This window comes from Streptomyces sp. NPDC005648, from assembly GCF_040605395.1.
Classification (GTDB): domain Bacteria; phylum Actinomycetota; class Actinomycetes; order Streptomycetales; family Streptomycetaceae; genus Streptomyces.
Genome location: NZ_JBEXCS010000008.1, coordinates 113158 through 170155, shown reverse-complemented (window position 1 = coordinate 170155; position 56998 = coordinate 113158). Strand labels below are relative to the sequence as shown.

50 protein-coding genes and 2 pseudogenes (2 of these 52 running past the window's edge) are annotated in these 56998 nt (G+C 71.6%); 24 read left to right on the top strand and 28 right to left on the bottom strand.

Translation table 11 applies throughout. From position 1 onward, the window contains the following. From ABZT17_RS07240 to ABZT17_RS07220, 5 genes are all read right to left on the bottom strand, one after another. Positions 1-756 carry part of the coding region annotated (locus ABZT17_RS07240; RefSeq protein ID WP_356344808.1) for an aldehyde dehydrogenase family protein on the bottom strand (this coding region is incomplete at its 3' end). The annotated region extends 705 nt beyond the left edge of the window, so 756 of the 1461 annotated nt are shown. 77 nt (positions 757-833) lie between these two features. Beyond that, positions 834-2165, bottom strand: a complete 1332-nt coding sequence (locus ABZT17_RS07235; RefSeq protein ID WP_356344804.1) for a GAF domain-containing protein — start codon at positions 2163-2165, stop codon at positions 834-836. Positions 2166-2273: 108 nt separating this feature from the next. Continuing rightward, positions 2274-2873: an N-acetylmuramoyl-L-alanine amidase gene (locus ABZT17_RS07230; protein ID WP_356344802.1), complete on the bottom strand. Its 600-nt coding sequence runs from the start codon at positions 2871-2873 to the stop codon at positions 2274-2276. Between the two features lie 40 nt (positions 2874-2913). Continuing rightward, the gene (locus ABZT17_RS07225; protein WP_356344799.1) at positions 2914-3927 is read right to left on the bottom strand and encodes an acetamidase/formamidase family protein; all 1014 of its coding nucleotides are present in this window, start codon (positions 3925-3927) and stop codon (positions 2914-2916) included. After that, positions 3924-5423, bottom strand: coding sequence for an APC family permease (locus ABZT17_RS07220; protein ID WP_356344796.1), 1500 nt, complete (start codon positions 5421-5423; stop codon positions 3924-3926). Before ABZT17_RS07220 ends, ABZT17_RS07225 begins: the two co-directional genes overlap by 4 nt. A gap of 342 nt (positions 5424-5765) precedes the next feature. Here ABZT17_RS07220 and ABZT17_RS07215 point away from each other — a divergent pair, with 342 nt between their 5' ends. Then, positions 5766-6602 carry a prephenate dehydratase gene (locus tag ABZT17_RS07215; protein WP_356344794.1) on the top strand — a complete coding sequence of 279 codons (837 nt, stop codon included), beginning with the start codon at positions 5766-5768 and terminating at the stop codon, positions 6600-6602. A gap of 65 nt (positions 6603-6667) precedes the next feature. Here the strand turns inward: ABZT17_RS07215 and ABZT17_RS07210 are convergent, their stop codons facing one another. After that, positions 6668-7231 carry a CGNR zinc finger domain-containing protein gene (locus ABZT17_RS07210; RefSeq protein ID WP_356344791.1) on the bottom strand — a complete coding sequence of 188 codons (564 nt, stop codon included), beginning with the start codon at positions 7229-7231 and terminating at the stop codon, positions 6668-6670. Between the two features lie 168 nt (positions 7232-7399). Here ABZT17_RS07210 and ABZT17_RS07205 point away from each other — a divergent pair, with 168 nt between their 5' ends. Further along, complete coding sequence (locus ABZT17_RS07205; RefSeq protein ID WP_356344789.1) at positions 7400-7594, top strand: hypothetical protein; 195 nt, start codon at positions 7400-7402, stop codon at positions 7592-7594. Positions 7595-7636: 42 nt separating this feature from the next. On the opposite strand, the gene ABZT17_RS07200 is transcribed toward ABZT17_RS07205, so the two are convergent. Together ABZT17_RS07200 and xylB are read right to left on the bottom strand one after the other, a co-directional pair. After that, positions 7637-8854 (bottom strand): ROK family transcriptional regulator, encoded by a 1218-nt coding sequence (locus ABZT17_RS07200; protein ID WP_356344787.1) that lies wholly within the window; start codon positions 8852-8854, stop codon positions 7637-7639. A gap of 10 nt (positions 8855-8864) precedes the next feature. Beyond that, entirely contained in the window at positions 8865-10310 is a 1446-nt protein-coding gene (xylB, locus tag ABZT17_RS07195) for a xylulokinase (RefSeq protein ID WP_356344784.1), read from the bottom strand. A gap of 149 nt (positions 10311-10459) precedes the next feature. Here xylB and xylA point away from each other — a divergent pair, with 149 nt between their 5' ends. Together xylA and ABZT17_RS07185 are read left to right on the top strand one after the other, a co-directional pair. Then, a complete protein-coding gene (xylA, locus tag ABZT17_RS07190; protein WP_356344782.1) occupies positions 10460-11626 on the top strand; it encodes a xylose isomerase in 1167 nt (388 codons plus the stop codon). 155 nt (positions 11627-11781) lie between these two features. After that, complete coding sequence (locus tag ABZT17_RS07185; protein WP_356344779.1) at positions 11782-12246, top strand: hypothetical protein; 465 nt, start codon at positions 11782-11784, stop codon at positions 12244-12246. A gap of 10 nt (positions 12247-12256) precedes the next feature. On the opposite strand, the pseudogene ABZT17_RS07180 reads toward ABZT17_RS07185, so the two are convergent. Next, positions 12257-12660: pseudogene (locus ABZT17_RS07180) on the bottom strand (esterase-like activity of phytase family protein); the annotation flags it as partial. Positions 12661-12980: 320 nt separating this feature from the next. After that, positions 12981-13505: pseudogene (locus ABZT17_RS07175) on the bottom strand (ATP-dependent helicase); the annotation flags it as partial. Between the two features lie 247 nt (positions 13506-13752). Here ABZT17_RS07175 and ABZT17_RS07170 point away from each other — a divergent pair. After that, positions 13753-14805, top strand: a complete 1053-nt coding sequence (locus ABZT17_RS07170; protein WP_356344777.1) for an acyl-CoA desaturase — start codon at positions 13753-13755, stop codon at positions 14803-14805. Between the two features lie 132 nt (positions 14806-14937). Further along, positions 14938-15120: a hypothetical protein gene (locus ABZT17_RS07165; RefSeq protein WP_356344775.1), complete on the top strand. Its 183-nt coding sequence runs from the start codon at positions 14938-14940 to the stop codon at positions 15118-15120. An 82-nt stretch (positions 15121-15202) separates the two neighbouring features. On the opposite strand, the gene ABZT17_RS07160 is transcribed toward ABZT17_RS07165, so the two are convergent. The 3 genes from ABZT17_RS07160 to ABZT17_RS07150 all read right to left on the bottom strand — a co-directional run bounded on the left by ABZT17_RS07160 (position 15203) and on the right by ABZT17_RS07150 (position 17273). Beyond that, positions 15203-16108 carry a hypothetical protein gene (locus ABZT17_RS07160; RefSeq protein ID WP_356344773.1) on the bottom strand — a complete coding sequence of 302 codons (906 nt, stop codon included), beginning with the start codon at positions 16106-16108 and terminating at the stop codon, positions 15203-15205. A gap of 159 nt (positions 16109-16267) precedes the next feature. Next, a complete protein-coding gene (locus tag ABZT17_RS07155; protein ID WP_356344771.1) occupies positions 16268-16564 on the bottom strand; it encodes a hypothetical protein in 297 nt (98 codons plus the stop codon). A 109-nt stretch (positions 16565-16673) separates the two neighbouring features. Beyond that, positions 16674-17273 (bottom strand): class I SAM-dependent methyltransferase, encoded by a 600-nt coding sequence (locus ABZT17_RS07150; protein WP_356344768.1) that lies wholly within the window; start codon positions 17271-17273, stop codon positions 16674-16676. A 152-nt stretch (positions 17274-17425) separates the two neighbouring features. On the opposite strand from ABZT17_RS07150, the gene ABZT17_RS07145 reads away from it, so the two are divergent. The 5 genes from ABZT17_RS07145 (at position 17426) to ABZT17_RS07125 (ending at position 22468) form a co-directional block, all read left to right on the top strand. Beyond that, positions 17426-18199 carry an MHYT domain-containing protein gene (locus ABZT17_RS07145; protein WP_356344766.1) on the top strand — a complete coding sequence of 258 codons (774 nt, stop codon included), beginning with the start codon at positions 17426-17428 and terminating at the stop codon, positions 18197-18199. A 55-nt stretch (positions 18200-18254) separates the two neighbouring features. Next, positions 18255-20783 carry a nitrate- and nitrite sensing domain-containing protein gene (locus ABZT17_RS07140; RefSeq protein WP_356344764.1) on the top strand — a complete coding sequence of 843 codons (2529 nt, stop codon included), beginning with the start codon at positions 18255-18257 and terminating at the stop codon, positions 20781-20783. Then, positions 20780-21217 (top strand): roadblock/LC7 domain-containing protein, encoded by a 438-nt coding sequence (locus ABZT17_RS07135; RefSeq protein ID WP_356344761.1) that lies wholly within the window; start codon positions 20780-20782, stop codon positions 21215-21217. Before ABZT17_RS07140 ends, ABZT17_RS07135 begins: the two co-directional genes overlap by 4 nt. Positions 21218-21269: 52 nt before the next feature. Continuing rightward, on the top strand, positions 21270-21683 hold the full coding sequence (locus ABZT17_RS07130; RefSeq protein WP_356344819.1) for a DUF742 domain-containing protein: 414 nt from the start codon (positions 21270-21272) through the stop codon (positions 21681-21683). 179 nt (positions 21684-21862) lie between these two features. Next, positions 21863-22468 (top strand): ATP/GTP-binding protein, encoded by a 606-nt coding sequence (locus ABZT17_RS07125; RefSeq protein WP_356344759.1) that lies wholly within the window; start codon positions 21863-21865, stop codon positions 22466-22468. 6 nt (positions 22469-22474) lie between these two features. Here the strand turns inward: ABZT17_RS07125 and ABZT17_RS07120 are convergent, their stop codons facing one another. Next, positions 22475-22903, bottom strand: coding sequence for a PPOX class F420-dependent oxidoreductase (locus ABZT17_RS07120; RefSeq protein ID WP_356344756.1), 429 nt, complete (start codon positions 22901-22903; stop codon positions 22475-22477). A 92-nt stretch (positions 22904-22995) separates the two neighbouring features. Here ABZT17_RS07120 and ABZT17_RS07115 point away from each other — a divergent pair, with 92 nt between their 5' ends. Both ABZT17_RS07115 and ABZT17_RS07110 read left to right on the top strand, forming a co-directional pair. Continuing rightward, positions 22996-23409: a roadblock/LC7 domain-containing protein gene (locus ABZT17_RS07115; RefSeq protein WP_356344754.1), complete on the top strand. Its 414-nt coding sequence runs from the start codon at positions 22996-22998 to the stop codon at positions 23407-23409. Between the two features lie 126 nt (positions 23410-23535). Beyond that, on the top strand, positions 23536-24393 hold the full coding sequence (locus ABZT17_RS07110) for a DUF6397 family protein (RefSeq protein ID WP_356344751.1): 858 nt from the start codon (positions 23536-23538) through the stop codon (positions 24391-24393). A 1-nt stretch (position 24394) separates the two neighbouring features. Here the strand turns inward: ABZT17_RS07110 and ABZT17_RS07105 are convergent, their stop codons facing one another. Further along, complete coding sequence (locus ABZT17_RS07105; RefSeq protein ID WP_356344750.1) at positions 24395-25261, bottom strand: acyl-CoA thioesterase II; 867 nt, start codon at positions 25259-25261, stop codon at positions 24395-24397. Positions 25262-25280: 19 nt separating this feature from the next. Then, on the bottom strand, positions 25281-27794 hold the full coding sequence (locus ABZT17_RS07100; RefSeq protein WP_356344747.1) for a DUF3516 domain-containing protein: 2514 nt from the start codon (positions 27792-27794) through the stop codon (positions 25281-25283). A 145-nt stretch (positions 27795-27939) separates the two neighbouring features. Here ABZT17_RS07100 and ABZT17_RS07095 point away from each other — a divergent pair, with 145 nt between their 5' ends. Further along, positions 27940-28734: a metal-dependent hydrolase gene (locus tag ABZT17_RS07095; RefSeq protein ID WP_356344745.1), complete on the top strand. Its 795-nt coding sequence runs from the start codon at positions 27940-27942 to the stop codon at positions 28732-28734. A gap of 122 nt (positions 28735-28856) precedes the next feature. Here ABZT17_RS07095 and ABZT17_RS07090 read toward each other — a convergent pair whose 3' ends face one another. The 4 genes from ABZT17_RS07090 to ABZT17_RS07075 all read right to left on the bottom strand — a co-directional run bounded on the left by ABZT17_RS07090 (position 28857) and on the right by ABZT17_RS07075 (position 33736). Beyond that, entirely contained in the window at positions 28857-29120 is a 264-nt protein-coding gene (locus ABZT17_RS07090) for a type B 50S ribosomal protein L31 (RefSeq protein WP_356344743.1), read from the bottom strand. A 57-nt stretch (positions 29121-29177) separates the two neighbouring features. Continuing rightward, complete coding sequence (locus tag ABZT17_RS07085) at positions 29178-29648, bottom strand: DUF5709 domain-containing protein (protein ID WP_356344740.1); 471 nt, start codon at positions 29646-29648, stop codon at positions 29178-29180. A 492-nt stretch (positions 29649-30140) separates the two neighbouring features. Continuing rightward, positions 30141-31922, bottom strand: a complete 1782-nt coding sequence (locus ABZT17_RS07080) for an ABC transporter ATP-binding protein (protein WP_356344737.1) — start codon at positions 31920-31922, stop codon at positions 30141-30143. Further along, entirely contained in the window at positions 31919-33736 is a 1818-nt protein-coding gene (locus ABZT17_RS07075; RefSeq protein WP_356344735.1) for an ABC transporter ATP-binding protein, read from the bottom strand. The genes ABZT17_RS07080 and ABZT17_RS07075 overlap by 4 nt, the downstream gene beginning before the upstream one ends. 297 nt (positions 33737-34033) lie before the next feature. Between ABZT17_RS07075 and ABZT17_RS07070 the strand changes: the two genes are divergently transcribed. After that, on the top strand, positions 34034-35419 hold the full coding sequence (locus ABZT17_RS07070) for a cation:dicarboxylase symporter family transporter (RefSeq protein ID WP_356344732.1): 1386 nt from the start codon (positions 34034-34036) through the stop codon (positions 35417-35419). 165 nt (positions 35420-35584) lie between these two features. On the opposite strand, the gene ABZT17_RS07065 is transcribed toward ABZT17_RS07070, so the two are convergent. Continuing rightward, complete coding sequence (locus ABZT17_RS07065) at positions 35585-36040, bottom strand: MarR family transcriptional regulator (protein WP_356344729.1); 456 nt, start codon at positions 36038-36040, stop codon at positions 35585-35587. Positions 36041-36134: 94 nt separating this feature from the next. Between ABZT17_RS07065 and ABZT17_RS07060 the strand changes: the two genes are divergently transcribed. Together ABZT17_RS07060 and mltG are read left to right on the top strand one after the other, a co-directional pair. Next, positions 36135-37937 (top strand): ABC transporter ATP-binding protein, encoded by a 1803-nt coding sequence (locus ABZT17_RS07060; protein ID WP_356344727.1) that lies wholly within the window; start codon positions 36135-36137, stop codon positions 37935-37937. Positions 37938-37980: 43 nt separating this feature from the next. Further along, positions 37981-38829: an endolytic transglycosylase MltG gene (gene mltG / locus ABZT17_RS07055; RefSeq protein WP_356344724.1), complete on the top strand. Its 849-nt coding sequence runs from the start codon at positions 37981-37983 to the stop codon at positions 38827-38829. A gap of 13 nt (positions 38830-38842) precedes the next feature. Here the strand turns inward: mltG and ABZT17_RS07050 are convergent, their stop codons facing one another. From ABZT17_RS07050 to ABZT17_RS07030, 5 genes are all read right to left on the bottom strand, one after another. Continuing rightward, positions 38843-39919 (bottom strand): NAD(P)-binding domain-containing protein, encoded by a 1077-nt coding sequence (locus ABZT17_RS07050; RefSeq protein ID WP_356344722.1) that lies wholly within the window; start codon positions 39917-39919, stop codon positions 38843-38845. A gap of 43 nt (positions 39920-39962) precedes the next feature. Next, complete coding sequence (locus ABZT17_RS07045) at positions 39963-40982, bottom strand: ABC transporter substrate-binding protein (protein ID WP_356344720.1); 1020 nt, start codon at positions 40980-40982, stop codon at positions 39963-39965. 48 nt (positions 40983-41030) lie between these two features. Further along, positions 41031-41813 (bottom strand): ABC transporter ATP-binding protein, encoded by a 783-nt coding sequence (locus tag ABZT17_RS07040; RefSeq protein ID WP_356344717.1) that lies wholly within the window; start codon positions 41811-41813, stop codon positions 41031-41033. After that, positions 41786-42688: an ABC transporter permease gene (locus tag ABZT17_RS07035; RefSeq protein ID WP_356344715.1), complete on the bottom strand. Its 903-nt coding sequence runs from the start codon at positions 42686-42688 to the stop codon at positions 41786-41788. The genes ABZT17_RS07040 and ABZT17_RS07035 overlap by 28 nt, the downstream gene beginning before the upstream one ends. A gap of 125 nt (positions 42689-42813) precedes the next feature. Next, on the bottom strand, positions 42814-42897 hold the full coding sequence (locus ABZT17_RS07030) for a putative leader peptide (protein ID WP_349817350.1): 84 nt from the start codon (positions 42895-42897) through the stop codon (positions 42814-42816). 122 nt (positions 42898-43019) lie between these two features. Here ABZT17_RS07030 and ABZT17_RS07025 point away from each other — a divergent pair, with 122 nt between their 5' ends. The 5 genes from ABZT17_RS07025 to ABZT17_RS07005 all read left to right on the top strand — a co-directional run bounded on the left by ABZT17_RS07025 (position 43020) and on the right by ABZT17_RS07005 (position 50424). Continuing rightward, a complete protein-coding gene (locus ABZT17_RS07025) occupies positions 43020-43445 on the top strand; it encodes a YjbQ family protein (RefSeq protein ID WP_356344712.1) in 426 nt (141 codons plus the stop codon). Between the two features lie 101 nt (positions 43446-43546). After that, positions 43547-46420 carry a SpoIIE family protein phosphatase gene (locus tag ABZT17_RS07020; RefSeq protein ID WP_356344709.1) on the top strand — a complete coding sequence of 958 codons (2874 nt, stop codon included), beginning with the start codon at positions 43547-43549 and terminating at the stop codon, positions 46418-46420. Positions 46421-46556: 136 nt separating this feature from the next. After that, complete coding sequence (locus ABZT17_RS07015) at positions 46557-48104, top strand: sugar ABC transporter ATP-binding protein (RefSeq protein ID WP_356344707.1); 1548 nt, start codon at positions 46557-46559, stop codon at positions 48102-48104. Beyond that, complete coding sequence (locus ABZT17_RS07010; RefSeq protein ID WP_356344704.1) at positions 48101-49207, top strand: ABC transporter permease; 1107 nt, start codon at positions 48101-48103, stop codon at positions 49205-49207. The genes ABZT17_RS07015 and ABZT17_RS07010 overlap by 4 nt, the downstream gene beginning before the upstream one ends. 56 nt (positions 49208-49263) lie before the next feature. Continuing rightward, complete coding sequence (locus ABZT17_RS07005; protein ID WP_356344702.1) at positions 49264-50424, top strand: substrate-binding domain-containing protein; 1161 nt, start codon at positions 49264-49266, stop codon at positions 50422-50424. 19 nt (positions 50425-50443) lie between these two features. On the opposite strand, the gene ABZT17_RS07000 is transcribed toward ABZT17_RS07005, so the two are convergent. Continuing rightward, positions 50444-52972 (bottom strand): SpoIIE family protein phosphatase, encoded by a 2529-nt coding sequence (locus ABZT17_RS07000; RefSeq protein ID WP_356344699.1) that lies wholly within the window; start codon positions 52970-52972, stop codon positions 50444-50446. A 69-nt stretch (positions 52973-53041) separates the two neighbouring features. Next, positions 53042-54553: a glycoside hydrolase family 3 N-terminal domain-containing protein gene (locus tag ABZT17_RS06995; RefSeq protein WP_356344697.1), complete on the bottom strand. Its 1512-nt coding sequence runs from the start codon at positions 54551-54553 to the stop codon at positions 53042-53044. A gap of 283 nt (positions 54554-54836) precedes the next feature. Here ABZT17_RS06995 and ABZT17_RS06990 point away from each other — a divergent pair, with 283 nt between their 5' ends. Beyond that, positions 54837-55910, top strand: a complete 1074-nt coding sequence (locus tag ABZT17_RS06990; RefSeq protein WP_356344694.1) for a phytanoyl-CoA dioxygenase family protein — start codon at positions 54837-54839, stop codon at positions 55908-55910. Continuing rightward, a protein-coding gene (locus tag ABZT17_RS06985) for a DUF6271 family protein (RefSeq protein WP_356344692.1) crosses the window boundary here: on the top strand, positions 55892-56998 show its 5' portion. It continues 213 nt past the right edge of the window; the window shows 1107 of its 1320 coding nt (coding positions 1-1107); its start codon is at positions 55892-55894; the stop codon falls past the right edge of the window. Before ABZT17_RS06990 ends, ABZT17_RS06985 begins: the two co-directional genes overlap by 19 nt.

Genomic DNA, 56998 nt, shown 5'->3' with positions numbered 1-56998 from the left:
GTACTGCATGATCAGCCGCCCCGTCGTGGTCTCGCCGGTGAACGCCACCTTCGCCACCCGAGGGCTGGACGCGAGCGGCTTGCCCGCCTCCACGCCGAAGCCGTTGACGATGTTCACCACACCCGGCGGCAGCAGGTCCGCGATCAGGCTCATCCAGTAGTGGATCGAGGCGGGGGTCTGCTCGGCCGGCTTGATGACGACCGCGTTGCCCGCGGCGAGCGCGGGGGCCAGCTTCCACACCGCCATCAGGATCGGGAAGTTCCACGGGATGATCTGCGCGACCACACCGAGCGGCTCATGGAAGTGGTACGCCACCGTGTCGTCGTCGAGCTCGCCGAGCGAGCCCTCCTGCGCGCGGATCGCCCCGGCGAAGTAGCGGAAGTGGTCGATGGCGAGAGGGATGTCGGCGGCGAGGGTCTCGCGCACCGGTTTGCCGTTCTCCCAGGTCTCGGCGACCGCCAGCTGCTCCAGGTTCGCCTCCATCCGGTCGGCGATCTTCAGGAGGATGTCGGAGCGCTCGGTGACGGAGGTACGGCCCCATCCGGGAGCGGCCGCGTGCGCCGCGTCGAGCGCCCGCTCCACGTCCTCCGCCGTGCCCCGCGCGATCTCCGTGAACGGCTGCCCGTTCACCGGCGACGGGTTCTCGAAGTACTGCCCCCGGGCCGGCGGCACGTACTCGCCGCCGATGAAGTGGTCGTAGCGCGCCTGGTAGGAGACGATCGCGCCCTCGGTACCGGGCGCCGCGTAACGGGTCATGCTCCTGTGCCTCCTTCAGCAGCGCTGCCCGCCGTTGGGCAGCTTCCGTGGGGAGGCTAGGGAGGCGGAGGTTGCAACTACGTTGCCGTCGGCGCCCCGGACCCGGACCGGCGCCAGGACGGTGTGGCCGCCGGGCGGCCATGGGGGCCGGTCCAGTCGGGCGGTGCCGCCAACTCCGACTCCAGCGCGGCCAGTCGGGCCCGAACGGCCGCCGTCGGCCGCAGCGTCGCCAGCGCCCGCCATATGTCGACGTCGTCCTCGCCCCACGGCGCGTGCGCCCAGTCGGCGAGCAGGTCCGGGTCGCGGCGGGTGAGCAGCGCCGTGCGGAGGCCGTCGGTGAGGCGGTGCCTGAGCCGCACCACCGCCGGGGCCTGTGATCCGGGCAGCACCGGGCCCGTGTACGCCGCCGCGGCTCCCGTGATCGCGCCGGTCTCCAACCGCCGCTCCACGACCGCGACATCGCACTCGACCGGGACGGTGAGCCGATAGGGCCGCGAGGGCAGCAGCCCCGGTCCCAGCACGCGCCGCAGCCTGGCCATCTCGGCCCGCAGCGTCACCGGGGTCACCGACTCGTCCTCGTACAGCGCGCACAGCAACTCGTCACCGCTCAGCCCCTCCGGATGCCGGGCCAGCAGCACCAGGATCTCGCTGTGCCGGCGGCTGAGCCTGATCCGCCGCCCCTCGACGACGAGTTGGGCCTCGTCACGGCCCAACGCCGACAGCTCCAGAGCGTCCTGGCCCGGCCGCTCCGGCACGAGCAGCGCCAACTGCGATTCGGCGGCCCGCGCGACCGCCTGTACGAACCCCAGGCTGTGCGGATGCGCCAGCCCGTCCCCGCCGGTGATGTCCACGGCCCCGAGCACCCGCCCGGTCCGTGGGTCGTGCACCGGTGCCGCCGCACAGGTCCACGGCTGCACCCGCCGGATGAAGTGCTCGGCCGCGAACACCTGCACGGGCCGGTCCACCGCGACCGCCGTCCCGGGCGCGTTGGTCCCCATCGCGGTCTCCGCCCACCGGGCACCCGGCACGAAGTTCATCAGGCCCGCCTTCCGCCGGGTCGTCGGATGCCCTTCGACCCACAGCAGCCTGCCGTTCGCGTCGCACACCGCGAGCAGATGCTCCCCGTCGGCGGCGAAGGTGCCCATCAGCTCCCGGAACAGCGGCATCACCCGAGCCAGCGGATGCTCGGCCCGGTAGGCGCCGAGGTCGCCGTCCATCAGATCCACGTCCGCCGTGCCGTCGGGCCCCACGCCGGCCCGTGCGGAACGCCGCCAGGACTCGGCCACCACCGAGCGCACCGGACGCGTCACCGTGCCCGCCTCGGTGAACGTCTCATGCGCGCTACGCAGCATCCGCGCGCGCTCGGCAGGGTCGGCCCCCGGTTCCAGGGCCACCCACGGATCGGTCAACGGGGCCTCCCCGAGAGGTGATGCGGCTGGGGACATCGTCACTCCGGGTACGCGTTCCGACAACCGTTTCGACCACGATCACCCGGACGAGGCCCCCGCCGACACCCGTCAGGCGAGGTCGACCAGCCTTATGTAGCGCGTCCAGTCCCAGTTGGGCCCGGGATCGGTGTGGTCCGTCCCCGGCACCTCGTAGTGCCCGATGATGTGCGCCCGGTCCTTCGTGATGCCGTACTTGGCGCAGATCGCCGCGGTGAGCTTGGCGGACTGCTCGTAAAGGGCGTCGGTGAAGTACTCGGGTCTGTCCACCCACCCCTCGTGCTCGATGCCGATGCTGCGCGTGTTGTAGTCCCAGTTCCCCGCGTGCCAGGCGACATCGGCCTCCCGGACGCACTGGGTCACGTGCCCGTCGGCCGAGCGCACCACATAGTGCGCGGACACCTGCTTCTTGGGGTTCTGGAAGATGGCGAGCGTGTCGGCGTACGTCTCCTGGGTGACGTGGATGACCACATAGTCGAGCGGATAGCTGTCGGGGCGGTCCGACGCCGTGTAGTTGGAGGTCGTCGCCGGCTGCCACTCGGCCGGCGGGTAGTCGGCGGACCGGGGCTGCGCGTCGGCCCGTGTGTCCGGCAGTAAGGCGTAGGGAAGGGCGGCCAGGGCGGCGCCCTTCAAGAACCGCCGCCTGGAGGTACCGGGTCCTGCTCGCTCCATCGAGCCGTGCCTTTCGGTAGGTGTACGGGGACGGGGCTGCTCATGGCCGCAGCGCCGCTGCGATCTCCCGCAGCCGCGCGTGCACCCCGCGGTGAGTCTCGCGCGCCGGCAGCCACTCCTTGCGGATCTTGGCCACACAGGTGTAGTTGGTGTCGCACACATTGGCCAGCGGCGACTCCACCGCCTGGGTCGCGAACTGGTACGCGTCCAGTTCGCTGAACCCGTAGTCACGTGCCAGCCACTGCACCAGGTCCAGCTGGGATATCCGGAACGCGTCCTCCAGCGGACGGGCCGAACCGGTCGAGATGATGTGTGTGTCCGACTCGATGCGCGGCCACGGAGTGGCGAGTCCCTTCAGCAGCTCGACGATCACCACGGTGTTCATCGCGCACTCGACCGCCACCCCGCATGTCTCGCCCTCGCCCTGCCGGGCATGTCCGTCGCCGAGGCTGAGCAGAGCGCCCTCCACGTTCACCCCGAGGTAGCAGGTGACGCCCGCCCGCATCTCGGGGGTGTCCATGTTGCCGCCGTGCGCGTCGGGCACCAGGGCGGAGCGGACCTCCAGGTTGGCGGGGGCCACGCCCACCGTGCCGTGCATCGGGTCGAGGGGCAGTTCGGCCTCGATGTCGCTGTCGTGTGCCCGGAACAGCGCCGTGCGCCGGGTCCGGTCGAGCTGCCAGATCCACACGGTCTCCGGCAGCGGCGGCTGCAGGGTCGCGGTGGTGTGGGTGGAGGTGAGCGCGCCGAACAGGGGGACCGTGGTCGACGCGGCCCAGTCGCGCGCCGGTTCGACGGACACGAAGTGCACCGCGACCGTGTCACCCGGCTCGGCCCCTTCGATGTGGAAGGGCCCGGTCTGCGGGTTGAGGAACGGGAACTCGCACACCTCGGACACCAGGTCCTTCTCCGACCGCACCCGGCCGGCGAAGCAGTCCTCGGTGTACAGGTCGAGGACGGTGCCGGGCGCGATGCGCGCCACGGGCGGGGCGCCGCCGAACGTCCAGGCGTACTCGCCCGGTTCGGGCCGGACGGTCAGGATGCGGGGGTCGCTCATGGGTGTGCTGCTCCGTTCTGCGAGGGACCGGTGAGGGCGGGCTCGTCCAGGTGGACCCGGGCGGTGTCGGCTATGCGCTCGGGGTGCCGGCGCACCAGCACGACCAGCACCACGAGCCCCGCGCCCATCCATATCCCGACGATGGGTCCCGCGTATGACACCGGTGCGGTCAGTTCGGTGACGAAGTCGAAGACGGGCAGGCCGGCCGCGGTCAGCAGCGCCGGAACGAACGCCACGGTGCCCAGGATCGGCAGCAGCAGATGCCGTACCGGCTTGAGCGACTCCCGTCCACGTCGCAGGAAGTAGCCCATGCAGGCGAGGTTCACGACGATGTAGACGCCGATCACGACCGTCACGATCACCGTGGCGAGCAGCAGGAACGCCGTCACCGGGTCGTAGCCCAGCCCGAGGCCCAGCACCGCGCCGACCGCGACCACGCTCTGCACGGCGATGCCCGGAACGGGGGAGCGGTACTTCGGGTGGAGGGTCGCGAAGAGGCCGGGCAGGACGCGGATACGGGCGAGGGCGAAGGCGGTCCGCGTCGAGACGTTGGCGCACGCGTTGGCGTTGGCGATGGTCGAGTTGACCACGGCCAGGAACACCAGCACCCAGAACAGACCGAACGACGCCCGGGCCACCCCCTCCCAGGACGCGTCGCCGGAGGCCCCGAACCTCGCGAACCGGTCCGGGCCGAAGTACACCGTCATGGCGTAGGTGGTGACGACGTAGAAGAGACCGATCGCGAGTGCCGCGCCGAGGACCGCGCGATGCATCGTCCGGCGTGGGTCCCTGGTCTCCTCCGCGAGCGGTGCCGCGGCCTCGAATCCGGCGAAGGCAAGCACCGTGTAGACCGATCCGGCGAACACCCCGCTGATCCCCTCGTAGCCGCCGGCCGTGTGCGAAGTCCCGAAGACCGAAAGGGTGTTGTGGCTTCCCGCCTTGGCGATCAGCCAGAGGGCGAACACCAGGAAGACGAGGATCTCGAAGACGCCGAGGACCGTGCCGAAGCGCGCCGAGGCCCGTACACCGAAGTATCCGGCGGCCGCGATGACCGCCGCGCCGGCGAGGGCCCACGGCCACCACAGGTCCGCCGGATACGAGGACCACTCCTGATGCAGCGTGCCGGCCGTCGTGAAGCCGAGTTGCAGGAGCAGCAGCGGTGGGACCAGCGCCTCCACGAAGACATAGGCCCAGCCGACGAGGAACCCCACGGCCGGATGCAGCCCCTGTGCCGCGTACGTGGCCACGGAACCGGCGGCCGGGAGCTCCCGGGCCAGTTCGGCCACGCTGGACGCGGTGAACAGACAGGCCACCAGCGCGATCAGCACCGCCAGCGGCAGGCTGCCGCCCGCGAAGGCGGCGCCCGACGGAATGGACGCGGCGACCGCCGCGGCCGGAGCCATGGCCGTGATGCTCTGGAACAACACCTCGCGCAACCCGATCGCGTCGCGCCTGAGACCCGTGCCCGCGGGACCGGCCTCCGCTTCCCCCGACATGTGAATCCCCCCAATCCACGCCGACTTGCGGGGCGCCCTCCGCCTCGACGGCCGCGCCTCGCGTGAATCACGGTACGGCGCTTGCGGGTTGGGCAGAAGAGCGTGGTGTGCTTCGGTGGACGACGGCGCGATTGTGGACAACTCGGCCACCCGGACGAGTGAGGACGACGGCGGGATCGACCTCTGTGCGCCGACCGGCACGGGGTGGCCCGCTCACGGGTCCGGCACCCTGGTGAAACATTTCGGGGCCCGTTCACCGATACTTGAGGAGGTGCGGTACGGGACGGAGCTTCTGCTGCCTCACGACAGGACACAGGACCTCCCCGAGGAAGGCTGCACACGGTGACGACCGCCGCATACCAGGGTGAACCCGGATCCAACTCGGCGACCGCCGCGCGCGCCCTGTACCCCGAGGCCGACGAACTGCCCTGCACGAGCTTCGAGCAGGCCCTGGACGCCGTGACTCTCGGCGCCGCCGACGTCGCCGTGATCCCGGTGGACAACTCGGCCGCCGGGCGCGTCGCGGACGTACACCATCTGCTGCCGGAGTCGGGGCTGTTCATCGTCGCCGAGTACTTCCTCGCCATCCGCTTCGACCTGATGGGGGTGCCCGGCGCGACGCTGGACCAGGTGGAGTGCGTACGCAGCCATGTCCACGCGCTGGGACAGTGCCGCAAGGTGCTGCGGGAGGGCGGCTGGCGCACGCTCGTCAGCGACGACACGGCCGGAGCGGCGCGCGAGGTGGCCGAACTGGGCGACCCGCGGCACGCCGCGCTCGCCCCGCCCGCCGCGGCCCGCCTCTACGGCCTCGACGTGCTGCGCACCGAGGTCGAGGACGACCCGGACAACACCACGCGCTTCGTCGTCCTCGCCAGGGACGCCGCCCTGGCCCCGTACACGGGGGAGCCGGTGATGACGAGCCTGTTCTTCTGTGTGCGCAACATCCCCAGCGCGCTGTACAAGGCGCTCGGCGGCTTCGCCAGCAGCGGTGTGAACCTCACCAAGATCGAGAGCTACCAGATGGGCGCCGGGCTCAACCCCAGCCGCTTCTACGTCGAGATCGAGGGCCATCCCGACGACGAGCGGGTCTCCCTCGCCCTCCACGAGCTGCGGTTCTTCTCCTCCGAGGTGCGCATCCTGGGGGTGTACCCCGCGCATCCGCACCGCCTGGGGAGCTGACCGGCCGCTCCCCTCTGTGCCTGACCACCTGTGCCTGACCGCGCTCGGTCCTGGCAGCTGTGGTGTCAGTGTGCCGTGGCCGCGGGCGCGGACTTCTTCCGTGCGCGGTAGGCGGCGGCCTTGATCCTGTTGCCGCAGGACTCCATGCCGCACCACTGGCGCCGCGTGCCCCGGGAGCGGTCGATGTAGACCCGTGTGCACTCCGGGTTGCCGCACTCCTTCATCAAGGGCACGTCCGGGCCGCTGAGCAGTTCCACGGCCTGTCGGGCGACGGTCGCGAGCGCCTGCTCCGGCGTCGCGTCGGTGTGCCGTCCGGCCGGGGTGAGCTGCGGCGTCACGGGGGGCTTGCGCGCGGCGGCGTTGACCACGGCCAGTGCCTCGCCGTCGAACTCCTCGTCGAGCCGGCGGTCCGTGACGAGGCGGTAAACGGCCTCGCGCACCGCCGTCGCCTCCCGGACGTCGTCCTCGGTGGCCGGTGCGATCGTGTCGACCAGCCCCGCCTCCACGTACCAGGCGTTCAGCCGCTCCGGTGTCACGAACATCTCGAACCGGGTCGAGCGCCGGGCCCTGAGCGTGGCCGCGAAGTCGAGGGCGGGGTGGCCGCAGACGAAGACATGGTCAAGGTTCACGTCACCATTCTGACAGGTGACTCCCGTCTGTCGCAACGAATTCGTCACCCGCCAAGCCGGTTACTTGCAGGGGCGTCACCTGCTTGACAGGTGACGGACTCGGGGGGAGGCTGAGCGTGGTCCCGACGACCGACGGGCCCGTCCGCACCGAGGAAGTGGAGGCTGGTCATGAAGCAGGAAGTCACCCCGGACGCCGCCGCGGCCGCACGGCACGCGCGCTTCGGCAGGCTGCCCGAGCGCATCCCGTTCGAGAACATGACCGAAGTGGTCGAGGCGGCGCCGAAGGACGCGGCGAGCGCCTCCGGCCAGGACACGGGCGCCTGGCGCACCTTTTCCTGCCTGGCCCTCGACCTGGGGCTGTAACACCCGCCACTGGCTGCCGAGCCGTAGGCCGACGACCTCGGTTCAGGGCGTGAGCGCGCCGCCGGACACCGCCGCCGGATCGTCGAGCACCGCCCGCACCACCGAGTGGGCCGCACCCAGCAGCGGCCCTTCCGGGCCTAGCCGCGACACGGTGACCGGGCAGGCGGGCCCCGCCGTCCGCCGGTCCAGCTCGGCCTCCAGCGACGGCAGCAGCCAGGGTGCGAGTCCGGCCAGCGCGCCGCCCAGCACCACGCTCTCGGGGTCCAGCAGGTTCACCGCGCCGGTCAGCGCGATACCGAGCGCCTCGCCGGCGTCGTGCAGGGCCCGTCGTACGTCCGCGTCGCCGTCCGCGGCCCGGCCCGCGAGCAGCCCCACCCTGTCCTCGCCCAGCTCGAGACCGGCCGCCCGCAGCACCGCCTCCTCACCGGCGTACTGCTCCAGACACCCCCGACCCCCGCACGGGCACGCGGGCCCGTCCGGACGCACCGGCACATGGCCCAGCTCGCCCGCGAAGCCGCGCGTCCCGCGCAGCAGCCCCCCGGCCACCACGACCGCCGCACCGATGCCGATCTCGGCCGACACATGAAGGAAGTCCCGTGGGGTGCTCTCGCCCAGCCAGAGTTCGGCGAGGGCGCCGAAGTTGGCCTCGTTGTCGACGATCGGCGGAGGGTCGGCGGGGAGCAGCGCGCCGAGGTCCGTGTCGTGCCAGCCGAGGTTCGGCGCGCTCACCACGGTGCGCGCGTCGCGCGCCACCAGGCCCGGCACGGCCACCGCGAGGCCCACGGGCCACAGTCCCTCGTGCTCGGCCTCGGCGACGACCCGGTGCACCAGCTCGGTGAGCTCGTCGAGCACCGGCTCGGGGGAGCGGCCCCGGTTGGTCCCGTGCCGCACGGCCCGGGCCCGCACCTGTCCCCGCAGGTCCACCGCGCACACCGCGAGATGGTCGACCCCCACCTCGGCGCCGATCCCGGCGGGGCCGTGCCCGCTGACGGCGAGGGCGGAGCCGGGGCGCCCCACCCGGCCGGGCCGCTCGGGGCCCAGCTCCTGGAGCAGCCCCGAGCGTATGAGCTCCTCGACGAGGGTCGACACCGCGGCCCGGGTCAGGCCGATCCGCGAGGCGACGGCGGCGCGGGAGAGCGGACCCTCGGCGCTGACGGTGTGCATCACCCGGGCCAGATTGCGCCGGCGCATGCCCTGCTGGGTGTCGGGCAGCGCCCGGCCCGGCCCGGCCGGGTGCGCCTCGTGCAGCGGTGCGGTCATGCCCCCGTCCTCAACGGCTCTCCGTGCTCCGCTCCAGCAGCGGGGCCGCGTCGGAGAGTACCCCGGCGATCCTGGCCAGCGTCTCCTCGTCCCGCTCCACGGCGTCCCGCACCGGGCCGGCGGCCGTGTTCCAGCGCCGGGCCACCGCGGCGGGGTCCTCGCCGGTCAGCAGGCCGGCCGCCTGTGCCGCGGCCCCGAGCGCGACCAGTTCCTTCGCCTCGGGCACCTGCACCGTACGGCCCGACAGCCGCCGTACGGTCTGCTGCCAGGCCGTCCCCCGGGCGCCCCCGCCGATCAGCAGCAGTGGTGCCGAACGGTCCGCGTCCTCGTCGAGGACCAGGTCGAGCGCGCCGAGCAGGGAGTGCACGGCACCGTCGTAGGCGGCCTGGAGCAGCTGGCCGGCGGTGGTGTCGTGGCGCAGACCGTGCAGCAGACCCGAGGCACCGGGCAGGTTGGGGGTGCGCTCGCCGTCCAGGTAGGGCAGGAGGGTGACGGCCTTGCCGGGCTCCACCGCCTCGCGGTCCAGGCCCAGCAGGGCGGCGACACGGTCGACGGCGAGCGTGCAGTTCAGGGTGCAGGCCAGCGGCAGCCAGTCGCCGTGCGCGTCGGCGAAGCCCGCCACCGTGCCGGTCGGATCGGCGGGACGGCGCTTGGAGACGGCGTACACCGTGCCCGAGGTGCCGAGGCTCAGCACCGGCGTTCCGGGCCGCAGACCGAGCCCCAGCGCCGCGGCCGCGTTGTCGCCCGTCCCCGGTGCGACCAGGGTGCCCTTGGAGAACGGCAGGTCGTGACTGTCCCGCACGGTGCCCGCGACCTCACCCGGGCGGACCACGCGGGGCAGCAGCGACGGGTCGAGGCCGACGTGCGTGAGGGTCTCCTCGTCGTACGACTCCGTCCCGGACGCCCACCAGCCCGTCCCCGAGACGTCGCCCCGGTCGGTCGTGCCCTGGCCCGTCAGCCGCTCGGTGAGGTAGTCGTGGGGCAGGCGCACCGCCCTGGTCGCGCGGACCGCCTCCGGCTCGTTCTCGGCGAGCCAGGCCCACTTCGTGACCGTGAAGGACGGGCCCGGCACACTGCCGGTCCGCTCCGCCCAGGCCTTCGGACCGCCCAGCTCCTCGATCAGCCGGCGGGCCTGAGGTGCCGAGCGCACGTCGTTCCACAGCAGCGCCGGACGCACCGGCTCGCCCCGCTCGTCCAGCGTGACCAGGCCGTGCTGCTGCCCCCCGATCGACACCGCGGCGGCCTCATGCGCTGCGTCGCCGCACTGGCGCAGCGCCTCGCACAGCGCGTCCCACCACTGGCGTGGATCGCTCTCGCGGCCGGCCCCCGAGGAGACCGTGTGCGGAGCCTGGCCGCTCGCGACGACCCGGCCGGTGGACACGTCGACGACCAGCGCCTTGGTGGACTGGGTGGACGTGTCCACGCCGACGACGAGCGGACCCTCGGCTGCTGACATCGGGCTCTCCTTTTTTCCGCGGCTCATCTTGTCCCTTCCCAGGGACGCGCCTGCATACTAATTTGTAAACGGCCATGACGAAATAGTCGTGAGCAAGCATCGTCACCACCGTCGCCACGAGCGTCGTCACCAGAGCAAGGAGCCGCGGCATGACTTACCAGCCCACCCCCGAGGACAGGTTCACCTTCGGACTGTGGACCGTCGGCTGGCAGGGAAGGGACCCGTTCGGCGACGCCACGCGCCGTGCCCTCGACCCGGTCGAGACGGTGCAGCGCCTGAGCGAGCTGGGCGCCTACGGCGTCACCTTCCACGACGACGACCTGATCCCCTTCGGGTCCTCCGACAGCGAGCGCGAGGAGCACATCAAGCGCTTCCGCCAGGCCCTCGACACGACCGGCATGACCGTGCCGATGGCCACCACCAACCTCTTCACGCACCCCGTCTTCAAGGACGGCGCGTTCACCGCGAACGACCGCGACGTGCGCCGCTACGCCCTGCGCAAGACCATCCGCAACATCGACCTCGCGGTCGAGCTGGGGGCCAGGACCTACGTGGCCTGGGGCGGCCGTGAGGGCGCCGAGTCCGGCGCCGCCAAGGACGTACGCGTCGCGCTCGACCGTATGAAGGAGGCCTTCGACCTCCTCGGCGAGTACGTGACCTCCCAGGGCTACGACCTGAAGTTCGCCATCGAGCCCAAGCCGAACGAGCCGCGCGGCGACATCCTTCTGCCCACCGTCGGCCACGCGCTCGCGTTCATCGAGCGCCTGGAGCGCCCCGAGCTCTACGGCGTCAACCCCGAGGTCGGCCACGAGCAGATGGCCGGGCTGAACTTCCCGCACGGCATCGCCCAGGCGCTGTGGGCGGGCAAGCTCTTCCACATCGACCTCAACGGCCAGTCCGGCATCAAGTACGACCAGGACCTGCGCTTCGGCGCCGGCGACCTGCGTGCCGCGTTCTGGCTGGTCGACCTCCTGGAGAGCGCCGGATACGCGGGCCCGAAGCACTTCGACTTCAAGCCGCCGCGGACCGAGGACCTGGACGGCGTGTGGGCGTCGGCCGCCGGCTGCATGCGCAACTACCTCATCCTCAAGGAGCGCGCGGCCGCCTTCCGCGCCGACCCGGAGGTGCAGGAGGCCCTGCGTGCCTCGCGTCTGGACCAGCTCGCCCAGCAGACCGCGGCGGACGGCCTCGAAGCCCTGCTGGCGGACCGCAGCGCCTTCGAGGAGTTCGACCCCGAGTCGGCCGCCGCACGGGGCATGGCCTTCGAGCAGCTCGACCAGTTGGCGATGGACCACCTCCTGGGCGCGCGCGGCTGACGTCACGGGCACGCGCGCGTGCCTGATCCGTCCCCGGGCGGAACGCTGCCCTCCCCGCACGGAATGCCTCGGAATCGTACGGTCCGTGGCATGGGGCCGTATCAACTCCCGTGCGGGGCTCGCGGCATGTCCGCCGCGCGGCGATTCTGGACGGTATGGCCATGCCGCCCGTACCGCCGCAGCCGCCCGGACCGCCGGATGACACACCGCCTCGGGGCGGAGGTTTCGGACCACCGCCTCCCGGCGGGTACGGCCCCCCGCCGCGAGGCGACGAGCCGACCGTCCACGGTGGTTGGCAGCCGCAGCCGCAGCCGCAGCCGCAGCCGCCGCAGCCGTCCAGGAGGAGGCGGTGGCACATTCTCTCCGTCCTCTTCGCCGGCTTCGCGGCGGTCGCCGTCGTGGTGTGGGCCTCCGGCAGCCATGACTCCACCGACAAGAAGCCGGCACCCGAGAGCAGCGCGAGCGCGAGCCCCTCGTCGTCGCCGCCGGGCATCCCGACCGAACTGCCCAGCAGACTGCCCTCGAAGCTGCCCACGAGGCTTCCGAGCGAGATCCCCAGCGAGGTCCCGAGCGACATCGCGTCGTTGATCCCGTCGTTGGGCGGTGTCGACCTGCCGTGACGACACGCGATCAGATGCCGCGCGGCAGCCTCACGTAGGTCACCGTCGTCTCGATGCCGCTGTCGACCAGCCGGCCCCGCGCGTCGAAGGCGCCCGCGCCGTCGGTCATCCCGAAGTCGTGGTCGTTGATCAGGGCGAGCGTGTCGTGGTCCACGCGGCGACGCCCTCGATCTTCCCGGGCACACCGGCGACCTTGCCCAGATCGACGACCAGCTTCTTGCCGAGCACCGGTACGCCCGCTGCCGTGGGGTCGGCGGGCTGCTCCAGGGAGGGCGAGGTCGTGTCGTCGTCGTAGGGGCCACCGAGGATGTTCGCGTCCCGCCCCAGCCTGACCGTCTGCAGCCGCGCGGCCTTGTCGGTGCGCTCCTCGACCAGCACCCGGTCGCCGCCGACGGCGACCACCGACGAGATCTTCCCTGTACTCGGGTCGGCGGAGCCCCGACGGGCCGCGGTCAGGGGCTCTCGTCACCGGATGCCGACTCCAGCACGGCCCAGGCCGTGGCCGGATCCTTGGCCGCCGGACCGGCAGGGGTCCACCGGCCCCGCTCCTCGCGGTACGGCCACCAGCGTCCGTCTCGTCCCAGACGCAGCTGAGCCGCCGAACCGACGGCCGTCCAGCGGTTGGCATCGGATCGCAGGATCGGCCGCTCCTCCCCGTCCCAGGCCGTTTCCAGGGCGGCACGCGCGCGGGCCAGCGTTTCGCCCGCGACGGCCCACTCCTCCTCCAGGACGCTCAGCAACGCGCGAAGCAGTTGCTCGGGGTCGGGCAGTCGCGGCGGTTCGATGCCGGGCACCGGTGTGGCGTGGGCCTCGGGCGGCATCGCGGCGGCCAGTGCGCGGATCCGGTCGACGTCCCTCGGGGACAGCGGGCCGATCCGCCAGGAGTCGTGATCGCGGGGGGAGAGGCCGGGCAGCAGCAGTCCCCGAGCGACCAGTTGCAGGGCGAGCACGGCGGCCGCACCCCAGAACACCGTCCCCCGGTGGCCCCCTGCGTCGGAACGCGCGCGTGCGAGGACCGGGAGCGCCGCTCGCACCGGCAGCAGTACGGCGGGCACATCGACCACCATCACGCCCTCAGCGCCGGGCAGGGCCGCGGTCAGGTCACCGGCGGACCCGGCCGCGACCGGGGGAGGTGTGGTGCCGTCGGGCCGCCAGAAGGCGACGGTGCCGCGCCGCGCCGGGTCACCGGGCACGAAGACGGCGCAGCAGCGGGCCAGTTCGGAGATCTCGGACGATGATGCCGCAGGGAACCTCTGCACAGCGATCCCGCACTCCTCAAATTTGACCACTGAGATCGGAGCCGCCGAGGGTACAGCACCGCGGCGAGGCGGCCGACCCGCCCCGGCCCCCACAGGACGCGCCCCCGCTCCGGGGGTGTTGCCATCCCCCCTGTGCGCCACGGGCTTGCCCCCGCCCTGACACGGGGGGTGCCGTCATGGTCGCGACAGGTGATCGGCTCGTACGTTTGCTGAGGTCAGCCCGTTGCCGAAGAGCCGGAGACCGGACATGCCCGAGCCCACCACAGCCGTCGCGGAAGTGGTCCGCCCACCCCGCGACGCACCGCCCGCCAAGAGCGACTTCGCGCACCTGCTGCGCACGGTCAAAGGTCAGGGTCTCCTGGATCGACGCCGCACCTGGTACACGCTCACCATCGCCGCCAACGCGCTCGCCCTGGCCGGCGTGGTCACGGGCGTCGCCCTCACCGGCGGCTCCTGGTGGTGCCTGCTCCTGGCTCCGCTGCTCGCCGTGTTCTCCGCCCGCACCGCCTTCATAGGGCATGACGCCGGGCACTCCCAGATCACCGGCGGTCGGAGGGCCGCTCGCGTCGTCGGGCTGATCCACGGCAACCTGCTCCTGGGGATGAGCTACGCCTGGTGGAACGACAAGCACAACCGCCACCACGCCAACCCCAACCACATCGACAAGGACCCGGACGTCGTCGCCGACATCCTGGTGTTCACCGGCGCCCAGGCCGCGCACAGGTCCGGCTTCCGGGGATGGCTGACCCGCAACCAGGCCTGGCTCTTCTTCCCGCTCACCCTGCTCGAAGGCGTCGCCCTGAAGATCCACGGCTTCCTGGGCCTGCGGCGCCTGCCGGTCCGGCAGCGCGTGGTGGAGGGCGGCCTGCTGGTGACCCACGCGACCGCCTACACGACGCTGCTGCTCGCGTCCATGTCGCCGGGGCGGGCGCTGGCGTTCGCCGCCCTGCACCAGGCGCTCTTCGGCCTGCACCTGGGACTGGCCTTCGCCCCCAACCACAAGGGCATGGAGATGCCCGACCCGGACGGCGAGCGGTGGGACCATCTTCGGCGGCAGGTGCTCACCTCGCGCAACATCCGGGGCGGCCCTCTGGTGGACTGGTTCCTCGGCGGGCTCAACTACCAGATCGAGCACCATCTGTTCCCGAGCATGCCCCGCCCGCATCTGCGGCTCGCCCGACCCCTGGTGCGGTCCCACTGCCGGGAGTTGGGTATTCCCTACACGGAGACCGGACTCGTCGACTCGTACCGGCAGGCCTTGAGCCATCTGCACGAGGTGGGCGAGCCTCTCAGGGCGTGAGGATCCTGGGATCTCAGGGACGCTTCGGGGTCGCGGCTCAGGGTCCTCTCAGGGTCGCGGCGCGGAACTGCGGGAGGCGCGGGTCCGTTTTCAGGACAGAGAGCGGCAGTGGCCGCGAAGGAGGCGACACAGATGTCGAACAACGCGAAGATCGCCATAGGGGGTGTGGCGATCGGGCTCTTCCTGTGGATCTGGCTGCCCTTCTGGGCCGTGGTCCTGATCGTCCTGGGAGTCCCGACCGCCGCATATCTGACGCTGGACCCCTCCCAGCGGCGCAGGTTGCGCCGTATCACCCGCAAGGAGCTCGGCCGCTGAGACACCGGCGGGGGAGCGGCCCGGTCGGCTCACGTCGGCCGACCGGGCAGGGCGTGCCGCACCGGCCCGAGCCGCAGGCGGCTCAGCTGGGGCGTACCGCCATCTTGTCGAGCGCCTCCAGTAGGCCCGGCAGCTCCGGACCCCGGCCCACCGGGAGCACCTCGCCGGGCTCGGCGTCCAGCAGCACGAAGGCGATGTCGTCGGTCCTGGCCACGAGTGACCAGCCGGGACCGTCCGCGCGCAGGGTGCGCGCGTCGCCCGGGGCGAAGGACGACCGGACCCGGCCCAGCGGCGGCGGCGAGTCCACGTAGGCGCGCGCCTCGGCGAGCACCCGCCGGATCCCGCTGTGACCCGGGCGTCCGGCCTTCTCGCCGCTCTCGTCGCCCTCGTCGGTCAAGTCCTGATCGCCCTGATCGCCCGGAGCGGCCTTGACGGCCTCCTTCTCCGCGTCCTCGGCGGTCGCCGAGGACCCGTCGGTGCTCGCGAACGACGCGTCGTCGATCTGTTCCCGCCACACCGCCCACTGGAGCGCGATCTCGTCGGCGCCGAGGCGCCGTTGCGCCGGCCCCCAGATCGTGGTGTCCGGCGGTGCCAGCGCGGGGTACTCCGAGACCTCGGGGTCGGGATCGTGCGGCGCGGGCACCCCGGGAGCCGCGACGGCCACCGCGAGGGGCCACCCCGGCAGGGCGGCCACGACCGAGCGCTCGTCGGGCGAGAGGTCGTACTCCATCCCGCAGTCCCACGACGCGATGGCGACGGCGACCAGCGAGACGTCGTCGACCACGACCGTCCACCGGGCGCCCTCGCCGTCCTGGCCGATCACCAGGCCGTATCCGTCGGCGAGCGGCGCGAGGCCGAGCGCCGCGCAGGCCTCCGGATAGTCGTCGCCCAGCACGCTCGGAAACTTCGCCGGCGTCAGCAGTACCGCCGTGAGCACATAGAGCGCGTCGTCCGCGGCGGCGACGGCGCCCTCGTCCGTCCCGGCCATCCCAGCCTCCCCATCGTTCTGTCCAACGGCGCGCACCCTAGTGCGAGCGGAAGGCGCTTGTCACGATGCGCAAGCACACCCGGAGCTGCAGTTTTCCGGGTGGACGGGGCGAATCGACCGCCGACCGGTCCGCATGTCGGGCCGCCGGGACCCCGAATGTCAGGCCGCCGGGAGCCCGAGCAGCGTACGCGCCACGGCCCGCGGCGACTCGTCGCGCTCGCGCGCGAGCGCGATCACCGCACGGCACGCCAGCTCGTTGACCCCGAAGGACAGCGCCTCCGGGGACACCCAGCCGGCCGCCTCGTCGATCCGTTCCTGGTCGTCCTCCGCGCAGGCCGAGACATATGCGGCGGCGGCTTCGAAAAGATTGTGTGTACGTTTGTCCCGGCCGTCGTTCAGGTCCGCCCGGACGGCGTTGAGGAATCTGACACAGGACTTGCGCACCCTGCCCAACACGCTGACCACCTTCCCCCTGTGTGGCTGCCATGGCTGATCGTGCATCTCCTGCCACTCAACGTAGAGTTGGAGCCGCGGCGGCAGAAGGGGGAGGGCACGTCGACCCGGTTCAGTCCTCGCGCACGGCCAGGGCGAGGAAGCGGGTGTCCTCGTCGACGTACGACGTCATCCGCCAGCCCGAACCGGCCAGCAGCGGACGGAGATGGGGCTCCGCGCGCAGGTCCTGCGGGGTGATCCGCCGTCCCTGGCGAGCGGCGAGGGCCGCCCGGCCGATGGGGTGGAACAGGGCGAGCGCGCCGCCCGGGCGCACCACCCGGGCCAACTCCCGCAGATTCTCGGCCGGGTGGGGCAGGTGCGCGATTAGTCCCGCCGCGAAGACCGCGTCCAGCGCCCCGGAGCGCAGGGGCAGCGCGGCCACGTCGGCCAGCAGCAAGCGCCCCTCACGGTCCCGCCCCGCCCGTATGGCGGCCTGGAGCATGGCCGGGGTCAGATCGGCCCCGACGACCACTCCCGAGGGCCCCACGGCGGCACGCAGCGGCGTGAGGGCCCGTCCCGTGCCGCAGCCGGCGTCGAGCACCCGGTCGCCCTCGCCCAGCCCGAGTTCGGCGACCGCGGCGGCGTAGGCCGGCCCGTCGTCGGGGAAACGGCTGTCCCAGTCGGCGGCGCGGGCGCCGAAGAACTCCTGGACATGTGTGTGGTCGTCGCTCATGTTCGGCATGATCCCTCACCGTCAGGGATGAAGCTCCTGCGCACACGTTCGAGCGGGACGCGATCGTTCAGGTGCACCTCTGTGTCATATTTCAGCACCTTTCGAAATGCGCCCCGTTTGTGCTCCCATGCTCCGGCTAGCGTCCCGGGCCCATGGGACACCTGGACCACGCCACCTTCGGCTGGCTGACGCCCGTGCTGTCGTACGTGATGGCCTGCATAGGCGCCGCACTCGGCCTCCGCTGTACCGTCCGCGCCCTCGGCGCCACCGGCCGCTCGCGCCGCAACTGGCTCGTCACCGCGGCCTCCGCGATCGGCACCGGCATCTGGACCATGCACTTCGTGGCCATGCTGGGCTTCGGTGTGAGCGGCACCGACATCCGCTACGACGTGCCGCTCACCATCGTGAGCCTGCTCGTCGCCATGCTCGTCGTCTGCGGCGGAGTCTTCGCCGTCGGCTACAGCAAGGACCGCACCCGGGCGCTCTTCCTCGGCGGACTCACCACCGGGCTCGGCGTCGCGAGCATGCACTACCTGGGCATGGCCGCCGTACGACTGCACGGCCACGTCAGCTACGACCCGGCCCTCGTCGCGCTCTCCGTCCTGATCGCCGTGGTCGCGGCGACGGCGGCCCTGTGGGCCGGACTCAACATCAAGTCGCCGATCGCGGTCACCGTCGCCTCCCTGATCATGGGCGCGGCGGTGACCAGCATGCACTACACGGCGATGTTCGCGGTGCGTGTCCAGGTCGTGCCCTCGGGCCGGGTCCTGCCCGGGGCCACGGCGATGCAGTTCATCTTCCCCCTCGCCGTGGGCCTCGGGTCCTATCTCTTCCTGACCTCGGCCTTCGTCGCGCTGTCGCCGACGAGCGGGGAGCGCGAGGCGTCCGCCTCGGCCCAGCGGCCGGTCGAGCCGGCCGTCGGCTAGCCGCGCGTCCGGCCGCCACGGCATGCCCCCCGAACCACTCCCGAGCGAGGAGTCCATGCGTACATCCCGTAGGCCCCCGACCACCGGCGCCGAGGCGCCACCCGCGCCCGCCGTTCGCGGCCGGCGCGCCCACGCGGGACCGCCGGCCGACGAGAGCCCGCAGGATCCCGCGGGCCCGGTGCCGGAGGACCCGCCCGCGCACGGGAGCGGCTGGCGGATACGCCCCCGCACCGTGCGCGCCAAGATCGTCTGTCTGCTGATGGTGCCGGTCGTCTCGCTGCTCGCCCTGTGGGCGTACGCGACCGTCAGCACCGCCCAGGACGTCTCCCGGCTGCGCCAGTTGCAGCGCGTCGACTCCGAGATCCGCACGCCCGTCGCGCAGGCGGTCGCCGCGCTCCAGGCCGAACGCAGTGCCGCGGTGGGCTATGTCACCGACCCTACGGCCGGGCGCAGCGGCGACTACAAGGAACTCGCCAACCGCACGGACCGGGCCGTCGCCGAACTGCGGCTCGGCGGCGACCACACCGTCGCCGACAGCGAGGAGTTGCCCCCCGGAGTCGCCCAGCGGCTGGAGACCTTCGTCGCCGGCGCCGAGCAACTGCGCTCCCTGCGTACCGCGGTGCTCGACCGCCGGGCCGACTGGGCCCGGACGTACGGGCAGTACACCCGGGCCATCGCCAAGGCCTTCGGAGTCGGCGGAGCGCTGACCGGCATCCAGGACGCCGACCTCGGTTCGGACGCGCGCGTACTGCTCGAATTCTCCCGGGCCGGCGAGGCCCTGGCGCAGGAGGACGCGGCACTGGCCGGTGTGCACCTGGCCGGCGGCCTCGGCGGTGACCGGCTTCAGCTGTTCACCGGGGCCGTCGCCACCCGCCGCAGTCTCACCGACGCGGCCGTCGCCGACCTGAGCGGTCCCGAGCGCAGCGCCTGGCGCGACCTCGCCGACAGCGACTCCTACACGACCCTCGGCGCCGCCGAGGACCGCGTCCTGGCCGGGACTCCGGGCCCGCTGAAGACGGTACCGGCAGGCACCTGGAACGCGGCACACGCGCGCGTGCAGAACGGCATGCGGGCCATCGAGCGGAACGCGGGCAGCAGGGTCGCCGACCGGGCCGACCCGTTCACCCGCGGGCTGCTCACCCCGGCCGGCGCCGCCGTCCTCCTCGGCCTCGCCGCCGTGGTCGCCTCGCTCGTCATCTCCGTGCGCATCGGCCGGGGCCTCGTCGTCGAGCTGGTGAGCCTGCGCAACAGCGCCCTGGAGATCGCCCGGCGCAACCTCCCCGAGGCGATGCGCAGACTGCGCGCCGGCGAGGAGATCGACATCCAGGCCGAGGCCCCGCCGGGACCACCCGCCGAGGACGAGGCCGGACAGGTCGCCGAGGCCCTGGGCACCGTGCACCGCGCCGCCCTGCGAGCCGCGGTCGAACGCGCCGAACTCGCCAGCGGTATCTCCGGGGTCTTCGTCAACCTGGCCCGGCGCAGCCAGATCCTGGTCCACCGCCAGCTGAGCCTCCTCGACAGCATGGAGCGCCGCTCCGACGACCCGAACGAACTGAGCGACCTCTTCCGTCTCGACCACCTCACCACCCGCATGCGGCGCCACGCCGAGAGCCTGATCATCCTGTCGGGGGCGGCACCCGGCCGCGCCTGGCGCATGCCGGTCTCGCTGACGAACGTGGTCCGGGCCGCCGTGTCCGAGGTCGAGGACTACGCGCGCGTGGAGGTACGGCAGCTTCCCGAGGCGTCCGTCGTCGGCGCCGCCGTCGCCGACCTCACCCACCTGCTGGCCGAAGTCGTCGAGAACGCCGCCCAGTTCTCACCTCCCCACACGCGCGTGCGCATCACCGGGGAGCCGGTCGGCAACGGCTACGCCGTCGAGGTGGAGGACCGCGGCCTGGGCATGGGCGCCGAGACGCTCGCCGAGGCCAACCGGCGCATCGAGCAGTCCGAGGCACTCGACCTCTTCGACAGCGACCGGCTCGGCCTCTTCGTGGTCAGCAGGCTCGCCGCCCGCCACGGCATCAAGGTGCATCTGCGCACCTCGCCCTACGGCGGCACGACCGCGGTCGTGCTGCTGCCGACCCCCCTGCTGCACGGTGGCGCGGCGGAACGTTCCCCCAGCAGGGCCGCGGACACCGAGCGCCCCGAACGGCGCGAGTACGCGCGCGTGCCCGGTGCCACGCCCCTCAAGGAGTCCCTGCCGGCTTCCGCAGAGCAGCGGCCCGCACTGGCGGCTACGGCACCGGTCGTGGTGGAGGCGGCCGCCGAAACCCCACCCCCCGGAGTCACCACCTTGCGTCTGCACCGCCCCGAGGACGACGACGCCGCCCAGGAATCCGACGACCTGCCCCGCCGGGTACGCCAGGCGAGCCTGGCCCCCCAGTTGCGCGAACGGCGCGCCGAGGAGCCGGCGCACGAGCCGTCCGGGCCGCCGCGCGACGAGCGGCGCACCCCGGAGGTCGTGAGGGACCGCATGGCGGCGTACCGCGAGGGCTGGGCGCGCGGCGGCGGCAGGCAGCCCGGTCGTGGTGCCACCCCAGATTCGACAGCGCGCAGCGACAGCAGCGAAGGAGACCGCGCATGATCCAGGATCCGAGCATGAGGGCCGCCCAGAGGTCGGGCGAACTCGACTGGCTGCTGGACGACTTGGTGCTGCGCGTGACGGAGGTGCGGCACGCGGTGGTGCTGTCCAACGACGGACTCGCGGTGGGGGCGTCGACGGATCTGCGCCGCGAGGACGCCGAACACCTCGCGGCGGTCGCCTCCGGCTTCCACAGTCTGGCCAAGGGCGCCGGGCGGCACTTCGGCGCGGGCGGCGTACGCCAGACCATGGTGGAGATGGACGACGGCTTCCTGTTCGTGGCCGCCGCGGGCGACGGCTCCTGCCTCGCCGTGCTCACCGCCGTGACCGCGGACATCGGCCTGGTCGCCTATGAGATGGCACGCCTGGTCAAGCGAGTCGGCGAGCACCTGTACACGGCACCGCGCGTCGGCGCCCGGCCACCCGCCGCAGGATGAGACGCGAGGACGGTTCGCGCACATGAACTCCGCGCACATGAACTCCGCGTACATGAACGAGGGCGGGGCCGGCGTCCCGTACGAGCCGGGCAGTCAGTGGTACGACGGCGAGGCGGGGCCCCTCGTGCGGCCGTACGCCATGACGGGCGGGCGGACCAAACCCGGCCCCACCGGGGTCCGCTTCGATCTGATCGCCCTCGTCAGCCTGGACGCGGGCGCGCCCGGAGCCGACGACGACACCGCGCTCGGGCCCGAGCACCGGGCCCTGATCGCCCTGTGCCGCCTGGAGACCCAGTCGGTCGCCGAACTCGCCGCCGGCGCCGATCTGCCCGTGGGCGTGGTCCGCGTGCTGCTCGGGGACCTGCTGGAGCTCGGCCGTGTCGTCGTCAGTCGTCCGGTGCCGCCCGCGCAGCTTCCTGACGAACGGATTCTGCGCGAAGTGATCGAGGGGCTGAGGGCGCTGTAGATGAGAGTTCAAAGACACCCGGTCCCGTTCGGTCCCGACCCGGGCACCCAACCGGAAACCGACAAGGCACGAAGCGGTCAGATCGGGCAAATAGCGGTCCAATCCTCCGGAGAGGGGACGTAGTGGTGAGGATGCGTATGGACGTCGAGCGTTTCCGGCACTCCCGAGAGAAGTGATCGATGGTCTCCGAGCACTCCGACGCCCAGGGCGGCGAGTCGACCGCACTGGCGTTGAAGATACTGGTCGCCGGCGGGTTCGGCGTGGGCAAGACCACCCTGGTGGGCGCGGTCAGTGAGATCAGGCCGCTGCGCACCGAGGAACTGCTCAGCGAGGCGGGCCAGTTGGTGGACGACACCGGCGGTGTGGACCAGAAGGTCACGACGACCGTCGCCATGGACTTCGGCCGCATCACCATCCGCTCCGGCCTCTCCCTCTACCTCTTCGGCACACCGGGCCAGGACCGCTTCTGGTTCCTGTGGGACGAGCTGTCGCAAGGGGCGCTCGGTGCCGTGGTCCTCGCGGACACCCGGCGGCTCGAGGACTGCTTCCCCGCGGTGGACTACTTCGAGCACCGGCACATCCCGTTCGTGGTGGCCGTCAACTGCTTCTCGGGCGCCCGCAGGTACGGCGAGCAGGACGTCTCCCGCGCTCTCGACCTCGACCCGGGCACACCGGTGGTCCTGTGCGACGCCCGGGACCGCGACTCGGGGAAGGAGGTCCTGATCCGGCTCGTCGAGTACGCCGGGCGGATGCACACCGCCCGGCTGCTCGACTCGGTCGGCTGACGGGGCTCAGCTCGAAACGGCCTTCTCGGCCAGGACTTTGTCGATCGTGACGCGCACCAGGAGTTCTCCCGGGACCCCGTTGCGGGCCCCGAACTCCTCGGCGCGCTCCTCGCCCATGTACCGCGCCCCGATCCGGCCGGCCCAGTGCCGGAGCTCGTCGAGGTCCTCCGAGATCCGGGCCCGGCCCTGAAGCACGACGAAGTGATAGGGCGGCCGGTCGTCGTCCACGCAGAGCGCGGCCCGCCCGTCACGGGCCAGATTACGGCCCTTCACACTCGTCTTCGCGGTGTTGAACACCACGTCGTCACCGTCCAGCACGAACCAGATCGGTGTCACATGGGGGCTGCCGTCGGCCCGGACCGTCGACAGTTTCGCGGTGCGGGTGCCGTGCAGGACGAACGCCCGCCACTCCTCATCGGTCATCTTCTGTGCCATGCCCCCATCCTCCTTGCCCAAGGGCCGGTCGTGGGGAAGGCTTGCGGGAGTTCCTCCAGCCAGGGGGAGTTGTCACACGGGGAGACCGAAACATGGCGCAGAACCAGGGACTTGACTGGCTCCTGGACGATCTGACCGAGCGGGTGGAACAGGTGCGGCACGCTCTGGTCCTGTCCAACGACGGACTGGTCACCGGAGCGAGCACGGGCCTCAGGCGCGAGGACGCCGAACACCTGGCCGCCGTCTCGTCCGGACTGCACAGCCTGGCCAAGGGCTCGGGACGCCACTTCGGCGCGGGCAGAGTGCGTCAGACGATGGTCGAGTTCGACGACGCGGTGCTCTTCGTCACCGCGGCCGGCAGCGGCAGCTGTCTGTGCGTGCTCAGCGGCGCGGAGGCCGACATCGGTCAGATCGCCTACGAGATGACCCTGCTCGTCAACCGCGTCGGCGAGCACCTCGGCGTGGAGGCCCGCCAGCCCGAACGAACCTCGCCCAAAGACGCCTGACCTGCGGATTCTCCCGGTCCTGCGGAGTTATCCACAGGCCCGCCACGAGATCCGCCGAAACGGCTACGGTTTTTCCCGAGGCCCCGCGAACGGCGCGGGCCACCGACTCCACGGGGGAGACCGACCATGTCAGGCAACATCGTCACGGCACCACCCGGCACCGCTCTGACGCCGAGCCGCGCCGCTCGTGAACTGGGGCTCAAGCGAGGCGAGTTCGACCTCGCTGTCAACCTCGGCCGCATCCGGACCGTGCCCGACGACGGAGGCGGGGGCCGACGGGTACCCCGCGTCGAGATCGACCGGCTGCGCCAAGGGGACGACTTTCCCGGGTCGCTGCTCGAACGCGTGGAGACCGTGGGCACCACGGAGGCCGCGAAAGTGGTGGATGTGCCGGTGGGCAGGTTCACGCGGATCGCGCGGCTGGGCGCGGTCGTGCCCGTGAACTTCTACCTCAACCGCTACCGGGCCGTGGTCTGGCTCTATCTGGCCGAAGAACTAAGGCAGTTCGCCACCGACGAGAACAACGCGTCCTGGCTGAGCGGCCCCACGCCCCCCGCACTGCGGGAACAGCTGAGGGAAGGCGTGGACCTACGGGCGCGCAACTGGCGGGTCCGGCACCTCGGATTCCTGGTGCGGCAGGCCGGCGACCACCCCTGGGCGCAGGCCGCCGCGGTGGCCGCGCTGCTCGATCCGGCCCAGGTCGCGGAGATCGTGCCGGACCCGTACGAGCGGGCCCATCTGACCCGGTTCCTGCCGAAACCCGTGACGTACGGCGCCCCGGGTTCGGCCGCGGCGCGGGTGGCCGAGCGGATCGTGCGAGCCACCGACGCGGACGAGATCGGCTGGCTCCGCGCGGATCTCACGGCAGCGGTGAGCACGGCACGCGGGAAGGAGCCGGCAGCGCGCCCGGGTTCCGCGCCCGAACCGGCCGAAGCGGAGCGTCCCCGAGGGCTGAGGGGCTGGCTGCGCCGCAGAAACCCGTGAGCTACAGCTTGCGGAACAGCCCCTCCTGGACCACGGACACCAGCAGTCGTCCCTCCATGTCGTAGATCCGACCCCGGGCCAGCCCCCGGCCGCCGATGGCGATCGGCGACTCCTGGTCGTACAGGAACCACTCGTCGGCGCGGAAGGGACGGTGGAACCACATGGCGTGGTCCAGCGAGGCGATGTCGAAACCGCGCGGTCCCCACAGCGGCTCGACCGGGATACGGACGGCGTCCAGGAGAGTCATGTCGCTGGCGTAGGTCAGCGCGCAGGTGTGCACGACCGGGTCGTCGCCGAGCGGCCCGACCGCGCGCATCCACACCGCGCTGCGCGGCTCGGCGTCCTTGACCTCGTCCGCGGTCCAGCGCAGCCGGTCCACGTAGCGGATGTCGAAGGGCTGGCGGCGTTCCATCCGCTCCAAGTGCTCGGGCAGCGTGCCGTGCTGCTTGCGGATCTCCTCGGCGACCGTGGGCAGCGACTCAGGGTCCGGGACCTCGCGGGCCGGCGGCAGCTGGTGCTCGAAGGATCCCTCTTCAGGCTTGTGGAAGGAGGCGGTGAGATTGAAGATCGTGCGGCCCTGCTGCACCGCGGTGACCCGGCGCGTCGTGAACGACCTGCCGTCCCGCACCCGTTCGACCTGGTACACGATCGGCACACCCGGCCGGCCCGGGCGCAGGAAGTACGCGTGCAGCGAGTGCACCGGGCGCTCCCCGTCCGTGGTGCGGGCGGCGGCGACGAGGGCCTGGCCCGCCACCTGCCCGCCGAAGACCCGTTGCAGGGACTCGTGGGGGCTCAGGCCACGGAAGATGTTGACCTCGATCTGCTCCAGGTCGAGCAGGTCGACGAGTCTCTCGGCCGGGTTCGTCATGCGCGGGTCTCTCCTTGGCTCACAGCTGACCGACATCGGTGACACGGACGACGGCGCGGCCTTCCGCGTCGGAGGCCGCGAGGTCGATCTCCGCGCTGATGCCCCAGTCGTGGTCGTCGTTCGGGTCGTCGAAGATCTGCCGGACACGCCACACCCCGTCCTTCGGGGCCTCCTCGATCACCAGCAGCTTGGGGCCGCGGGCGTCGGGGCCGGTGCCGAGGTCGTCGTACTCGTCCCAGTACTTGTCCATCGCCTCGCCCCAGGCATCGGCGTCCCAGCCGGCGTCGGCGTCCATCTCGCCCAGCTCCTCGACCTGGTCGAGGGCGGCGAGCTCGACGCGGCGGAACAGGGCGTTGCGGACCAGGACGCGGAAGGCGCGCGCGTTGGCGGTGACCGGCTTGACCTCGTCGGCCTTCTCCTGGGCCTCCTCGGCCGTCATCTCCTCCGGGTTGGCGAGCTGCTCCCACTCGTCGAGGAGGCTGGAGTCGACCTGGCGGACCATCTCGCCGAGCCACTCGATCAGGTCCTGCAGGTCCTCGGACTTGAGGTCGTCCGGGATGTTGTGGTCCAGGGTCTTGTAGGCGCTGGCGAGGTAGCGCAGCACAATGCCCTCGGTGCGGGCCAGCTCGTAGAAGGACACCAACTCCGTGAAGGACATGGCTCGTTCGTACATGTCACGGATGACCGACTTCGGCGACAGCGGATGGTCGCCCACCCACGGGTGGCTCTTGCGGTACGTGTTGTACGCGTGGAAGAGCAGCTCCTCCAGCGGCTTCGGGTAGCTGATGTCCTGGAGGCGCTCCATGCGCTCCTCGTACTCGACGCCGTCGGCCTTCATCGCGGCCACGGCCTCCCCCTTCGCCTTGTTCAGCTGGGCGACGAGGATCTGGCGGGGGTCGTCCAGGGTCGACTCGACGACCGACACCATGTCCAGGGCGTAGGAAGGGGACTCCGGGTCGAGCAGCTCGAACGCGGCGAGGGCGAAGGTCGACAGCGGCTGGTTGAGCGCGAAGTCCTGCTGGAGGTCCACGGTGAGGCGCACGATACGACCGGTCGGATCCGGTTCGTCGAGCTTCTCGACGATGCCGCCGTCCAGCAGCGAGCGGTAGATGGCGATCGCCCGACGGATGTGCCGCAGCTGCTGTTTGCGCGGCTCGTGGTTGTCCTCCAGCAGATGACGCATCGCCTCGAACGCGTTGCCCGGGCGGGCGATCACCGACAGCAGCATCGTGTGCGTCACCCGGAAGCGGGAGGTCAGCGGCTCCGGCTCGGAGGCGATGAGTTTCTCGAAGGTGTTCTCCGTCCAGCCGACGAAGCCCTCCGGCGCCTTCTTGCGGACGACCTTGCGCCGCTTCTTCGGGTCGTCCCCGGCCTTGGCGAGCGCCTTCTCGTTCTCGATGACGTGCTCGGGAGCCTGGGCGACCACGAAGCCCGCCGTGTCGAAGCCGGCCCGTCCGGCGCGCCCGGCGATCTGATGGAACTCACGCGCGCGCAGGGTGCGTACGCGGTTGCCGTCGTACTTGGTCAGGGCGGTGAACAGGACGGTGCGGATGGGCACGTTGACACCGACGCCGAGCGTGTCGGTGCCGCAGATGACCTTCAGCAGACCGGCCTGGGCGAGCTTCTCCACCAGACGCCGGTACTTGGGCAGCATGCCGGCGTGGTGGACACCGATGCCGTGGCGTACGTAACGCGAGAGGTTGCGGCCGAACTTGGTGGTGAAGCGGAAGTTGCCGATGAGCTCGGCGATCTGCTCCTTCTCCTCCTTCGAGCACATGTTGATGCTCATCAGCGCCTGTGCCCGCTCCACGGCCTGCGCCTGCGTGAAGTGCACGATGTACACCGGCGCCTGCCTGGTCTCCAGCAGGTCGGTGAGGGTCTCGGTGAGCGGGGTGAGCCGGTACTCGTAGGAGAGGGGCACCGGGCGGGTCGCCGAGCGGACCACCGAGGTGGGCTTGCCGGTGCGGCGGGTGAGGTCCTTCTCGAAGAAGGAGACATCGCCGAGGGTCGCCGACATCAGGATGAACTGCGCCTGCGGGAGCTCCAGGATCGGGATCTGCCAGGCCCAGCCGCGGTCGCCCTCCGCGTAGAAGTGGAACTCGTCCATGACGACCTGGCCGACGTCCGCGTGCCTGCCGTCGCGCAGGGCGATCGACGCGAGGACCTCGGCGGTGCAGCAGATGACGGGCGCGTCGGCGTTCACGGAGGCGTCGCCGGTGAGCATGCCCACGTTCTCGGTGCCGAAGAGCTTGCACAGCTCGAAGAACTTCTCCGAGACCAGCGCCTTGATCGGCGCCGTGTAGAAGGTGACCTCGTCGCGGGCCAGGGCGGCGAAGTGGGCACCCGCCGCGATCATGCTCTTGCCGGAGCCGGTGGGCGTCGACACGATCACGTTCGCGCTGGAGACCACCTCGATCAGCGCCTCCTCCTGATGGGGGTAGAGCGTCAGACCACGCTCCTGGGCCCACGACTCGAAGGCCTCGTAGAGAGCGTCGGGGTCGGCGGTCGGCGGGAGCTGATCGATGAGGGTCACGGACCCATCTTGCCTGGCGTCCTCCCCCATAGGGGAATCGGATGCGGCACGGAAGATCACGACCAGTACGCTGTGACGCCGACGGAGCGTCAGCGCACCCGGTCAACTGGACAGCGGCACACGAGGAATGGGGCGGGCAACGGCCATGATGGGACCAGCACACTCACTGTCGGGCGCCGCCGCCTGGCTCGGCGTCGGCGCGGCGGCAGCGGCGACCGGACATCCGATGCCCTGGCCGGTTCTCCTGGTCGGCGCGCTGATCTGCGCCGGAGCGGCGCTCGCCCCGGACCTGGACCACAAGGCGGCCACCATCTCCAGGGCCTTCGGACCGATCTCGCGGGCGCTGTGCGGGATCGTCGACAAGCTCTCCTACGCCGTCTACAAGGCGACGAAGAAACAGGGCGACCCGCGCCGCTCCGGTGGCCACCGCACCCTCACCCACACCTGGCTGTGGGCGGTCCTGATCGGCGCGGGTACGTCGGTCGCGGCCGTCACGGGTGGCCGTTGGGCGGTGCTGGCCATCCTCTTCGTCCATATGGTGCTGGCCATCGAGGGCCTGTTGTGGCGGGCGACGCGGGGCTCCAGCGCCGACATCCTGGTGTGGTTGCTGGCCGCGACCAGCTCCTGGATCCTCGCCGGTGTCCTGGACAAGCCGGGCAACGGCTCGGACTGGCTGTTCACCCAGCCCGGACAGCAGTACCTGTGGCTGGGCCTGCCGATCGTGCTGGGCGCGATAGTGCACGACATCGGGGACGCGCTGACGGTCTCCGGCTGCCCGATCCTGTGGCCGATCCCGGTGGGCCGCAAGCGCTGGTACCCGATCGGCCCGCCGAAGGTCATGCGTTTCCGCGCGGGCAGCTGGGTCGAGCTCAAGGTGCTGATGCCGGTGTTCATGCTCCTGGGCGGGGTGGGCTGCGCGGCGGCGCTGAACTTCATCTGAGCGCGCCTCGGGACTCCTCGGCCGAAAGCCCGCCGCGCTCGGCCGGGAGCCCGCTCCGCTCGGCCGGGAGCCCGCTCCGCTCAGCCGGGAGCCCGCCCCGCTCGGCCTGGGCTCCGCCCCGTTCAGCCGGAAGCCTGCCCCGTACCCCCGCCGTATCGCCGCTCGAACTGGGCGATGCGGCCCTCGGAGTCCACCGTCCGCGCCTTGCCCGTGTAGAAGGGGTGGCTCTCGGAGGAGATCTCGACGTCCACCACCGGGTAGGTCTCTCCGTCGTCCCACTCGATGGTCTGATCGCTGCTCGCGGTGGACCGGGTGAGGAAGGCGTAGCCGGCGGCGCGGTCCCGGAAGACGACCGCGTGGTAGTCGGGGTGCTTGTCCTGCTGCATACGTGCTCCTCGGGTGGAGGGGTGACAGGGTCAGCCGGATCAGCCGGATCAACCGGATCAGCCGTACAGGGAGTCCTCGTCCACGATGTGCATCGCGGCCTCCTCCGCGGACGCCGCGGCCCCGTCGATGCCGACGTCCGTGGCGATCAGGGCGCTCTCCTCGTCCTCGTGGGCGCCCTCGTCCGGGGCGACGAGCCGGCCGGAGCGTACGGTGCCGACCTCGTTGTCCAGGAGTTCCCCGTCGGTGCCGTCCGCGTCGCCGAGACCGTCGCCGTCGGGGGTGGGGAGGTCCGGGATCTCCTCGGCGAGCCGTTGGTCGAGTGTCTCCCCGCGGTGCCGCTCGGCCGCCGTCACATCGGCGCGCTCCACCGCCCAGGGCCGGTCCGGCGGCGACCAGCCCCGGTCCAGGGGGTCGTCCACGCCGTCGTCGACCAGGGTGTCCTCCGCGTCGAGCAGTCCCGAGTCCTCCTGGATCTCGGATCCGTCGGGCTGGTAGACGTCGTCTCCCCATCCGTCGGCGCTGTTCACGGGTACCTCCAGGTGATGGGGACAGGCCCGTTCCGGCCGCGCGGGGCGACGGGCCGCCGGTGCGCGGAGCACAGACCGCACCCGGGGACCCACAAGTCCCAGGGCACTCCCCGAGCCGGTGCCGATATCCAGACTTCCACCCTCCACAACCAGCGCGCAACGGCACGGAGTGAGGAGCCCCCACGGCACACAGAAGAGGAGCCCGCACGGCGAGGAGACAGGGACCGTGCGCTGGCCTGCGGATGCGAGGCCCGGACGGAGCCCGGCGCAGGCGGCGCGGCCCAGGAGGTGCGGGCGGCCCGCGTCGTGCGGCTCCCTGGCGGCGCGGCGGCAGGAGCGGTGTCCGGACGGAGTGCCGCCGGTCAGGGAGCGGCCCTGCGGCTCACCGGCACGCGATCGAACAGCTCCGCCCCCGCCTCGGCCTCACCCCCGCCGCGACCTCACCCGACATCGCCCTCACCCACCCCTCGACGCGGCCCCGGACACCCGCCCTCACCCGTGCCACGAACGCCAGAGCGCCGCATACGCCCCCTCCGCCGCGACCAGCTCATCGTGGCTGCCCAGCTCGCTGATGCGGCCGTTCTCCACCACGGCGATGACGTCCGCGTCGTGGGCGGTGTGCAGGCGGTGGGCGATGGCGACCACGGTGCGGCCGTCGAGGACTCGGGCGAGGGAGCGTTCCAGGTGACGGGCCGCGCGGGGGTCCAGCAGGGACGTCGCCTCGTCCAGGACGAGAGTGTGCGGGTCGGCGAGCACCAGGCGGGCCAGCGCGATCTGCTGGGCCTGTGCCGGGGTGAGCGCGAAACCGCCCGAGCCGACCTCGGTGTCCAGACCGTCGTCCAGCGCCCGCGCCCAGCCGTCGGCGTCGACGGCGCCCAGCGCCGCCCACAGCTCGGCGTCCACCGCCCCCGTCCGGGCGAGCAGGAGGTTGTCGCGCAGGGAGCCCACGAAGACGTGGTGCTCCTGGTTGACGAGGGCCACATGGGAGCGGACGCGTTCGGCGGGCATACGGGACAGTTCGGCTCCGCCGAGGGTGATCTGTCCGGTCCGCGGGGCGTAGATGCCGGCGAGCAGCCTGCCCAGGGTGGACTTGCCCGCGCCGGAGGGCCCGACCAGCGCCAGGCGGGTGCCCGGGGCGACCTCCAGCGAGACCTCGCGCAGCACGTCCACGCCCTCGCGGTAGCCGAAGTGCACTCCGTCGGCGTGGACGTCCCGCCCGTCCGGCGCCAGCGACTCCTCACCGGCGTCCGGTTCGATGTCCCGGACTCCGACGAGGCGGGCCAGGGACACCTGGGCGACCTGGAGCTCGTCGTACCAGCGCAGGATCAGGTTCACCGGGTCGACCAGCATCTGGGCGATCAGTGCGCCCGTCGTCAGCTGGCCCACCCCGATCCATCCCTGGAGGACGTAGACGCCGCCGATCATCAGGACCGAGGCGAGCACCGTCACATGGGTGAGGTTGATGACCGGGAAGAGCACCGACCGCAGGTAGAGCGTGTAGCGCTCCCAGGCGGTCCACTCCCGGACCCGGCGTTCGGACAGCTCGATCCGGCGGTCGCCCAGCCGGTGCGCCTCGACGGTGCGCCCGGCGTCGACCGTCTCGGCGAGCGCGGCGGCCACGGCGGCGTAACCGGCAGCCTCGGAGCGGTAGCCCGAGGGCGCCCGCTTGAAGTACCAGCGGCAGCCCACCACCAGCAGCGGCACGGCGACCAGGACCGCGGGTGCCAGCGGCGGCACCGTGACCACCAGTCCGCCGAGCAGCAGCACCACCCACACCACACCGATCGCCAGCTGTGGCACGGCCTCGCGCATGGCGTTGGCGAGCCGGTCGATGTCCGTGGTGATACGCGACAGCAGATCGCCCGTACCCGCCCGCTCCAGCACGCCCGGCGGCAGACCGACCGACCGTACGAGGAAGTCCTCGCGCAGGTCGGCCAGCATCCGTTCGCCGAGCATGGCCCCGCGCAGCCGCACCTGTCGTACGAACACGGCCTGGACGACCAGCGCGAGGACGAACAGCGAGACGGTGAGCGGCAGATGGAGCTCCCGGGTGTGGTCCGAGACCCGCTCGACGAGGTCGCCCAGCAGCCACGGACCCACCAACGAGGCGACGACGGACACCGTGTTGACGGCCATCAGGAGCAGGAAGGCACGACGGTGCCGGCGGAACAGTTCGGCCACGTAGGCGCGTACGGTCGCCGGGGCGCCGACGGGCAGGGTGTTCGCCGTCGTCGGGGCCGCCGGGTCGTACGACGGTGGCGCCACGCCGATCATGCTGTCTCCTCGATTTCCTCGAACGCTTCGAGTACGCCGTCCAAGGCGGCCTCTTCCTCCACACCGCGCAAGGCGGCCTCTTCCTCGGTCTCGCGGGTGACGACCGCCCGGTACCGGGGCTCCGCGCGCACCAGTTCGCGGTGTGCGCCGACCGCGGTGACCTGGCCCTCGTGCACGAGCACGACCCGGTCCGCGCGGTCGAGCAGCAGCGGTGAGGAGGTGAACACCACCGTGGTCCGCCCCTCCCGCAGCCCGCGCACGCCCTCCGCGATCCGGGCCTCGGTGTGCGAGTCGACGGCCGAGGTCGGCTCGTCCAGGACCAGCACCTCGGGATCGGTGATCAGCGACCGGGCCAGGGCGAGCCGCTGCCGCTGCCCGCCCGACAGGGACCGCCCGCGCTCGGTGATCCGGGTGTCCATCGGGTCGTCCGCCTGCAACGACGCCTGGGCGAGGGCCTCCAGCACGTCCCCGCACTGCGCCGCCGCGAGCGCGTCCTCGGGCCGTACCGCACCCGACGCGGGCACGTCCAGCAGTTCGCGCAGCGAACCGGACAGCAGCACCGGGTCCTTGTCCTGGACCAGCACCGCCGTGCGTGCCGTGTCCAACGGCAGTTCGTCGAGCGGGACTCCGCCCAGCAGTACGGCCGTGCCCGGTTCGGCCGGGTGCCCGCCCAGCCGTTCGGCGAGCAGACCCGCCGCGTCCGGGTCGCCGCACACCACCGCGGTGAGCCGACCGGCGGGGGCGAGCAGACCGGTGGCGGGGTCGTACAGATCCCCGGCCGGTACGACGGCGTCCGACCGTGCGCCCGCGACGTCCGTGGCACGCTCCAGTGACAGCACCCGCGCGGCCCGTTTGGCCGAGGGCCGCGAGAAGGAGTACGCCATCGCGATCTCCTCGAAGTGCCGCAGCGGATACGACAGGACCATCACCGAGCTGTAGACGGTGACCAGTTCGCCGATGGTGATACGGCCCTGGCGGGCCAGATGGACGCCGTACCAGACCACCACGATCATCAGCACACCCGGCAGCAGCACCTGGATCGCGGAGATCAGCGACCACATACGGGCGCTGCGGACGGCCGCGTGGCGGACCTCCTGGGAGGCGCGGCGGTAGCGGTCGAGGAAGAGTTCCTCGCCGCCGATGCCGCGCAGCACCCGCAGGCCGGCGACGGTGTCCGAGGCGAGTTCGGTGGCACGGCCGGCCTTCTCGCGCTGGAAGTCGGCCCGTCGGGTGGCCCGGGGCAGCAGCGGCAGCGCTGCCAGCGCCACCACCGGCAGACCGACGGCGACGACCGCGCCGAGCGCCGGCTGGTAGACGACCAGCGCGACACAGACCACGACCACGGTCAGGGCCGCGGCGGTGAACCGGGAGACGGCCTCCACGAACCAGCCGATCTTCTCGACGTCACCGGTGGAGACGGCCACGACCTCACCGGCCGCCACCCGGCGCGTCAGCGCCGCGCCCAGTACCGACGCCTTGCGGGCGAGGAGTTGCTGGACACGGGCGGCGGCGGTGATCCAGTTGGTCACGGCGGCGCGGTGCAGGAAGGTGTCACCGAGCGCGACGCAGACACCGACCAGCACCAGCAGTGCGCCGGTCAGCGCCAGCCGGGTGCCGGAGCGGTCCACCACGGCCTGCACCGCGAAGCCCACACAGAACGGCAGCGTGGAGACCGCCACGAAGTGCAGCAGCCCCCAGGCCAGCGACTTGAACTGCCCGCCCAGCTGATTGCGGCCCAGCCACCACAGGAACCGGGGCCCCGAACGTGCGTCCGGCACACCCGGGTCGGGATACGGAAGATCTTGAATCTGCATGACGACTGACGTCCCGGTGGCTCGTGTCAGGGGGGTGGGGGAGGCCGCTTCGAGCGGCAGCAAACCGTGCCAGGTTCGCTGCGGAGAGTGCTCGGAGGCAAGCGGTTTTCTCGTTACCCGGCCGGCGGCGGGGGATCCGTCGTGTGCTGTGTCACATGACACCTGATTTACGTATCGGCAACACGGAAGTCGCGGACACGATCAACAACTCCCCGAAAGTGAACTCGCGGAAGTCGCTTTCCGTATCGCAGAAGTCCCCACGGCTTCTGCGGTGTTGACGTCCCCCAAGGAGTGCCCGTGCCGTCGTCCGTCCCGTCCGCCCCACGACGCGTCGCACGCATACTGCGTACCTCTCTCTTCGCGCAGGTCCTCTGCGCGCTCGTGCTCGGCATCGCCGTCGGGAAGCTGTGGCCCGGCTTCGCCGCCGATCTCCAGCCGCTCGGCGACGGTTTCACCCGGCTGATCAAGACGATCATCTCGCCGCTCGTGTTCTGTGTGGTCGTCGTCGGCATCGCCAAGGCAGGTGACCTCAAGGCGTTCGGACGGATCGGGCTCAAGGCCCTGATCTGGTTCGAGGCCGCCAGCACGCTCGCCCTGATCATCGGGCTGCTCGCCGCCAACGTCGTCCAGCCCGGCTCGGGGATGCACGTCGACCCGTCCACCCTGAGCACCAAGGCGGTCGACGCCAAGACGGGCGGCGGCTCACTGCCCTCGACGACCGAGTTCGTCCTGAACGCCCTGCCCACCAGTTTCATCGGCGCCTTCGCCGAGAACGAGCTCCTCCAAGTGCTCATCCTGGCCTGTCTGGTGGGCGCCGCCCTGCTCCACCTCGGCCACACCAAGGTGCCGAAGGTGCTGCCCGCCATCGAGCAGGCCCAGGAGATCATCTTCGCGATCGTCGGCTTCGTGATGCGGCTCGCCCCGATCGCCGTGTTCGGCGCGATGGCCGTTCTGATCGGCCAGTACGGGCTCGGCGTCATCGAGACCTACGCCAAACTGATCATCCTGTGCTACGTCGCCGCCGCGCTGTTCATCGCGCTGCTGGCGGTCGCCCTGCGCGTCGTCACCGGGCTCAGCCTCTGGAGGTTCCTGCGCTACATCCGTGAGGAGATGCTGCTCGCGCTCGGCACCGCGTCGACCGAGTCGGTCATGCCGCGGGTGATGCAGAAGCTGCGTCGGGCCGGTGCCCGTGACGACGCCGTCGGCCTGGTGCTGCCGACCGGCTACTCCTTCAACCTCGACGGCGCCTCGCTGTACCTGTCCATCGGCACACTGTTCATCGCCCAGGCCGTGGGCGTCGACCTCAGCCTCGGCCAGCAGATCACCGTGGTCCTCGTCCTGATGCTGACCAGCAAGGGCATGGCGGGTATCCCTGGCTCCGCCTTCCTCGCCCTCTCGGCCACGGCGTCCTCGCTGGGGGCGATTCCCGCCGGTGCGGTGGCGCTGCTGCTGGGCGTGGACCGGATCATGGACTCGATGCGGGTCGTGACCAACCTGCTCGGCAACTGTGTCGCCGTGTTCGCGGTGTCCCGCTGGGAGGGGGCGCTGGATCTGGACCGGGCGAAGCGGGTGCTGCGCGGGGAGGTCGTCGCCGAGGAGGTCGTCGCCGACGAGGAGACGGAGGGGGCGGAGGGAACGGAGGGCACATCGGTACCGGAGGGGAAGGTGCCGGTCGCCCCCTAGCTCGGAGCGCGCCGGTTTCGTGGGCGACCGCGGGTGCCGGGGGGCTGGTCGCGCAGTTCCCCGCGCCCCTGGAGGTGGGTCCACTGGTCCCACTTTCTTGGGGGCGAGGGGAACTGCGCGATCGGCCCCCAGGCACCCGCAGCCGCCCACAACCCCTTCCACCCCCTACCCGCAGCGCCCCTCCACCCCCGTCCCGTCCACCAGCGTGTCCAACAACCCCCCCAGCACCGCGCGCTGCTCCTCGCTCAGCGGAGCCAGGATCTCCTCGGCCGCCGACCTCCGCGCACCCCGGACCTCTCCCAGAGCCTTCCGCCCCTCGTCCGTGAGCTCGATCCGGATCACCCGGCGATTGGTCGGATCCGGCACCCGCCGCACCTTGCCGCTCGCCTCCAGCCCGTCGACCAGTGAGGTCACCGCCCGCGGCACCACCTCGAGCCGCTCGGCGAGGTCGGCCATGCGCGGGGGCGAACCGTAGTGGGCCAGGGTGCGCAGCAGCCGGGACTGGGCGGGGGTGACCCCCAGGCCGCACTGCTCGATGTGCCGCTTCTGAATGCGATGGACCCGGCGGGTGAACCGCAGCAGCTGCTCCGCGAGCAGGCCGTCGGGATCGGGCGTGGTCATGCGGGAACAATATCAGGAGTTAATTCATTGTGAGCATAGGTAACAGTGAGCTAAGCTCCGTCAGTCTTCGTTCCCGCACCCTTGTAGGAGCCCATTGCACCCCGATCGAGAACCCCGCTGGACACCGCCGGCCGACGCCGAGGAGCAACCCCGGCAGGTGCGCCGCATCCTGAAGCTCTTCCGTCCCTACCGCGGCCGCCTCGCGATCGTCGGCCTCCTGGTCGGCGCCGCGTCGCTGGTCTCGGTGGCCACGCCGTTCCTGCTGAAGGCGACCCTCGACGTCGCGATCCCGCAGGGCCGCACCGGTCTGCTCAGTCTCCTCGCGCTCGGCATGATCGTCAGCGCCGTGCTGACCAGCATCTTCGGTGTCCTGCAGACCCTGATCTCCACCACGGTCGGCCAGCGCGTCATGCATGACCTGCGGACCGCCGTCTACGGCCGGCTGCAGCGCATGTCCCTCGCGTTCTTCACCCGCACCCGTACCGGCGAGGTCCAGTCCCGCATCGCCAACGACATCGGCGGCATGCAGGCGACGGTCACCTCCACCGCCACCTCCCTGGTCTCCAACGTGACCAGCGTCGTCGCCACGATCGTCGCGATGATCGCCCTCGACTGGCGGCTGACCCTGGTCTCGCTGCTGCTGCTCCCGGTCTTCGTCTGGATCAGCCGCCGGGTCGGCAGCGAACGCAAGAAGATCACCACCCAGCGTCAGAAGCAGATGGCCGCGATGGCCGCCACGGTCACCGAGTCGCTCTCCGTCAGCGGCATCCTGCTCGGCCGCACCATGGGCCGCTCCGACTCGCTGACCAGGTCCTTCGAGGAGGAGTCCGAGGGACTCGTCGACCTCGAGGTGAGGTCCAACATGGCCGGGCGCTGGCGCATGGCCGTCATCACGATCGTCATGGCCGCCATGCCGGCCGTCATCTACTGGACCGCGGGCATCGCGCTGCGGACGGGCGGCCCCGCCATCTCCATCGGCACGATCGTCGCCTTCGTCTCGCTCCAGCAGGGCCTGTTCCGCCCGGCCGTCAGCCTCCTGTCGACCGGCGTCCAGATCCAGAGCTCGCTCGCGCTCTTCCAGCGCATCTTCGAGTACCTGGACCTGCCGATCGACATCACCGAGCGGGACAACCCGGTCCACCTGGACCGGATCAAGGGCGAGGTCCGCTTCGAGGACGTCGGGTTCCGCTACGACGACAAGGGCGGCCCGATCCTCGACGGCATCGACGTAGAGGTCCCCGCGGGCGGCAGCCTCGCCGTCGTCGGCCCGACCGGTGCCGGAAAGTCGACGCTCGGCTACCTCGTCCCCCGCCTCTACGACGTGACGGGCGGCCGGGTCACCCTCGACGGCGTCGACGTCCGCGACCTCGACTTCGACACCCTGGCCCGTGCGGTCGGCGTCGTCTCCCAGGAGACGTACCTCTTCCACGCCTCGGTCGCCGAGAACCTGCGCTTCGCCAAGCCGGACGCCACCGACGAGGAGCTCCACGCGGCGGCGAGGGCGGCGCAGATCCACGACCACATCGCCTCCCTGCCCGACGGGTACGACACGGTCGTGGGCGAGCGCGGTCACCGCTTCTCCGGTGGTGAGAAGCAGCGCCTGGCGATCGCCCGCACCATCCTGCGCGATCCGCCGGTGCTCATCCTCGACGAGGCGACCAGCGCCCTCGACAACCGCACCGAGGCGGCCGTCCAGGACGCCATCGACGCCCTGTCGGCGAATCGCACCACCCTCACCATCGCCCACCGTCTGTCCACCATCCGCGCCGCGGACCAGATCGTGGTCCTGGACTCCGGACGGGTGGCCGAGCGGGGTACGCACGAGGAACTGCTCGACCAGGACGGGCGGTACGCGGCCCTCGTACGCCGGGATGCCCAACTGGAACCGACAAGCTGAAGATATGCCGGGTTTGTGACGGTACGAGGGTTAACGTGCCCGCATGTACCTGAACACTCCGCCACGGAGAACGATTCGACTGACGCGCAGGGGCCGGCTCGCGCTCATCGCGACCGGTGCCGTCGTGGCCGGCACCGCCGTGGCGGTGCCGCTGCTGAGTCTGGAGAACGGGGAAGAGGCCAGGCCGACCTCCCTGGTCATCCCGGAGGGCTGGCGCGCGGGACAGGTCTACGACGCCGTCGACAAGGCCCTCGCACTGCCCGCGGGAAGCACCAAGGGGGCCATCGCCAAGGCCGGTCTGAAACTGCCGAACGACGCCGAGGGCAACCCGGAGGGCTACCTCTTCCCGGCGACCTACCCCCTCGAACAGGGCGGCAGGAAGGCGACGCCCGAATCGCTGCTGGCATACATGGTCGAGACAGCCGACAAGAAGTTCAACGGCGCCCCCGTCGCGGCCGGTGCCCAGCGCAACGCGATGAACGTCTACCAGGCCGTCACCATCGCGAGCATCGTGCAGGCCGAGGCCGCCTCGAAGGCGGACATGGGCAAGGTGGCGCGGGTCGTCTTCAACCGGCTGGAGCGCGGGATGCCGCTTCAGATGGACTCCACCCTCAACTACGCGCTGAACCGCTCCACACTGAGGACGAACGCCGCGGACACCCGGATCGACAGCCCCTACAACTCGTACACCCGCATGGGGCTGCCGCCCACGCCGATCGACAACCCGGGTGAGGACGCGATGCGCGCCGCCATCAGCCCGACGCCGGGCGACTGGCTGTACTTCGTCACGGTCAAGCCGGGCGACACCCGCTTCACCGCCGACTTCGCCGAACACCAGCGCAATGTGGCCGAGTTCAACGCCCGGCACAGGAGCGCGAGTCCGGCCCGGTGAGGCCGGCGGGACGTCACGCGGCGACCTGCTCCGCGGCCAGCAGCCGCCTGATGTCCCGTACGGCCGCGCGTCCGGCCCGGTTGGCGCCGATGGTGCTGGCGGAGGGGCCGTAGCCGACGAGATGGATCCGCGGGTCGGCGACCGCGCGGGTGCCGTCGACCCGGATGCCGCCGCCCGGCTCGCGCAGCCGCAGCGGGCGCAGATGGTCGATGGCGGCCCGGAATCCGGTGGCCCACAGGATGACGTCCGCGTCGACGTGCCGTCCGTCGTCCCACTCCACGCCGTCCGGTGTGATCCGGTCGAACATGGGCCGGCGGTCCAGCACACCGTCCGCGATGCCCTGTCTGATCGCGTCGTTGAGCGGCAGCCCGGTCACGGACACCACGCTCCTCGGCGGCAGCCCCTGCCGCACCCGCTCCTCCACGAGCGCGACGGCCGCCCGGCCGAACTCCTCGGTGAACGGGCCCTCGCGGAAGACCGGCGGTCGCCGGGTGACCCAGGTGGTGGCCGCCGCCCGTCCGGCGATCTCCAGCAGATGCTGGGTGCCGGACGCACCCCCGCCCACCACGACGACCCGCTTGCCGGCGAACGCCTCCGGCCCCGGGTACCGCGCCGTGTGCAACTGCCGCCCCCGGAAGGTCTCCTGGCCCGGATAGCGGGGCCAGAACGGCCGGTCCCAGGTGCCGGTCGCGTTGATCAGCGCCCGTGTCGACCAGGTCCCGGCCGAGGTCTCGACGAGCAGCCGCCCGCCCTCGCCCTCGCGCACCGCGCGGACGTCCACGGGGCGCCGTACCCGAAGATCGAAGCGGCGCTCGTACTCCGTGAAGTACTCGGTGATCACCTCGGACGAGGGCCGCGCCGGGTCCGCGCCGGTGAGTTCCATGCCGGGCAGCGCGTGCATGCCGTGGACCTTGCCGTACGTCAGCGACGGCCAGCGGAACTGCCAGGCGCCGCCCGGGCCGGGGGAGTGGTCGAGCACCACGAAGTCCCGCTCCGGTTCGAAACCGGTGCGGCGCAGGTGATAGGCGCTGGACAGACCTGCCTGACCAGCGCCTATGACGACTACCTCGACCTCGCGCGTGTTGTTCACGTTTCTACCAACGGCGTCGAGGCCCTGGATCTTCCCGGGGGTCTCAGCCCTGCGAGGCGCGGGCCGGTGTGGTCGAGGCCGGCAGGGAGCCGTTGTAGCGGGTGTCCACGAAGTCGCCGAAGTCCACCTTCCTCGGGATCAGCTTCAGCTGGGTGAAGGCGTCGGCTATCCGCTGCTCGGAGGCGATGAGCGGCTGGTCGACGGCGACCGAGATCCGGGTGGCGTTGGTCCGCTTCACCGAGGCCAGCGCGACGGCGTACGGCAGCCCCGTGTCCTTGGCCCACACCTTGGCCCACTCCTCCTGGTGGTGGTAGACCCAGGCCGTGGCCCGGCGCAGCCGCTCCAGGTAGTCCTTGATGGCGGCTGCCTTCTTCTTGTCCCGCAGCGCGCTCGGGGCCGCCACCTGGAAGGTGAGACCGTTGGTGACGCCGTCACCGGTGGTCAGGACGCGACCTTGCCTGCCCTGAAGGATCTGGGAGGTGTACGGGTCCCACACCGCCCACGCGTCGACCTTGCCGGAGGTGAACGCGGCCAGGGCGTCAGCCGGCTGGAGGTACTTGACCTTGACGTCGCTCAGCGTCAGCCCGGCCGCCTTGAGGGAGGCGACGAGTTGGTAGTGGGCGGAGGAACCCTGCGCCACGGCGACCGACTTGCCCTTGAGCTGTTTGGGGTCGGTCAGCTTCGAGCCGTTCGGCACGAGGACGGCGTCGCCCTTGGAGGTGCCGTGGAAGGCGGCCACCACCGTGATCTTCGAGCCCGCGCCTGCCGCGAAGACCGGCGGGGTGTTGCCGACGCCGCCGATGTCGACGGCCTTGGCGTTGACGGCCTCCAGGAGCGGCGGGCCAGAGGTGAAGGTCGACCACTTGATCTTGTAGTCGAGGTTCTTCAGCTCTCCCGCGGCCTGCAGGATCGCCTCCGAACCGCCCTTCTGGTCCCCGACGTCGAGCGTGAGGGAGCCCTTGCCGTCGGTGTCGGTCCCGGTACCGGCGGACGCGTTTCCGCCGCAGGCGGTGAGCAGCAGGGCGAGGGGGAGCAGTGCGGCGGGGACGAGACGTCGTCGCATGGCGGATCGGCTTCCGTTCTGTCGAACTGGGCTGGGGGTGGGGGGAGTTCAGGCGGCTTCGGCGGCGGTGTCGACGCCGAGCCGTTCCAGCAGGCCGGCCCGGAGTTCGGCGAACCGGGGGTCGGAGATGTCGCGTGGGCGGTCGAGGTCGATGTGCTGCTCGTGCGCGATGACACCGCCGTCCATCACCAGGACGCGGTCGGCGAGCAGGACGGCCTCCTCGACGTCGTGCGTGACCAGCAGGACCGCGCAGCCGCGCCGTTGCCACAACTCGCCCACCAGACGCTGGGCCTTGATCCGGGTGAGCGCGTCGAGGGCGCCGAACGGCTCGTCGAGCAGCAGCAGATCCGGTTCGCGGACCAACGCTCGTGCCAGGGAGGCGCGTTGGGCCTCGCCGCCGGAGAGGGTCTTGGGCCAGGCGTCGCTGCGGTGGCTGAGGCCCACCTCCTCCAACGCCTTCTCGGCCACGGCGCGTTCGGGCTTGCCGGGCAGGCCGAGCAGGATGTTGCGCCAGACCTTCTTCCACGGCATGAGGCGCGGGGCCTGGAAGGCGACCGCCTTGCGCCGGGGGACCAGGACCGTGCCGGTGATGTCGCGGTCGAGGCCGGCCAGGATGCGCAGCAGGGTGGACTTGCCGCAGCCGCTGCGCCCGAGCAGGGCGACGAACTCGCCCGGCCGGACGTCGAGTCGGAGATCGTCGATGACGGCGCGGCCGTCGAAGGAGCGGGTGAGGCCCTCGACGCGCACGGCCACGGAGGCCCGCGCCGTCTGTTCCGTCTGTGCGGACGTGGACACCACGGGGCTCACCGGCCGGTGAACGTCGGTCGCCATTGCAGCAGCAGCCTTTCGAGGGAGCGGACGATGAAGTCGGCGAGCAGACCGAGGAAGGCATAGACGATCAGACAGACCACGATCACGTCGGTCCGCAGGAAGTCCCGCGCCTGCACCATGAGGAAGCCGATGCCCGCGTCCGCGTTGACCTGTTCGGCGAAGACCAGCGCCAGCCAGGCGATGCCGAGGGAGTAGCGCAGTCCGGTGAGCGCCCCGGGCAGGGCGCCGGGCAGTACGACGTGCCGGACGAGGCCCCAGCGGGACAGGCCCAGCGACTCCCCGGCCTCGATCAACTGGGCGTCCACGCCGCGGATTCCGGCGTACACGTTCAGATAGAGCGGGAAGGTCACCCCGAGGGTGATGATGGCGATCTTCGGGGTCTCGCCGATGCCGAACCAGATGATGAACAGCGGGATCAGACCCACGAACGGCACGGTCCGCAGCATCTGCACCGGAGCGTCGACCACGTCCTCGCCGATCCTGAACAGACCGGAGACCAGGGCGAGTCCGGTGCCGATGACGGTGCCGAAGAGCAGGCCCAGGGCCACCCGCTGCAGCGAGGTGCCCATGGCGGTGGCCAGGGAGCCGTCGGAGATCAGATCCCCGGCGACCCGTGCGATACGTCCGGGTGAGGCGAGCACGTCGGCGGTCAACACGCCGGTGCCGCTGAGGAGTTGCCACAGGGCGAGCAGCAGGATCGGACCCGTGGTGCGGCGCAGCCAGCGAGGGACGCGGGTGCGACGGGAGGAGGCGGGGACGATGGGGACGAGGTCGGGGGAGACCGTGCCGGTGAGGTCGTCCCGGTCGGCTGTCTGCTGGGATATTTCCGAAATATCGGGTTCGGGGGAGCCGGGTGGGGCGTGGCTGATGCTCATGATGCTCCGAGGGGGAGAGCGGCCGGTGAGAGAGGCGCTCCGTTGCCGCCGCGCGGGACGGCGGCACGTGTCAGCGCACGTGCCGACCGGCGGAACGGGGGTGTGGGGAGAGGGGAGGGAAGGCGTCAGCAGCCGCGGCGACACGCGGCGGAGGCCACCCGCAGCAGGTCGATGTGACCGCGCGTGGTGAGCAGGGCTGAACGCAACATGCGGCCGAAAGTAGCCAGATCGTCGGTGCACGGTCAATGGTGTCTCGCGGACTGGACCACTCGTATCAGCCGGCGAGCATCCGTTGGCCTACGGAACCCGGCGTATGGGTCAGGATGGGGGCATGTCAGATGCCTTCACCACCCGAGTCCTGAACATCAGCACCGGTTCCACGGAGAGGGTCTTCGACCTGACCGGTGACTGTGCGGCCTTCCTCCGCGAGGTGGCCGACGGCCGCGACGGTCTGCTGAACATCTTCGTGCCGCATGCCACGGCCGGCATCGCGATCATCGAGACGGGGGCGGGAAGCGACGACGACCTGCTGGCCGCCCTCCACGCCCTCCTGCCGGCCGACGACCGCTGGCAGCACCGGCACGGCAGCCCGGGGCACGGCCGTGACCATGTGCTGCCGGCGTTCGTGCCGCCGCACGCGACCTTGCCGGTGGTGGACGGGGGACTGGAGCTGGGGACCTGGCAGTCGGTGTGTCTGGTGGACACGAACAGGGACAACACGCGACGGAAAGTGCGTCTCTCCTTTCTCGCGGGCTGACCGGCCTGGTGCGGGGTGACTGGCGCCTCCAGTACCCGTATCCTCGTCCATATCAGACATTTCGGAAGGTTTGACTGTCGAAGGCGCGAGTGAGGCGGAGCGTGGTTCGGGCCGGCGAACATCCGATACCGGCGGGGCGTGCGCCAGACGGCACGGGGCCCGCCAGTTTCCGTGAGCGGTTCCTGCAGGGCGAGCCGGTCGACACGGGTGTGCGCACGTCGATCCTGGATTCCTGGCGGCGCTGCCGGACCCTGGGGCTGTCACCGGACCAGTCCGACCTTCCCTTCCGGGAGGACTTCGAACCCGACGGACGGATCGTCCGCGCGGCCACTCCGGTGCTCGACCGGCTGCAGGCCGCGTTCGCCGGCAGCGCGATGAACATCTCCGTCGCCGATGCCGGCGGGACGGTTCTGCTGCGCCGTTTCGGAGAAGCGTCGATGGCCCGGGGTCTCCCGGCCATCCAGAGCGTCCCCGGATTCGTGTTCGCCGAGAAGGTCGCCGGCACCAACGGCATCGGTCTCGCGCTGGCCGAGCGCCAACCCATCCGGGTCTACGGTGCCGAGCACTTCGCCGAGCGCTCCCAGGGCAGTGCCTGCCGCGCGCTTCCCGTCCGCGACCCGCTCAGCGGCCGTATCGAGGGCGTCCTGTGTTTCGGCTATCCGCGCAGCGCCGAGGACCCGGCGCTGGACGGCGTGATACGCAGGGCCGCCGAGAGCATCGAGCGGCGGCTGCTGGAGCAGAGTTCGTCGCGTGAGCGCGCTCTGCTGCGGGCGTACCTGGACAGCGGCGCCGAGGGCGCCGCTGGTTTCCGGCACCGCGTCGGGGTGGGGGAACTGGCCGGGGAGATGCGCCCCCGCGACCGGTCGGTCCTCATGGAGAAGGCCGCCGAGCTGATCGCCTTCGCCCAGCGGGCCTGTGTCGACGTGCCCCTGTCCGACGGCCGTCGGGCCCTGCTGGTGAGCCGGCCGATGACGAGTGCTTCCGGAGTGGAGGGCTTCGCCATCGAGGCCGTCGTCCCCGGTTCGTCCCCGCTCGAGCCCCTCGCCCTCCCGCGCCAGGTGCCCAAGCTTTCGGCTCCCGATGCCGGGCGTGCCGTCGCGACCTCCCCCATGTCCCCCCGGTCCGTTCCCGACGCGGCGCCCGGGCGGCTCCACCTCCCCCCGTCGGCGGAGCATCCTCCCGGCGCCGATCACGGCCCTGTCGCCGTGGGCGCCGAGCCCGTCACGGCCGGCGACGGCACGGCCGACGGGCACACCGAGCCCCCGTCGGCGAGGGAACTCATGATGGTGGGGGAGCCGCATGTGGGGACCTACGCCCTCGCGGCGCGTCGCCGCCTGGAACTGCTGTCCGAGGCCGGCGTCCGCATCGGCACCACCCTGGATGTGCGCGCCACCGCCCGGGAACTCGCCGAGTCGGCGGTGCCGAGACTGGCCGACTTCGTCACCGTCGACCTGCCGGAGGCCGTGCTGCGCGGCGAGGAGCCCGCCGATCCCCCGAGTGACCTGCGCCGTACGGTGGTCCACGGCATCCATGACGACTGTCCCTTCCACCCGGTCGGCAAGCAGGTCGACTACGGTCCGACGATGCCGCAGTCGCGGTGTCTGACGAGCGGCCGGGCCGTGCTGGAACCGGACCTGGAGGCCGCCGCGGGCTGGTTCGGGCAGGACCCCGAGCATTCCGCGCAACTGCTGGGCCACGTCCGCTCCCTCATCGCGGTGCCCCTGGTCGCCGGCGGCGCGGTCCTCGGTGTGGTCGGCTTCTATCGCGCGCAGGACTCGCCACCGTTCGACGACGACGACCGGTCGCTGGCCCAGGAACTGGCCGTCCGTGCCTCACTCTCCATCGACAACGCCCGGCGCTACACCCACGAACGCGCCATGGTCCTGGCCCTCCAGCGCAGCCTGCTCCCGCACGGTGTGCCGGACCAGGACGCCGTCGAGGTCGCCCATCGCTACCTCCCCGCCGAATCCGACGTCGGAGGGGACTGGTACGACGTCATCCCCCTGTCCGGCGCGCGCGTCGGGCTCTTCGTCGGCGACGTCGTCGGCCACGGCATGCTCTCCGCGGCCACCATGGGGGGCTTGCGCACGGCCGCCCGCAGTTTCGCCGAACTCGACTTCCCTCCGGACGAGGTCCTCACCCACCTCGACAAACTCGTGGGGCGGCTGGACAGGGAGGTCCCCGGCGCCGCAGACGCGGGCACCATCGGCGCGACCTGTCTCTACGTCGTCTACGACCCGACCACCCAGCAGTGCGTCATGGCCCGCGCCGGCCATCCCCCGCCCGCTCTGGTCCGCCCCGACGGCACCGTGTGGTTCCCCGACCTGCCCGCCGGGCCCCCGCTCGGCCTCGGCGGTCTGCCGTTCGAAGCCGCCGGGTTCGAGCTCCCCGAGAACAGCCGGCTGGTCCTCTACACCGACGGACTCATCGAGGACCGTCACCGCGACGTCGACGTGGTCCTCGACCAGTTGCGCGCCGTTCTGGCCCAGGCGAACGGCACGCCCGACGAGACCTGCGAGGCGGTGCTCGACACCGTGGCCCCCGCCCACCCCTGCGACGACATCGCCCTGGTCGTCGCCCGCACCCACGCCCTGGACCCCCGGCGGATCGCCAGCTGGGACCTGCCCGCGGATCCGGCGCTGGTCAGCGACGTGCGCTCCTGGGCCACCCGGCAGCTGGCCGACTGGGGACTCGACGAGACCGCGTTCGCGGTCGAACTGGTGCTCAGCGAGCTGGTCACGAACGCCATCCGGCACGGCACGGGGCCCATCCGGGTACGGCTGCTCCACGACCGCACCCTGATCTGTGAGGTCTCCGACACCAGCAACACCGCCCCGCACCTGCGCCGAGCGGCCAGCACCGACGAGGGCGGCCGCGGCCTGTTCCTCGTGGCGCAGCTGACGCAGAGCTGGGGTACGCGCTACACACAGCACGGCAAGGTCATCTGGGCCGAATGCGGACTGGAGGAGATCTGAGGCACCGGCCCCGGCGGTCACCTGCTCCGTTGGAGTCACGGTCAGCATAAATATGTCGGGAATGTTGCGATATACGCGGCTAACATCACTGATGCACATCGGGAAGAACACGCCGGCTCCAACCCCGGAGAGGTCCGTGTACGAAGGCCACGACACCTCTGCGCATGCGGTGCCGCCCTTCGGGGCGGAACCCCTGGTCCGCGTCCGTGGACTCACCAAGCGGTTCGGGGGAACCCTCGCGCTCGCCGGGGTGGACCTCGACGTCCACGCCGGCAGCGTCCTCGCCCTCCTCGGTCCCAACGGAGCCGGGAAGTCCACGCTCATCAAGGTGCTCGCCGGCGTTCACCACGCCGACTCGGGGCAGGTCACCGTGGCCGGGCACCCGCTCGGGAGTCACGCCGCCTCCCGGCACATGTCCTTCATCCATCAGGACCTCGGCCTGGTGGAGTGGATGACGGTGGCCGAGAACATCGCTCTGACCACCGGGTTCCGGCGTCGCGCCGGACTGATCTCCTGGCGGCTCACCCGTGAACACTGCACCGAGGCCCTGCGGGGCGTCGCCGGACATCTCGACCCCGACACGCCGATCGCGAGCCTCGCCCCGGCCGATCGTTCGCTCGTCGCCGTCGCACGAGCCCTGGCGGCACGGGCGAGCCTCGTCGTCCTCGACGAGCCGACCGCCCGGCTGCCCGCCGCGGACTGCACCCGGTTGTTCCGCGTCCTGCACACCCTGCGCGACCGGGGGCACGGCATCCTCTATGTCAGCCATCGCCTGGACGAGGTGTACGAGGTCGCCGACACCTTCGCCGTGCTGCGCGACGGACGCCTGGTGAGCCACGGCTCGCCGGCGACCCGCAGTCCGGCCCGCCTGGTGCGCGACATCACCGGCGAGGAGCCGACCCACCACCGCCCCTCCACCGCCCCGGCCGGCGGCCCGGCCGTCCTGACGCTGGACGGGGTACGCACGCCCGGCGCGGGACCGGTCGGCCTGGAGCTCGGGCGGGGGGAGGTCCTCGGCCTGGTCGGCCTCACGGGCGCCGGACACACGGGCCTCGCCCGGGCCCTCGCGGGCGACCGGCCCCTCCTGGGCGGACGGGCCCTTCTCGACGGTCGCCCGTACCGTCCCCGTACGGTCGCGGACGCCGTCGCACGGGGTGTCGGTCTCGTACCCGGTGACCGACAGCGGGAGGGTTGCCTGGCCGAGCTGACCGTGCGGGAGAACCTCCTGGCCAACCCCCGGGCGGGAGGCCTGCCGGCGCTGCGCTGGATCAGCCCCCGCCGCGAACGCGCCGAGGCCGGCACCCTGATCGAACGGTTCTCGGTGCGTCCCCGCGACAGCGAGGCCGTCATGGCCACCCTGTCCGGAGGGAACCAGCAGAAGGCCATGATCGGACGGTGGCTGCGGCTGGGCCTGCGCCTGCTGATCCTGGAGGAACCGACGGCGAGCGTGGACATCGGTGCCAAAGCCGCTGTCCACCGACTGCTCGACGAGGCGCTCGCGGCCGGCCTCGCGGTCCTCCTCGTCTCCAGCGACTTCGAGGAGGTCACGGGCGTGTGCCGGCGCGCCCTCGTCTTCGTCCGCGGATCCGTGACGGCCGAGCTGAGCGGCCCGGCCCTCACGGTCACCGAGCTCACACGGGCGGCTTCGGCGCTGCCCCCCTCCCCGACCGCGGTGAATCCGTGACCGGCTCCCCCTCCCCGTCCGCGCCCCCGCCACGGGCGCGCCGCTCGGGCCCGCCGAGGCGACTCGACCCCACGCACGGTCGGAGCGGGCAACTCCTCGGCGCCTACGGTCTCCTGGCCCTCACCGCCCTGCTCTTCCTGATCTTCTCCCTCACCCTGCCGCGTACCTTCCCCACCCGGGACACCGTCGACTCGATCCTGTCGAACCAGTCGATCCCGGCCGTCCTCGCCCTCGCCGCGATGGTCCCCATCGTGACCGGCGCGTTCGACCTCTCCATCGGCTACGGCCTCGGCCTGGCGCACGTCATGGTGATGCAGCTGGTCGTGGTCGAGGGGTGGCCCTGGCCGCTCGCCTGCCTCACGGTGATCGCCGGAGGGGGTGTCGTGGGCGTCCTCAACGGTGTCGTCGTCGAATTCGGACGGATCGACTCGTTCATCGCCACCCTCGGCACCGGCAGCATGATGTACGCGGTGACCGGGTGGGTGACCGGCGGCGGCCGGATCGTCCCCGGCCCGCGAGGCCTCCCGCCGGGCTTCACCGACCTCTACGACTCCGTCTTCCTCGGCCTGCCCGTGCCCGCCTTCTACGTGCTCGCCCTCACGGTCGTCCTCTGGCTGGTTCTGGAGCGGCTGCCGCTCGGCAGGTACCTGTACGTCGTCGGGTCGAACCCGCGCGCCGCCGACCTGGTCGGCATCCCGACCCGCAGGTACACGGTCTACGCCTTCGCCGCGTCGGGACTGATCGTCGGTTTCGACGGTGTGCTGCTCGCGGCGCAGCAGGAGATCGGCAATCCCAGCATCGGTCTCGACTACCTGCTGCCCGCGTTCGTCGGCGCCCTCCTCGGCTCCACCGCCATCAAGCCGGGGCGCCCCAACGCCCTGGGCACCCTGGTCGCCGTCGCGGTCCTCGCCGTAGGCCTCACCGGCATCGCCCAGATGGGCGGCGATTTCTGGACGGTCCCGCTGTTCTACGGCGGGACCCTGCTCCTCGCCGTCGGGCTGGCCGGCTACTCCGCTCGCCGCCGACTGCGCACCGGCGTGGTCGTCGCCCGCGACGCGCCCGCCGTGACACAGGACGACGGCACACCGGGCAGCCCTCCATGACCCGCGCCGCGGGCATCACCACAGTGCCCGTGCGGCATCCTCGGCAAGGAGCTTCCGTGCACCGCAACCGCAACAGCCCCACCGTCCGCAACGCGCGGTCCACTGCCACCGCCCTGGTGGCCGCGGTCTTCGTGCTGGCCGGCTGTGAACGCGGCGCGTCGAGCGACCCGGCGCACTCCACCTCGGGTCCGAGCGGCTGCCCCACGGTCCAGACCAGGGCCCAGGCCGCCGTCAGCCGGGCGCAGCGGACCGACGTCCCCTGGCACGGACCGACCAGCGGCCCCACCGCGGTGGGCGGCAAGACTCTCGTCTACGTCGCCCAGACCATGACCAATCCCGGAGTCGCGGGCGTCGCGGGCAGCGTGCGGGAAGCCGCGCGCGTCATCGGCTGGCACGTCCGGGTGATCGACGGCGGCGGCACCCCCGCCGGCATCCAGGCGGCGATGAGCGAGGCCGTGGACGTCAGACCCTCGGGCATCGTCATCGGGGGCTTCGACCCGGACTCGACCTCGCAGCAGGTGGCGCGTGCGCACGCGGCGGGCGTCCCGCTCATCGGCTGGCACGCGGTCGCCTCCCCCGGCCCCAGTCGGCGCCCGAGGCTCTTCACCAACGTCACCACCAAGGTCGAGGACGTGGCCAGAGCCAGCGCGCAGTGGGTCATCTCGAGCTCCTACGGCACCGCCGGGGCCGTGGTCTTCACCGACGCCTCGATCCCCTTCGCCAAGTACAAGTCCGACCTGATCAGGAAGGAGCTGGCCACCTGCGCGGGGGTGCGGCTCCTGGCCTACGAGAACATCCCGATCTCTGACGCCGGCAGCCGCACGCCCCGGGAGATCTCCTCACTGCTCTCCCGCTTCCAGGGCAGATGGACCCACTCCGTCGCCATCAACGACCTGTACTTCGCCGATGCCGCCCCGGCCTTCCGCGCGGCCGGCCGGAACGGTGCCGGCCCGCCCTTCAACATCGGCGCGGGCGACGGCGACCCCTCCGCCTTCCAGCGGATCAACAGCAGGCAGTACCAGGCGGCCACCGTGCCCGAGCCGCTGTCCCTGCAGGGCTGGCAGATCGTCGACGAGTTCAACCGCGCCTTCTCCGGCCGGCCGGCCAGCGGCTATGTGGCCCCCGTCCACATCAGCACGGCCGACAACAGCCATGGCGCCACGACCTGGGATCCGGCGGGATACCGGGAGGCGTACCGGAAGATCTGGGGCAGGTGACGGTGGCTGCGGGGACCGGTCAACGCGGCGGTGCGTACTCGGTGAGCAGGAGTGCGATGTCGTCCGCCCGGTCGGGGAGGACCTGGCACACATCCCGCAGCAGCCCGTCCGCCAGATCGTCCAGTCGGCCCCCGCCCAGACGGGCCAGCGACGCCCGGAGCCGCTCGACGTCGGAGCCGATGTCCGAATCGCGCCTCTCGATCAACCCGTCCGTGTACAGGGCGAGCACCGAACCGGGAGCCAGACGCAGCTCCGACTCCGGAAAGTGTGCCGCCGCGTCGATGCCGAGCAGTGGGCCGCCGGGCACGTCCAGGATCCTGGTGTGCCCGTCGGACAGGCGCAGCAGGGGCGGGAGATGGCCCGCGCGGACGATGCGCACGACCCCCGAACGGGGATGGAGCCGGGCGTAGCAGCAGCTGGCGAGGAGCGCCGGGTCGAGGTCCATGTGGAGCCGGTTGGTGCCGGCGACGACCTCGCCCGGTCGGTGACCTGCGGCGACGAAGGCCCGCATGGCGCTGCGCAGTTGGCCCATGGCGGCCGCGGCGGGGACGTTGTGCCCCTCGACGTCCCCGACGATCAGTGAGACGTCGTCGCCGGTCGGGATGACGTCGTACCAGTCGCCGCCGATCTCCATTCCCCGGGTGCCCGGAAGATAGCGTCCGGTGACGCGCAGACCCGGCACGGAGGGCAGCCGGTGCGGCAGCAGCGCGTCCTGCAGGCCTCGGGCGAGGGCGAATTCGGCGTCGTAGAGCCTGGCGCGTTCCAGGGCCTGGCCGATCAGGCCGCCCAAGGCGGTGAGGACGCCGCGCTCCTCGTCGGGGAACCGGTGGACGTCGTCGAAACCGAGCATGCAGCCGCCAACCGGGCGGTTCGAGGCGATCAACGGAAGGAACGCCCAGGAGTTGGAGTGGCCCACCATGATCCCGGGGTACATGGCGCGCAGTTGCTCCCGGGACTCGACGAAGAGCGGGGCGCCGGAGGTCAGGGCGTCCGTCATGGGCAGCCGGGCGTGCAGCGGGGTGCCTTCGAACCGGGCGAGGAAGCGTTTCGAGTAGCCGCGCTGGGCGAGCAGGTGCAGGCGCCGCTCCTCCACCACGGCGATCGCCAGCTTCTGGCCGCCGAAGGCGGGCAGCAGCTGATCGGCGACGGCATCGAACACCTCGTGCGCGGTGACCGCCCCGGTGAGGGCACTGCCGAGCGTGAGCACCCGGTAGAGGGCACCCACGCGGGAGACCGCGGGCGGAGCCGCCGGCGAGACGGGCGGTGCCTCCTCGTCGACCGGTGTACCGGGTCCGGTGCCGGGCGGTACGGGCTGTCGCACGCGTGAGGCCCATCCCGTCATGCCCTGGGCGCCCGGGTGGAGGGAGAAGACCAGCCACTCGTCCGGTGGGCGGCGGACCAGGAAGGAGACCGGCTGCTGGGAGATGACGGCGGCCCGGTAGCGGTCCTCGTACACGGGGTCGGCCAGCCAGGGCATGACGTCCCAGAGGCGTCGGCCGATGAGTTCGTCCTGGCGGACCCGCAGCAGATCCTCCAGGCTGTGGTTGGCGTAGGCGAGGCGCCCGTCCGGAGAGAGCGCGAAGAAACCGTCCGCGAGCCGCTCGATCGCCGCCACGGCGGCCATGCCGCTCCCGGAGTCGAGCACGGCGCCGACCAGGTGGCACGAGGCCTCCGGGGCGTCCGGGCTCTCCGGCACCCGGCCCCACAGCTCGACGACGCGGTGCCCACCACGGCCGTCCAGGATGCGCAGCCCGTGCGCCAGTATGTGCCCCTCCTCGACCGCGGCACGGGTGGCGGACCGAAAACCGGGCAGATCCGTCGGCTCGACACGGGCCGCCAGCGTGGCCGCCCGCCCGTCGAACGCGCGGGGCTCGATCCCGAGGATCGCGCAGAGTTCGTCGTCGGCGGTGAGGGCCCCGGTGCCGAGATTCCAGTCGAACAGGCCCACCCGGATCATCGGAGAGGCCGGCAGCGGGACGAGTACCGGGGGCGTCCGCTCGTCGTACTCGCCGAGTCCGCCGCGGGCCCGCAGCCCGGCGAGGGCGGTGCCCAGACGGTCCGCGATGGAGTGCAGCTGTCCGCGCTGCGCCCTCGACAGGCCCGTCCCGTCCCCCTTGGCCGTCCACACGACGGCGATGGCGCCGAAAGTGCGCCCGCCCGCCCGTACGGGGACCGACGCGGAGCCGAACGGGTAGGGCAGGGCGATCGAGAGCTGGGGGAAGCGCCGCATCGTCTCCTCCGGGCCGGCCAGGTGGACCATGCGCCCGGAGCGGAACGCCTCCGCCACCGGTATACGGCTGCTCACCGGGATCCGACGCCACCCGGTGAGCAGGGAGGGCGGTGACCCGCAGGACGCGGCCACCACGAGCGAGCGACGGTCGCCGGAGAGCAGGAACACGCTTCCGGTATGTGCTCCGGTGACCTCCACGGCGTGGACCACGGCCCGCACCAACGCGTCATCGCGCTCGGGCGCTTCGCCGACACCCGCGGCGCCGAGCGGGTACGAGCTCGATGCCATACCGTTGGCCGACACGCTGCCCTCGATCATCCATGGAGTGCTTTTCCCAGTTTAGGGTCATTCGCACCTATCTGTGGATGAATGTCGAGCCGGTCCGCCCTACAGGGCCCCCGCCAGGACCTCCGCCGCCGCCACCCCGGACGCGGCGGTGGCGCCATGGGTGAAGATCTGCGCCGTCGCGGGGAGCGGGGTGCCGGGCAGACCCATCTCCACCACGATCGTGTCGGGGCGGGCCGCGAGCAGGTGGGCGAGTGCGCGCGCCATCCAGGGGTGGCGGGAGGCGTCCCGTACCACCACGACCAGCGGGCGTCCCGTGGCGGGCGCCAGGGCGTGGGCCTCCAGGGCGGTGACCGGTGACCGCAGATCCTCGCGGCGGACCCGGACGGAGGTCGTGCCGGGCAGGCGTTCGCCCAGCGGGGTGGCCACGCCCCAGGGGGTCTCCTTGCCGATGGCCAGGTTGGTGGTGGGCACGAGTTCCACCACGTGCGGCGCGTTGACCAGCGGCAGGACGCTCTGTACGGCTCCGTGCAGCCGGATGGCCCGGCGGGCCGCCGCGAAGCCGATCCGGCCGGCGTCCCAGTCGGCGGCATGGACCGGGCGCAGTCCGGTCGACCAGGACGCGAACCCGCGCACCCGGTGGGCCGCTTCCGCGAGCCGTTCCTCGGCGAGGCCGCCCGAGACGACCGCGTTCGCCAGGGCGTCCACCAGCTGCCGGGCAGTGGCCTCCTCCGCGTTCTCGCCTCCCACGCAGACGGCGTCGGCACCGGCCGCGACCGCCCGCACCGCGGCGCCGCCGATCCCGTAGCGGTCGGCGACGGCACCCATCTCGATGGCGTCGGTGACGACGATTCCGTCGAACCCGAGTTCCTCGCGCAGCAGTCGGTGCAGGATGCGCCGGCTCAGGGTGGCGGGCAGGTCGGGGTCGTAGGCGGGCACCAGCAGATGACCGCTCATCACCGCGCGGACGCCCGCGGCGAGGGCGGCACGGAACGGCGGCAGCGCCTGTTCGGCGATCTGCTCGCGATCGGCGTCGTAGACGGGCAGGCCGTGGTGGGAGTCGACGGCCACGTCGCCGTGGCCGGGGAAGTGCTTGGCGCAGGCGGCGACACCGGCCGACTGCAGACCCCGGATCCACGCGCCGGTGTGCCGCGACACGACCTTGGCGTGGACGCCGAAGGACCTGACCCCGATGATCGGGTTGTCCGGGTTGGAGTTGACGTCCGCGCTGGGCGCGTAGTCGAGGCTGACACCGATGGCGCGCAGCTGGCGGCCGAGGTCGGCGGCGACGGCCTCGGTCAGCTCGGTGTCGTCGACCGTGCCGAGCGCGAAGTTGCCCGGTCGTGTGGAGCCGGTCGCGGACTCGATCCGGGTGACGTCCCCGGCCTCCTCGTCGATGGCGATGATCAGCTCGGGGTTCTCCGCGCGCAGTCGGCCGGTCAGCCGGGCGACCTGCTCCGGGGTGACGATGTTGCGGGAGAAGAGCACCACCGACGCCAGCCCGTCGGCGATCTCGCGCAGCACCCAGTCCGGCGCCTCGGTGCCCACGAACCCCGGCTGCAGCACGGAGCGCGCCAGCCCTCGCAACTCCGTGCCGTGCTTGCTGGAGACCATCGCATGCGCCCTTCTGTTGGTACAGACCAATGCGTCTCCGCTCAGGCTAACCGCTCGTGTCAAGTGGGCCCGAATCTCGCCCACTTGGCGAAAACACGCCCTCAACTGGGGTGTTTGACACATCCAGTTGGTCTAGTCCAAGTTGGTGGCACGCGAGTTCGACGTGGGGCTCGTGCGGCCAGTGGTGCAGTGATCCTGCGGGAACGGCCGCCGCCCCCTCACTCCGCGCAGTTGGTGACCCGGTCGGGTCGCCGGTACCAGAGAACGAGGTGTGGAGCACCGTATGCCCACGACTGACCGTTATCTCCATCGAGCCCCTTCAGCCATCCCCTACTTCAGCTCGGACGGCGAGACCTATCTCGCCCAGACACCCCTGCGGGACCTGAAGAAGACCCGCCCGCTGCGCGTCCTCTCGGAGGAGGACCTCGCCTTATGGCAGACGTACGGCTACGTCGTCGTCAGACAGGCGATCCCCGCGGCCCACGCCCGCCGACTGCTGGACTTCGCCTGGGAGTTCCAGGGGCTGGACCCCGACCGTCCGGAGACCTGGTACGAGGACCGCGAGTACCGCTCCGACCTGGACCGGGAACTGCACATCTACGGCTTCGTCGAGGCCTATCACCACCAGCTCATCTGGGACAGCCGCCAGACCCGGCGGGTCTACGACGCCTTCGTCGACGTCTGGGACTGCGAAGAGCTGTGGGTGACGCTCGACCGGCTCAATCTCAACCCGCCCAACATCAGGAACCGTTCCCGCGCGCTGATCCCGCGCACGGAGGACGGCTTCGACATCGAGCTCCACTGGGACGTCGACACCACGCTGGGCATACCGCCGCAGCGCGTCCAGGGCATCATCGCCCTGACCGACACCGGACCCGAACTCGGCGGCTTCCAGTGCTGCCCCGAACTGTTCAAACGGTTCGACCAGTGGAAGGCGTTCCAGCCCGACGACCGCGACCCGATCCGGCCCGGGATCGACCGCGCGGAGTTCCCCGTGGTGCGACCGCGGCTGGAGGCCGGCGACCTGCTGATCTTCAACGGCCTCCTCGCCCACGGCGTGGCGCCGAACACCTCCGACGGTGAGGTACGCGCGGTCCAGTACCTGTCGATGATGCCGGCCCTGGAGTCCCACCAGACGCTGCGGCGCTCCCGCGTCGAGTCATGGCGCACCCTCGGCACACCGGACTGGAACGGGACCCTGCTCGGCGACGCCGTACGACACGAGTCCCTGCGCTACGGCAGGGCCACCCTGGACGAACTCGGCGCCAGGCTGCTCGGCCTCACCTCCTGGAGCGGCGCGGACCTCGACACGGCGGCACGGTCCGCGGGAGACGGAACATGCGCCGAATCTGTCTGACCCTGCCGACCAACAGGCCCTGCACGGCGACCATCTCGGCCGTGGCCGAGGAAGCGGCCTACGCCGCCCGGCACTTCGGCACCGAGGTGCGTCTCCTGATCCTGGACTCCTGCGCCGCGGGCGACTTCGAGGAGCACGCCGAAGCGGTCCGCCGCATTCCCCCCGATCCACGGATCGTCGTCCACCACCTCGACGAGGCACGGCAGTCGGACTTCCTGCGGCGGGTGATCGACCGGGCCGGCGCGGTCAAGCCCGACCACCTGCTGGACCTGATGCTCCCGGCCGGTGTGTCCTACGGCGCCTGCACCAACCGCGCCTTCCTCCTCGCCGCCGCGCTCGGCTGTGATTCCGTCCACCGCCGGGACTCCGACAGCCGCTACCAGGTCGTGGACGGCGAGAGGGTCTTCCCCGTCCACCACGAACTGCTGTCGCTCGGCAGGACCGCCGCCGACGCCGCGCCCCATGTCACCGAGACCGCACTCGCCGCCGACCTCATGAGCCGCGAGGTCGCGCTGGTCGGCAGTTCCTTCGTCGGTGAACTCTCCGTCGACATCGGCGAGATACTCCGGATCGACCCCGACGTCCACCGTGACATGGTCGGTCTCTGGGCGCCCGCGCACTGGTCCGACGAGCGGAAGGGACAACTCGTCGACGAGTCGTTCCGGGGCGCGGGCACCGAGGCCTTCACGGCGGACCACTCCACGCTCACCGTCGTCGATCCCATGCGCGTGGACATGTGCAACATCGCCTTCCACGGCGTTCACGAACGCGTGCCCCTGCCGCCCGCGACCGACACGATCGGCAGCGACTACTTCCTGATCCACCTGGTCCACGACGCCGCCCTGCCGGGCGTCCTGCACAACCGGAACATCGTCAACTACTACACCGGCGAGCGCCGCACCGAGACCGGCTTCCCGGCCTACCAGCTGCGCTTCGTCAAGTTCCTGCTGTCGATGCTCTACTTCAACTTCATCTACGAGCACATGGCCCTGGCCGGTGACTCGTTGCTCGACGAACAGGGGCGGGTCCGCGCGTCGGCCGTGGCCCGGCTGGCGAGAAAGAGCGCGGGCCTCGACCGGAGCGAGAAC

Excerpts from the sequence above, each read along its gene's own strand:
- ABZT17_RS07230 (WP_356344802.1), bottom strand. The coding sequence starts at position 2,873 with ATGGAGCGAGCAGGACCCGGTACCTCCAGGCGGCGGTTCTTGAAGGGC.
- ABZT17_RS07225 (WP_356344799.1), bottom strand. The coding sequence starts at position 3,927 with ATGAGCGACCCCCGCATCCTGACCGTCCGGCCCGAACCGGGCGAGTAC.
- ABZT17_RS07220 (WP_356344796.1), bottom strand. The coding sequence starts at position 5,423 with ATGTCGGGGGAAGCGGAGGCCGGTCCCGCGGGCACGGGTCTCAGGCGC.
- ABZT17_RS07205 (WP_356344789.1), top strand. The coding sequence starts at position 7,400 with ATGAAGCAGGAAGTCACCCCGGACGCCGCCGCGGCCGCACGGCACGCG.
- ABZT17_RS07200 (WP_356344787.1), bottom strand. The coding sequence starts at position 8,854 with ATGACCGCACCGCTGCACGAGGCGCACCCGGCCGGGCCGGGCCGGGCG.
- xylB (WP_356344784.1), bottom strand. The coding sequence starts at position 10,310 with ATGTCAGCAGCCGAGGGTCCGCTCGTCGTCGGCGTGGACACGTCCACC.
- xylA (WP_356344782.1), top strand. The coding sequence starts at position 10,460 with ATGACTTACCAGCCCACCCCCGAGGACAGGTTCACCTTCGGACTGTGG.
- ABZT17_RS07185 (WP_356344779.1), top strand. The coding sequence starts at position 11,782 with ATGGCCATGCCGCCCGTACCGCCGCAGCCGCCCGGACCGCCGGATGAC.
- ABZT17_RS07170 (WP_356344777.1), top strand. The coding sequence starts at position 13,753 with ATGCCCGAGCCCACCACAGCCGTCGCGGAAGTGGTCCGCCCACCCCGC.
- ABZT17_RS07165 (WP_356344775.1), top strand. The coding sequence starts at position 14,938 with ATGTCGAACAACGCGAAGATCGCCATAGGGGGTGTGGCGATCGGGCTC.
- ABZT17_RS07160 (WP_356344773.1), bottom strand. The coding sequence starts at position 16,108 with ATGGCCGGGACGGACGAGGGCGCCGTCGCCGCCGCGGACGACGCGCTC.
- ABZT17_RS07150 (WP_356344768.1), bottom strand. The coding sequence starts at position 17,273 with ATGAGCGACGACCACACACATGTCCAGGAGTTCTTCGGCGCCCGCGCC.
- ABZT17_RS07145 (WP_356344766.1), top strand. The coding sequence starts at position 17,426 with ATGGGACACCTGGACCACGCCACCTTCGGCTGGCTGACGCCCGTGCTG.
- ABZT17_RS07140 (WP_356344764.1), top strand. The coding sequence starts at position 18,255 with ATGCGTACATCCCGTAGGCCCCCGACCACCGGCGCCGAGGCGCCACCC.
- ABZT17_RS07135 (WP_356344761.1), top strand. The coding sequence starts at position 20,780 with ATGATCCAGGATCCGAGCATGAGGGCCGCCCAGAGGTCGGGCGAACTC.
- ABZT17_RS07130 (WP_356344819.1), top strand. The coding sequence starts at position 21,270 with ATGAACGAGGGCGGGGCCGGCGTCCCGTACGAGCCGGGCAGTCAGTGG.
- ABZT17_RS07125 (WP_356344759.1), top strand. The coding sequence starts at position 21,863 with ATGGTCTCCGAGCACTCCGACGCCCAGGGCGGCGAGTCGACCGCACTG.
- ABZT17_RS07120 (WP_356344756.1), bottom strand. The coding sequence starts at position 22,903 with ATGGCACAGAAGATGACCGATGAGGAGTGGCGGGCGTTCGTCCTGCAC.
- ABZT17_RS07115 (WP_356344754.1), top strand. The coding sequence starts at position 22,996 with ATGGCGCAGAACCAGGGACTTGACTGGCTCCTGGACGATCTGACCGAG.
- ABZT17_RS07110 (WP_356344751.1), top strand. The coding sequence starts at position 23,536 with ATGTCAGGCAACATCGTCACGGCACCACCCGGCACCGCTCTGACGCCG.
- ABZT17_RS07105 (WP_356344750.1), bottom strand. The coding sequence starts at position 25,261 with ATGACGAACCCGGCCGAGAGACTCGTCGACCTGCTCGACCTGGAGCAG.
- ABZT17_RS07095 (WP_356344745.1), top strand. The coding sequence starts at position 27,940 with ATGATGGGACCAGCACACTCACTGTCGGGCGCCGCCGCCTGGCTCGGC.
- ABZT17_RS07090 (WP_356344743.1), bottom strand. The coding sequence starts at position 29,120 with ATGCAGCAGGACAAGCACCCCGACTACCACGCGGTCGTCTTCCGGGAC.
- ABZT17_RS07080 (WP_356344737.1), bottom strand. The coding sequence starts at position 31,922 with ATGATCGGCGTGGCGCCACCGTCGTACGACCCGGCGGCCCCGACGACG.
- ABZT17_RS07075 (WP_356344735.1), bottom strand. The coding sequence starts at position 33,736 with ATGCAGATTCAAGATCTTCCGTATCCCGACCCGGGTGTGCCGGACGCA.
- ABZT17_RS07065 (WP_356344729.1), bottom strand. The coding sequence starts at position 36,040 with ATGACCACGCCCGATCCCGACGGCCTGCTCGCGGAGCAGCTGCTGCGG.
- mltG (WP_356344724.1), top strand. The coding sequence starts at position 37,981 with ATGTACCTGAACACTCCGCCACGGAGAACGATTCGACTGACGCGCAGG.
- ABZT17_RS07045 (WP_356344720.1), bottom strand. The coding sequence starts at position 40,982 with ATGCGACGACGTCTCGTCCCCGCCGCACTGCTCCCCCTCGCCCTGCTG.
- ABZT17_RS07040 (WP_356344717.1), bottom strand. The coding sequence starts at position 41,813 with ATGGCGACCGACGTTCACCGGCCGGTGAGCCCCGTGGTGTCCACGTCC.
- ABZT17_RS07035 (WP_356344715.1), bottom strand. The coding sequence starts at position 42,688 with ATGAGCATCAGCCACGCCCCACCCGGCTCCCCCGAACCCGATATTTCG.
- ABZT17_RS07030 (WP_349817350.1), bottom strand. The coding sequence starts at position 42,897 with ATGTTGCGTTCAGCCCTGCTCACCACGCGCGGTCACATCGACCTGCTG.
- ABZT17_RS07025 (WP_356344712.1), top strand. The coding sequence starts at position 43,020 with ATGTCAGATGCCTTCACCACCCGAGTCCTGAACATCAGCACCGGTTCC.
- ABZT17_RS07000 (WP_356344699.1), bottom strand. The coding sequence starts at position 52,972 with ATGATCGAGGGCAGCGTGTCGGCCAACGGTATGGCATCGAGCTCGTAC.
- ABZT17_RS06995 (WP_356344697.1), bottom strand. The coding sequence starts at position 54,553 with ATGGTCTCCAGCAAGCACGGCACGGAGTTGCGAGGGCTGGCGCGCTCC.
- ABZT17_RS06990 (WP_356344694.1), top strand. The coding sequence starts at position 54,837 with ATGCCCACGACTGACCGTTATCTCCATCGAGCCCCTTCAGCCATCCCC.